This is a genomic window from Pseudoxanthomonas sacheonensis (assembly GCF_010093305.1).
GTDB classification, from domain to species: Bacteria; Pseudomonadota; Gammaproteobacteria; order Xanthomonadales; family Xanthomonadaceae; genus Pseudoxanthomonas_A; species Pseudoxanthomonas_A sacheonensis.
Window position 1 is genome coordinate 115164 of record NZ_PDWS01000002.1, and the last position, 57217, is coordinate 172380.

Below are 57217 nucleotides of genomic sequence, written 5' to 3' on the forward strand. Positions count from 1 at the left end.
CGGACACGTCAGCGTGCTCTGCAACTGCAACTCAGCCACCGTTGGCCCTCGCCTTGGCCGGGAAGCCTGCCTCGGAGATCGCACGCGCGATAGCTGGCACGTTGGTGCGATCGGCATCGAAGTCCACGGTGACAGTAGCCGCCTTGGTGTCGACTTGTGCCTTGGAAACGCCGGGCACCTTGTCCAGGGCCTTTTCGATCGTGATGCTGCACGCCGGGCAGGTCATGTTTTCAACATCGAGGACGGCCTTCTTCGGCGTCGCGGCCCACGCCATGCCCGTCCACAAGATCATCAACCCAACAATCCACTGGCGCATCGTTCGTCTCCTACATGAACCAAGCTACGTAATACGGGAAGAGCAGCAGCAGCGCGATCACGACGGTTGCCATCCAGAGCCAACGCCGGCGGCGGCGCAGCCCGCCTGGATCAATGCAAGCTCCGTCCGTTCGACAGCGGGAGGCAGGACCGTACAGACTCCAAAATGCCCAGCCAAGGCACGCCAACGTGGCCACGCTGAACCAAGGTCGCCAGGCATCCAGCGCGGTGAGGTTGGCAATCCACGCGCCGCTGACGCCCAGCAGCACCAGAACCAGCGGCACCACACAGCACACGGACGCCGCGATGGCGGCAAAACTCGCCGCAACGATGGCTGGCAGGGAGGATTTGGCGGGGAGGTTGGCCATGAGCGCATACTACGGTCTGTACCTGGGTACGGAGTCAAGCCATGGCCGAGAGCGCCCTCACCATCAGCAAACTGGCGGCATCGGCCGGCGTGCATGTCGAAACCGTGCGCTACTACCAGCGCCGCCGGCTGTTGCCGGAACCCCAACGGCCCTTGGGCGGCTTCCGCCACTACGGACCAGCCGATGTCACCCGTCTTCAATTCATCCGGCGAGCCCAAGCGATGGGATTTACCCTGGATGAAATTGCCGGCCTGCTGGAACTCAAGGGCAAGCGGGCCTGTGAGCAAACGCGTCGACTGACCGAACTCAAACTGGTCGATGTTCGCGAACGACTCGATGCGTTACATCGGCTGGAAGTCGATCTTATGAACCTCATCGCTGAATGCAGTCAGGCGCCTGGCGGCGAGTCGTGTCCGACCCTGGACCGTCTAGAGCATGCGACGGAGCACTCGGACAAGCGCGGTCGATGCGCCGCGATAGCCGATTAGGCATGACCATGTGCATCGTCACATGGCGTCATTTCGACTTGCAGCGTCGCGTGGTGAATGCTGAACCGCTCCTCCAGTGCAGCGGCCAGTGAGCGCCGGACTTGTTCTCCATCGCCCCCATCGCGCAACACGATATGCGCCGTCAGCACCGGCTCCTTGGAGCCCAAGGCCCAGGCATGCAGGTCATGAACCGCGATGACGTTGGGGTGCGACAGCATCATGGTGCGGACCTCGTCCAACTCCAGGCCATGCGGCACGCCTTGCATCAGCACCTGACCAGCTTCCCGCAACAATGTCCACGTACGCGGCAGCACCCAAAGTCCGATGAGGACTGCGATGATGGGGTCGGCCACCGTCCATCCGGTGAACTTGATCACCAACGCGCCGACGATGACACCGACGGAACCCAGCATGTCGCTCCAGACTTCCAGATAGGCGCCCTTGACGTTGAGGCTGGTGCCGCTGCCCGCCTTGAGTAGGCGCATCGAGATCAGATTGATGACCAGGCCAATCGCAGCGATCACCAGCATGCCGCTCGAGGCGACTTCCGGCGGATCGCGAAAGCGGCCGACGGCCTCCCACAGGATGTAGCCGGCGACCAGGAACAGCAGGCCACCATTGATCATCGCGCCTATGGCTTCCATCCGCGCATAGCCATACGTGCGCTTGGCGTCGGGTGGTCGTCGGCTCAAACGCACAGCGAACAACGAGATTGCCAGCGCAATGACATCTGTGCCCATGTGAGCGGCATCGGACAGCAATGCCAGGCTATTGGTAATCAATCCACCGATGACCTCCGCAATCAGGAACGCGGTAGTTAAGCCAAAGGCCCACCACAATGGCTGTTCGTGCTTTATCTCGCCGGTGCCGTGATCGTGTCCTGCGCCCATAAGAAGTCTCCCGTAATCGAATCGATGGTTCGAACGCGTTATTCGGTCTGCGGACTCGTTCCGAGCATTGCCCGCATCAGTGCGGGCAATCGCCGGATGTGGCGAACAAGCAGTGCTACCGCCAGCGCGAGATACACCCAGGCCAAGGCCGTCAGCACGGCGATCTCGCGCTCGGGCGTGGCCTGGTAGAAGAAGGCCAGCCCGAGTTGCGTCACGAACAGACTCGCCAAGGCCAATGCCCCCCAGAGGCTAAGCCGCAGCGGCAACAGCAGCGCCAGCGCGAACACGGATTGCGCCGCCGTCAGGAAGAACTCCTCGTGCTGGCGCGCATCCAGCGGAAGCGACATCACTCGCCCAGCGCCGATGCTCATCGCGATCGGCAACATGCCGACCAACAGCGTCCACTGGTTGATCTTGTCACTGATCATGGTGGTGAGGCCGGCACGGGCGCGGCCATCAAGGGCGAACAGGATGGCGATGGTGACCGCTGGCGCTTCGCTGGCCAGCGGTGCCAGCCACTGGACTACAAGGAACTCGTCGATGCCTAGACGACGACCTGAAGCCACCAGCGATTCGGCGAAGGGTTCGGCCGCCAGCAGGATGACACCGGCCGCCACCACACTCATCGCCGCCATCACCGTCCAGCGCTTGGCGGGCGTCAACTGCGCGATCACCGCGCCTGGGCCCGGTTCTTCGTCTTCCTCTTCCTCTTCGTTCTCCGCGCGCGAGGTGCGCCACAGGTACAGGCAGAACAAGACGCCCAGCACGAGAAAGTCGATTATGCCAATGCTGTTCTTCAGCAAGATGATGAAGGCATACGCGCTGGCTAGGGCGAGGAAAACGATCTCGACCGAGTTTTCGTACTGCAGCACGATTCCTCGCTGTCGCGAACGCCACCAATGCAGGCCCACCAGCAGCGGCCAGGCCAGGCCGATCAGCAGACGATTGGCGCCTGTCATGTTCGCTGCGGCGTAGGCGACGTAACCCGAGGCCGGATCCTGCCCGGCGCGATAGGCGTAGTAGAAGTCGACCGCGTATTCGGGCAGCACTGTAATCAACGCAACCACCGCCAGCACGAAACCGGTGGCGATGTATTTTTCCGCCGCTTCGGCACCCCATGACAACAGGAAGCCCGCTGCCAGGATCGCAAGACCAAACAGCACCGCATCACCCAGCGCACCCGCGCTACCGCTGGTGATGCGCAGATACGTGGCGGGCAGGACGGCCGCTACTGCGGCGCTCACGGGAACGACGAATTCGCGAATGCCGTTATGGAGGCGAGTCATGCGCGGCTTCTCCTTCGATGAGTCATTCGGCTGGGCTCGACGGGCCGATTGCCTCGTGCCGCTCCACCGGCACGACGAACACGGCCCCTACCGGCAGGTCGCCGATGCGGCCTACCTCATGGATCAGGGCCACAATCTGTTCGGTCCGCGCATCTTCGCAATAGGCTTCCAACCGCACGTCGGATTCACCCTCTGGCGCCAGATCGGCACGGACGATGGCTTCGTTCGGATGCACGACGCCGTGCACCCGGGACAGCGAGAGGTGGTAGAGGCCCGCACGCTCGATTACCCGCACGATGCGATCAGCCAGCGATGGACGGACAAAGGCGACAATCATCTTCATGGTGGGCACTCCCGATGTTGAAGGACGCGACAGGCCGGGCCCGCCGCACCCAGTCACGGCACCGCTTCGGCCATCAACGGACGTCGTTGATGGGAATCGACTGATCGATGGTGCTCACGTATATCCAGCCGGCTTCCGCTCGACCCGTCCGCCCGATCTGGCGAAAAATCTCCACCGCACGCCCTACGTCGCTGTCCTCGCAGAACAGTTCCATCTGCACTTCGTTGATCACTTGATCACCGAACTCGACCGAATACTCCTGCTCGCGCGCACTGAGTGCGCGCAGCAGGCCTTTCACGTCGAACAGGCTGAGGCGCTGGAAGCCGGCGGCTTCCAGCGCGTGGATCAAGTCTGAGACACGATTGCGGTGCACAAATGCCTTGATCTGTTTCATGACGCAGTCTCCTGAGAATTGTGCTCGGCCGCCTTGCGGTCGGAGCGGTTTTCAAGCCATTCGTACAGAACCGGAAGCAGGATCAACGTGAGCAGCGTTGAACTGATCAGACCGCCAACGACCACCGTCGCCAACGGACGTTGCGTTTCCGCGCCGACACCGCTGGACAGCAGCATCGGCACCAGACCGAGGATCGCCACGCTCGCGGTCATCAGCACCGGTCGCAGACGCAGAGCCGTGCCCTGCACCACCGCTTCGCGCACCGACAGGCCTTTCTCACGCAGCTCGTTGAGGAAGCTCACCAGCACGATGCCGTTGAGCATCGCCACGCCGAATACCGCGATGAAGCCGATCGCTGAGGGCACCGACAGGTACTGGCCGGTGACAAACAAGGCCAACAATCCGCCAATGGTGGCGAACGGCACGTTGGCCAGAATCAGCGCCGCGTACTTGACCGAGTTGAAGGCGGTATAGAGCAACACGAAGATGAAAAAGATCGTGACTGGCACGATCAGCGCCAACTTGGCCAGCGCACGCTGCTGGTTCTCGAACGCCCCACCCCACTCGATCCAGTAGCCCGGCGGCAGCTTCACCTGCTGCTTAATCGCCGTCTCAGCGTCCTGGACGAAGCTATCGACGTCGCGGCCTCGGACGTCCATCTGGATCACCGCATAGCGTTGCAGTTGCTCGCGACGGACGAACGAGTAACCTTCGGCCACGTTGATGTCGGCTACCTCCGACAGCGGCACCAAGGCGCCGGTTGCCGTGCGGAGCGGGATGCGACGCAATGACTCGACCGAATCGCGTGTCGCGTCATCCAGCCGCACTGCGATATCGAAGCGTTTCACGCCATCGAGCAGTACGCTCACCGGTTCGCCGCCCAGGCCATTGCGGACGATGGTGAGCACCTCCTCAGCGTTCATGCCATGGCGGGCCAGTTCGTCGCGCTTGACCGCGATGCGAATCTGCGGCTTGCCGATGTTGGCTTCCAAAGCAAGGTCGGCCACGCCCGGCACCTTGTCCAGCACGCGCTTGATGCGGCCGCTCAGCTTGTCGAGTTCGCCCAGGTCTTCACCGTAAAGCTTCAGCGCCAAGGTGGCGCGCACGCCGGAGATCAGTTCCTCCACGCGCATCTGGATCGGTTGGGTGTAGCCGGGCACCACGTTCGGCACGACCTTCTCCAGCGTCTCTTGCATCGCCGCTTCGAGCTGCTTGATGTCGCGGCCCGACTTCCACTCTTCCTCGGGTTTGAGCGCGGTGTAGATCTCCATGTAATTGACGTCGGCGGTCTCGCCCTTCTCGGCACGGCCGATCATCGCCAGCGTGGTCTCGACCTCCGGGAATTGCTTGAAGGCCGCGGCGATGGTGTTGCTGGTCTTGATCGATTCGTTGAGCGAGGTCGACGGGATGCCCGTCACGCGCCACATGATCGAGCCTTCCTGCAGTTGCGGCATGAACTCCTTACCCAGGAAAGGGAACAGCGCCAGGCTCGCGACCAAGGCGACAAGCGCGCTGATCACGACCACTTTCTTGCGGCCCAGCGCCTTCGCCAACAGCGGCTGATAACCACGCTTGATCCTGGCCACCAACCACGTATCGCGCTCGGGCTTGGGCTTGAGAATCATCGACGCCAAGACCGGGATCAGCGTCAGGCTCAGGATCAGCGAACCGGCCATCGCGAAGGCGATGTTGAATGCCATCGGCTTGAACATCTTGCCTTCGAGGCCTTCCAGCGCGAACAGCGGCAGGAACACCACGATGATGATGCCGATCGCGAACGTGATTGGATTGGCCACTTCCTTAGCCGCGGCCAACACCGCAGAAGTCTTGTCGACCTTCTCTCCGTGTTCCAACCGCTCCGCCATGATCCGGAAGGCGTTCTCCACCATTACCACCGCGCCGTCGACCATCATGCCGATGCCGATCGCCAGGCCCGCGAGCGACATCAGATTGGCGGACAAGCCGACCTGCCCCATGCCGATGAAGGCAATCAGCATGGCCAGCGGCAGTGTGACGATCACGACCAGCGCTGAGCGGACCTCGCCCAGGAACAGGAACAGGATTACCGCGACCAGCAGCGAGCCTTCCACCAGCGCCCGCACCGCGGTTTCGACCGCCTTGTTGACGAGGTCAGTGCGCTCGTACATCGGCTTGAGCACCATGGTCTTCGGCAGTGCATCGCGCACCACGTCAAGCTTGCCCTTGACCGCCTCGACCACGTCCTTGGCGTTCTCGCCGATGCGGGCCAGCGCCTGGCCCATCACGACTTCCTGGCCGTCGCGGGTCACCGCACCGAAGCGCGGCGCGGGGGCTTCGACCACGGTTGCCACGTCACGCAGATACACCGGCACACCGTCCTCCGACTTGAGCACGATCGCGCCGATGTCCTCGGTCGACTTCAGCAAACCCAGACCGCGCACCAGGAACTGCTCGCGGCCCACGTCCATCACGTTACCGCCGACCTGGCCGTTGTTGGCGGGGAGCGCGTTGATGACATCGCCGAAGCCCAGCCCGCGGGCGTAGAGGCGTTGCGGATCGATCTGCACCTGGTACTGGCGTTCGCCACCGCCCCAGGAACTAACGTCGTCCACGCCCGGTGCCGTGCGCAGGATCAGCCGCACGGTCCATTCCTGCCATGTGCGCAGGTCCATATCGGTGACCTGGTCCTTACTGACGCCGGGCGCGCGTTCGACGGTGTACCAGTACACCTGCCCCAGGCCCGACGTGTTCGGGCCCATGCTCGGCTTGCCATAGCCTTCAGGCAGACGATCGCCGATTTCCTGCAGGCGTTCGTTGACCAGTTGTCGCGCGAAGTAGATGTCCATGTCGTCCTTGAAATAGACCGACACGTACGACAACCCGAACAGGCTGACCGAGCGGATTTCCTGCACCTTCGGCAGGCCGGCCAACGCAGACTCCACCGGCGTGGTGAGCAACTGCTCGACGTCCTCGGCGGCCAGGCCCGGGGACTCGGTGTAGATGTTGACCTGGACCGGCGTCACGTCGGGGAAGGCATCGATCGGCACGTTGCGAACGGCGCTGATGCCGAGGAAGGCGACGACCGCGAACACGATCAGGACCAGGAACTTGTAGCGCAGGGAGAGTTCGACCAGGCGATTCAGCATGGCGCACCTCCCGCAAAGGCGGGATTGGCGTCAGAGATCATCACTCTTCTCCTAACTGCGACTTGAGCATCTGCGCTTTGACGGCAAAGGCGCCTTCGACCACGACGGCGTCGCCGGGCTTGAGGCCTTCGCGGATGACGGTCCGATCGCCGATCGCTTCACCGGTACGCACCGGCGTCGGTTCCAACGCACCGGTCGCGTTGCGACGGAACACGACCGTGTCGCCTTCCAACTGCACCACCGCGTCGGTTGGCACCGACACCATAGTCACGGCGGCGTTGCCATCCTTGGCGACGTCGCTGGCCTCGAAGAACACATCGACGTAATCGCCGCTGTGCAGGCGGTCGTCCCGGTTCGGAACCTCGATCCGCACCACCGCATTGCGGGTCGTGTCCGACGTGCGATGCGCGGGATGCTGAACGGTACCCTTCAGGCGCTCGCCGTTGAACACCACCGTCGCTTCCGTGCCGGGTGTGATGCGCGGAACGATCCCCGATGGCAGCTTGGCGTCGACCCAAACCACCGATTCATCGACCAGGCGGAACAGCGTCTTGCCCGGTTCAATTTTCTCGCCGACGACCACGGCATCCTCGGTGATTCGCCCGGCATGCGGCGCGGTCAAGGTGAACTGGCCGTTGCTGCGCCCGGCCGCCGTGCCCGGCAAGCCATACGCCTGTGCCGTTGCGCGAGCGCGATCGAGCGCGACCTGTGCCTCGTTGATGCGGCGCCCGGACACGGCCTCACGACCGAGTGCAGAGACGCGGCGCCATTCCTGTTCGGCGATGCGCAACTCTGCCTGGGCATTGGCGACTTCGACGCTGGACAGCGTCACCAGCGGTGCGCCGGCGCGCACTTCGTCGCCGAGCTTGGCATGGCGACGCACGACCAGGGCTTCGACACTGGGCGTGATCAGCGCCGTGCCGTAGGCATTGTCGAGCACTTCACCGGGCGCACGCAGCTGTTCGCTCATCGAAGCGGGCTGCAACGCCTGCACGACGATGCCGGCAGCTTTCATCGCTGCGGCATCGAGCTTGACGGGCGCGATGCCGGCTTCGCTTTCGGTGGGCGCTTCAGCGCCTTCGGCTTCGGTCGGGGCCGACTCGGTCGAGGGGGACCTCGAACATGCGGCCATGGCAAGCAGTAACGCCGCGGCCAGCAACGGCGACATCAGACGGAACGGGGTCATCGAAAGTTCTCTCATGGGGTGCCCTCCAGGCCGGCCCAGCGTTCAAGCTGTCCGGTGGCGGCGAGGTAATCGGCGTAGCTGCGCCACAGGCGCGCTTCGAGTTCGGCGCCGGCGAGTTGCGTGTCGAGGGTCTGCTTGAGTTGCAGCAGGTAGTCAGCGGTGGACAGCTCGCCCTCGCGCCACAAGCGCTCAAGGAGAGTGGCGCGACGCTCCACATCCGTGCCGCGGCTCGCCTGCCAGCGCGACCAGGCCGATTGCGCTGCGGCGTAGCTGTCGATCGCACGGCGACGATCGGCATCGAGTTCGACGCGCACGCGCTCGGCCTCGGCGATCGCGACATCGGCATCGGCCTGAGCTGCCACTACCTCGGCGCGATAGGAATTGCGCACGAACAGCGGAATGCTGAGCGACACGCCGACCACGTTGTCCTGCACATTGCCGTAGTCGATGCGTCCGCCGCGCACGCCCACGGTGGGATCGGCCACCCGATTGCGGCGGGCAACGGTCACTTCGCGTTCGGCAGCCAGCGCAGCGGCTTGTGCGGCTTGCCAGTCGGGCAACTGTTCGATGCCGGTATGGGAGGGCATCGGCGGCGGCAATGCGTCGCTGGGCAGCGTCAGGCTCGCCAGGAGTTCCGGCGAGCCGCCGACCGCGCGGAAACGCGCTTCGGCCTCCGCCTGTTCGGCGACGAGTTGCGACTGCTGGGCTTGCGCTTCATCGCGGGCCAGCAGTGCCAAATCGCGCTCCAACCCGGAAATGTCGGCTGCAGCAAACTGCTTTTGTGCCAACTCGCCAAAGCGCGTGACCAACGCCAATCGACGTTCACCGGTGCGCACACGTTGCTGCGCCGTCTGTAGCTCAGCCCAACTGGCGAACCACTGCTTGGCGAAATCGCGGCGACGCAGCTTGGCTTCAGCGGTGGCTAGATCGACCCGCGCGGAGGCCGCGTCGCGACGCGCGCGACGCTTGCCGCTCAGATCGAGCGTGAGGTTGAGGCCAGCGGTTGTGGTGCGATCCGGGCCTTCATCGTCGCCGGCCAACTCGACTTCGGGGTTGTAGAGCGGTCGTCCGGCCGCATCGTACCGGGCACGGGCTGCGGCCAGTTGCGCTTCGGTGGCGCGATAACTCGGATGGTGTTGCCAGGCGGCCTGCAGCGCCTCGCGAAGTGCGACTGGGGCCTGTGTATCGGGGGTTTGGGCGGCCATGGCCAAGCCCGACAGCAAACTCGCTGCCAGAACCAGGACGGCCAGCCGCGCGACGCGACGTCGTCGCGGCGAACGAACAAGGTGCATTGGAAGATCCTCTGAGTCGACGGTGTCCTCTGGCGCTCCGCGCCAAAGGGGCAAAACACCTGACTCAGGCGATCGGCGGCCTCAGTTCCAAGGGTTGCGACGCGCTGGGCGGCAACCCGGACGTACGCATAGGCAGCGCCTGCGGCACGAGCACAACCACGATCTGCGTATCCGGCACCATGGCGGCAGCATGATGGCAACCGCAGTGACTGCAAGCGGCATGCCCGAGCTTGAGCTTCGTGGAATCGTCATTACCGCTATCCAGCGGCGATGCCTTCACCGCCACGGCATGGCTGCCATCCGTGCCGAAGCCCATGTCCGCGAAATCGTGCTTCGCACAGGCGGCCGCCGCGCCGATCTTCAGGGCGAAGATCAGCAGCACCAGTACCGCCAGCCGCGTGGAAGCGCGCAGGCGGGCCAGCAGCAGGCAGGAGGAGGCGACCGGGTTCATCCTGCCAGCCTAGCCGGTGCCACGGACGTTATAAAATCTCATCAGGCCGGTTCCCGGGAGCGGGTCATGCCGTTCCTCGCTCGTGGACACATGCGCGACGGTATCCACGTCACTTCCTCAGCAGGCGCATGCCGTTGCCCACCACCAACAGGCTGGCGCCCATGTCGGCGAACACCGCCGCCCACATCGTGGCCTGACCGGTAAAGGTCAGCACCAGGAATACTGCCTTGATGCCCAGCGCCAGGGTGATGTTCTGCGTCAGCACGTGAGCGGTGGCGCGCGACAGCCGGATGAAGGCCGGAATCTTGCGCAGGTCGTCGTCCATCAGGGCCACGTCGGCGGTTTCGATCGCGGTGTCGGATCCAGCCGCGCCCATGGCGAAGCCGATGTCGGCCCGTGCCAGGGCCGGGGCGTCGTTGATGCCGTCGCCAACCATGCCGCTGGTACCCTGTGCGGCGAGCGCTTCGACCTCGCGCAGCTTGTCTTCGGGTAGCAGGTTGCCTTGGGCGCGGTCGATACCGACCTCACCGGCGATGGCCTGCGCCGTGTGCGGGTTGTCCCCGGTCAGCATCAGGGTCTTGACCCCGAGCGCGTGCAAGTCGGCGATCGCCTGTCGGCTGCTGTCCTTGACCGTATCGGCGACCGCGAACACCGCCTGCACGCCGTCGCTGCCTACGACGGCGACCACGCTCTTGCCTTGGGCTTCCAAGGCCGCGAACTGCGCTTCCAACTCGGCGGAACTGGCACCCAACTCCTGCACGAGCCGGTGATTGCCCAGGTGGTAGAGCGACCCAGCGACGCGGCCACTCACGCCGCGGCCCGGCAGTGCAGCGAACTCCTCGACCTCTTGCATCGGCACGCTGTCATTCTGTCCCGCCACGGCGATGGCCTTGGATACAGGATGATCGGAACGCGCCGCCAGGCTGGTCGCTATGGCGCGCACGCGGGTCGCATCAGCCTGGCCCCAAGCCGCGAAATCGGTCTGTTTAGGCTTGCCGTGGGTGATCGTTCCGGTTTTGTCCAGCGCCAACCACCGCAGCTTGCGGCCATTCTCCAGGTACACGCCGCCCTTGATCAGGATGCCGCGTCGCGCCGCCGCGGCCAGACCGCTGACGATGCTCACCGGGGTGGAGATCACCAGGGCGCAGGGACAGGCGATCACCAGCAGCACCAGGGCCCGGTACGTCCAGTCCAGCCAGTCCGCGCCCATCAAGAGCGGCGGCACCACCGCCACGCCCAGGGCGACGGCAAACACCAGCGGGGTGTACCAGCGCGCAAACTGATCGACGAAACGCTGGGTCGGCGCACGATTGCCCTGCGCGGCTTCGACCGCGTGGATGATGCGGGCCAAGGTGGAATCGCTGGCCACGGCGGTAACGCGATACTCCAGGGAACCTGCTTCGTTGATGGTGCCGGCGAATACCGGGTCGCCTTCGGCCTTTTCGACCGGCAGGCTCTCGCCGGTGATCGGCGCCTGGTTGACCGTCGAACGGCCGAGCACCACCATGCCGTCCAGCGCTATGCGTTCGCCGGGCTTGACCCGCACTCGGCTGTCGAGTGCGACGGCCTTGGCATCCACCTCGATCCAGCGCTGATCGTCTTGCAGAACGGTGACACGTTCGGGCGTGAGATCCATCAGGCCGCGTATCGCATTGCGGGCGCGATCCAGCGACTTGGCCTCGATCACCTCGGCCAACGCGAACAGCACCATCACCATCGCCGCCTCGGGCCAATGGCCAATGAGCATCGCGCCCGTGACAGCGATCGACATCAGGGCGTTCATGTTGAGATTGCGGTTCTTGAGCGCAATCCAGCCCTTCTTGTAGGTCGACAGACCGCCAGTCCCGATGGCGACCAACGCCAGCGCGATGACCAGCCACGTCGGGGCGCCGAGCCAAGACACGACTTCGGCCAGGATCGCCGCCACACCGGAGACGGCCAATGGCCACCACGCGGTGCGTGTCGGTACCGGCGCGCCCGGCTCTGCGCCACCTTGGCTGCCCACCACCTCGGCCTCGAAGCCCAGCGACTTCAGGCCGGTCAGCACGTCAGGCAAGGCCTCGGCCGCGTGACGCACGGTCAAGGTGCGCTGCACGAGGTTGAAGGCCAGCGACGCCACCCCGGGCATGCCGCCGAGTTTGCCGCGGATCAGGCCTTCCTCGGTGGGGCAATCCATCTTCGCGATACGCAGTGCTGTTTCCACGTCGGAGGACGGCGTATCCATGGGCGCCGCCTGCATGCCGATCGCGGCCAGCGCTTCGTCCACGGGCGTCAGCGCAGACAAGGTGTGGTGCACCGACAACGTCCGTTGCACCAGATTGAATTCCAGATCCGTCACTCCCTGGACTTGGCCGAGCTTGTTGCGGATCAGCGCCTCTTCGGTGGGGCAGTCCATGTTCTGGATGCGATAGCGCATCGGCGACCGGACGGCCGCTGCTGCGGGCACCGTCGTCGTTGCCACTGCCTGCGTGCTACCGCAGCTATTGCAGGTGTCGCTCATCGCGTGGGTTCCTCCATGCAGGCCTGTAGGGTCTGCGGGATCGATCGCATCTGGAAGGCGTCGCGCCGAGCGCCGTCCCTGCTGCCGCGCGCAGGCCACATGCCGTGCCTCATTGTTCCACTCGTGCGGACACGCGCGAGGTGCGGGCGTTGAAGTAGAAGCCGCCGATGGCGATGACCGCGACAGTCACTTGCGCTAGCAGCGACTGCCAGGACGGATACACGCCGAGCCAATCGATTCTCGGAGCAGCGACCAGGGCCTGGCCTATCCAGCCGGCCTCCTGCAGCGCCGCCACGCCCTTGCCAACGAGCACAACCGCGAGCACCGCAATCAGGATCGAGCTGATCGAGAAGAACTGGCCGATTGGCAAACGCTTGCTCATGCGCAGCATCCAATAGGCGACCGCCGCGAGCACGACGCAGCCCGCCACTAGTCCGCCGAGAATCGCGGTGCTGTTCTCCTGGCTCCACATCGCGATGAAGAACAAGATCGTTTCGAACACTTCGCGATAGACCGCGACGAAGGCCAGCAGGAACAGGAACACCGCCGAGCGTCGCGTCAGCGCCGCCGACACCTTGGCGTGCAGATACTGTTGCCAGCGGCCGGCCAGGCTCTTCTGGTGCATCCAAATCCCCACGCTCAGCAGCACCGCGGCAGCGAACAATGCGGAGACGCCTTCAGTCACCTCGCGATTGGCGCCGCTCACATCGACCAGGTGGGTGGCGATCGCCCAGGTCGCCACGCCCGCCAGCAACGCGCCGATCCAGCCGGCGTGCACCGCCGGCAGGACCTCGCGGCGCTCGGCCTTGCGCAGAAAGGCGATCATGCCGATCACGATCAACAACGCCTCAATGCCTTCGCGCAACAGGATGGTGAAGCTGCCGAGGAACGCCGTGGTGCGATCGGTATGCGCGTCCTGCAGCACGCCCTCGGCGCGGTCGAAGAGTCCGGTGACCTGCGCGGCCTGCACGGTCGCGTCGGCCACCGGCACGCGCCGGCCGATCATGTCGCGATAGCGCGCCATCGTCGTTTCCAGCTCCCGCATCAGCGCGTTGTCGCGGGCGGCGAGCGTGGGTTCGACCGGCTCCACCCCATCCAGGTACGCCGACAAGGCCGCGGTCTTCGCCTGCACGGCATCGCCGGCCTCGTAGGCGCTGAGGCTTTCGGCCATGCGTTGGCGGGCCAGCGTGAACGGCCCGGCCGCCACGCCTGACGCCGGGTGCTGCAGCGCCTGCGGGTGCGCGCGCAGGTAGGCAACGATCGCCCGCGCTTGTGCCGCCTCGCTGCCGGCGGCCACCAGATCCGCCTCGCTGGTGCGGGTCAGCGCTTCCAGCGTGGGAATGCGCTGGCGCCAGGCGGGATCCTCGCGCCACAGGGTTTCACCCTCGGCCCGCGCCTGCGGCGAATGCGCCAAGCTGCCGACATGGAACGCCAACGCCCAGCGATCAGCCTCGGGCAGCGACGCGAAGCTGGTCATGGCCGTGCCCTGGATGCCTTGCGAGATCGCCTCGTACAAGGCGAAGGGCGTGCGCCGGGCGGCGCGGGTGGCATCGGTGAAGGCGATCGGGGGCGGATCCAGGCTCGCCGCGGCCGGCCCGTCGCCAGCGCCTGACGGGCCGTGGCAAGCGGCACACTGCGCGGCGTACAGATCCGCGCCGTGGGCAGGATCAGGAGGCGTCGCCGGCACGGCACCCACCGGATAGCTGGCCAGCAGGCCGTCTGCCAACTGGTGCGCCAACGAGGCGACGTGCCCAGCATCGGCCTTACCCTCGACGGCTGCGACCAGTTGATCCGCCTGGCCGATCAGCGCCGCTTGGCCCGGCGTGGTCGGCAGCACCGCCAATTGGCTCCGCACGGCGCCTGCAAACTCGCGCATCTCTGCGTACTCGGCCTCGGACACGACGCGTCCGGCTTGCACGGCCGCGCTGTAGTCGACAGCCACATAGTCCAGCAATTGCCAGGTCTGGCGCGGATTCACTGCCGACGTGGGGGCCCCAAAGACCGGCAGGCACATCGAGGCCAACAACGCGATCAGCAAGCCACGGCAAAAGGAGTTCGTCACGGGAAGCGCCTGGATGGGAGAGAGTCGAAAACGGGAATGGGAACCAGTTGCAATTGCACAGGGTAAACCCCGTACCACCTACAGAGTCAAGCGGCTGTATTCCCTGGCATGGCGACTTCGTTGTTGCAGGGCATAGCACCCGTAGGCCCCACAGGGTAAAGTCCGTAGCCGCTATAGGGTCAAGAGGCGTCGATGAAGATCAGCGAAGCGGCCGAATCCAGCGGCTGCCATCTGGAAACCATCCGCTATTACGAGCGCGTGGGGCTCATGCCCAAACCGCACCGGACCGCCAGCGGTTACCGCGAGTACCGCGACGAGGAGGTGGATCGGCTGCGCTTCATCACCCGCAGCCGCAACCTGGGCTTCAGCCTGGACGAGATCCGCAGTCTGTTGCGGTTGGAGCACAACCGCATGTTGTCCTGCGCCGAGATCGATGCCATCGCCCGCGAGCATCTGGCCGATGTCCGTAGCAAGGTCCGCGAACTCAACCGCATCGCCCGCGAACTGGACCGCACGATCAACGCGTGTTCGGGCGGCGCCCGCGGCCAATGTTCGATCCTGGCCACCTTGCGCGAACCACCGCCGGCCAAGCGGACAGAGAAAGCAGCAAATGTGCGTCGGACCAGGCAAGCGTGAAGCGTCCCGCAGCCCGATGCAATGACCGAAACCGCGCATGAGCCTGCGCATCGCATTGGTCCAGGCGGACTTTCCGGTCGGAGACCTCGACGGCAATGCCGCTCGCATTGCCGAACGGATCGCCGAGGCGCGCGATCTCTACCGCGCCGACTTGGTGCTCTTTCCCGAACTCACAGTCAGCGGCTATCCGCCCGAGGATCTGCTGCTACGACCGCAGTTCCTGTCCGACTGCGTCGCCACGTTGCACCGCGTCGCGCAAGAGGTCACTGGGATCGTGGCCGTAGTGGGCTGGCCGGAAGCTGTCGGCGCTGTGGTCTACAACGCACTGAGTGTGCTGCGTGAAGGCGCCGTTACCACGACCTATCGCAAGCGCGATCTACCCAATTACGCGGTCTTTGATGAGCGGCGTTACTTCGCTGTCGATCCCGATGGTGGGCCATGCGTCTTCGACGTCAACGGCGTCACCGTGGGCGCGATGATTTGTCAGGACTTGTGGGGATTGGAGCCCACGTTTGAAACCGTCGCGGCCGGCGCTCAGCTGATCCTGATCCCGAATGCTTCGCCATTCGAGCGCGACAAACATGCTGAGCGCGATGCACTGCTCGCCGAGCGCGCCCGCGCGAACCAAGTCGCGCTCGCATACGTCAATGTCGTCGGTGGCCAGGATGCGATCGTGTTCGATGGCGCGTCCCTGCTCGCCGACGCCAATGGCCACGTACACCCGGCGGCCATTGCCTTCGAGGAACACGCACTGGTTGCTGATTTCGATCCGCATTCACGTAGCTTTACCCCAGTCGCGTGGCCGATCGACACCGATGTCGGCCGCGACGCGGTCGCCTGGCGGGCAATCGTGCGGGGGCTAACGGACTACTGCAGCAAGAACGGCTTCGATCGGGTCTGGGTCGGCCTGTCCGGCGGACTGGATTCGGCGGTCGTGCTGGCGATGGCCGTCGATGCGCTCGGCGCCGACCGGGTCACCGCCGTGCGCCTGCCATCGCGCTACACCAGTGCGTTGAGCAACGATCTGGCCGCCGCGCAATGCGCGGCCCTGGGCGTGGCACTACGGACGGTGCCGATCGACGCACCGTTTCAGGGCTACCTCGACACGCTCAGTGGTCTGTTCGCGGGTACGACGATCGATGCGACCGAAGAGAACCTGCAATCTCGCGCGCGCGGCGCGGTGCTGATGGCGCTGAGCAACAAGCTTGGCGGGTTGCTGCTGACCACTGGCAACAAGAGCGAGTACGCGGTCGGCTACACCACGATCTACGGCGACATGTGCGGCGGCTATGCCCCGCTCAAGGACGTGTACAAGACCGAGGTGATCGCACTGGCACGCTGGCGCAATACCGTGGGCGGCGCACCGGTCATTCCACCCGAGGTGATCGCCCGGCCGCCGACGGCAGAACTGCGCGAGCATCAGACCGATCAGGACACGTTGCCGCCCTACGACGTACTCGACGCAATCCTGTTCCGCCACATCGATCAGGAGCAGTCGCGCGAGGAGATCCTGGCGGCCGGATTCGCCGCTTTCGTTGTCGACCCGGTGCTGGAGCTGGTGCACCGCCACGAATGGAAGCGGCAGCAGGCGGCGCCGGGACCGAAGATCTCGCGCCGGGCGTTTGGACGCGAACGGCGTTACCCGATCACCAATGCCTATGCTCAGGTGTTCCCCACACCGTGATCCCACGAGCAACGTTAACCGCTACCTCGGAACCGCCACCCGCCCTTTCCGCACCTTGAACCGCGTGGCATTCAGATGCTGACCATCCTCGCGCCGTCCCGAAAACGTGCCTAGCCCGAGGAACAACGGTGAGCAAACCAGCTACTCAATCGGGCTTTGTCAAGCTCCCCACGATCCTCACGCAGTTAGTCGTGGATGTCGGCGCCGCACTGGCCGTGCTGATCGCGACGGCCACGCCGTCAGTGTTCAAACCGGCGGGCGACCCATCGCGGTTGGGCGACGAAAGCCGCCCGCTAGTTGATCGCATCACTCAGATCTTGAAATCATCGAAAGCCACGTGGCTTTCCGGAACCTCCAGTTCCGCCAGCATGTGGCGGGTAGCCGACAGCATCGCCGGGGGGCCACACAAATAGAAATCGCACGATTGCAGGTCGGGATGGCCTTGCAGCAGATGATGGGACGCCGCCTCGTGCACCAGTCCCTGCAACAGCGCATCGTCGCATTCGGCGGCTTCCGAAATCACCAGGTGCCAGGTGAAATTGGAGCTCCTCGACCTGCCCTTTCAAGGCAACTGAAATAACTGGCATCTGGGCATGGCCGCATCGACCCGCCGGGCTTGGCGGACACGCGCCGGTGGCACCAGGTGGTGCGCAAGGCGGACGAATCCGGTTCGCCGGGCGTCGCCCTGATGGGTTTGGCCAGCGATGAAGGCATCCGCCGCAATTCGGGCCGAATGGGTGCGATGCAAGGGCCGCTTGCGTTGCGGAAAATGCTGGCCAACCTGCCGGTGCTGCACGCCAGCGCGCTGTATGACGCCGGCGACGTAGCCTGCGAAGGCGAAGCACTCGATGACGCGCAGGCCCGTTATGCCGAACGCGCCAAGGCCCTGCTCGACGCCGGTCACTTCGTCGTCGGCATGGGCGGCGGACACGAAATCGTTTATGCAAGCTATTCCGGCCTGGCTTCGCATCTGGCGAACGCGCGGCAACGTATCGGCATCTTCAATTTCGATGCACACTTCGACCTACGCGAACAACCGCGCGCCAGTTCCGGCACGCCGTTCCTGCAAGCCATCGAGGACGCGCGACGCCTGGGCCACGACGTTCGCTACCACTGCCTTGGCGTCAGTCGAACGAGCAATACGCCAGACTTGTTCGCCGTGGCCGACAGGGTCGACGCGCGCCATATCCAGGACGACGCGCTATCATGGACGTGTGCCGAATTGTCGCCACCACTGGACATCGACAACGCGACCGCGCGCGTGGCAGCACGACTCATCCACTGAGTCGTCGGTCGCCGCTGAGCCGTATCGTGGAAGACGGGTTTCGGCTTCGGCCGCAACCGCTACCGAAACCCGTTCACCGCAAAGCGTCACATGCCTTTGCCGGCGGCGAACTCTTTCGGGCTCAGGCGACCATCCTTGTTGGCATCCAGCATGCCGAAATGCGGGCCGAGGCGGTGCTTGGCCAACTCGGCCTTGGACAGCGTGCCATTCTTGTCCGTATCAAGCGTGGTGAACTCGTCCGGCTTGGCATCCATCTTCATCGCACCATGGTTCATCTTGCCGTGATCCATCTGGCCATGGTTCTGCGCTGGTGCCGTCGTTTGTGCCATCGCGGTGCCCGCAAAGAACAAGGATGCCGCCAATAGGGAAATCATCGTTTTCATCGTTCTACTCCAGTGGAAAGTGGGACCTTAGTGACAGGACGAGCCGCCCGCGGACCCGGCGGGACGGAGCGTAGTGGTGGTAGCGGGTTCGGCAGTCGGCATCCGCGCAAGGCGAAGCGCGTTGGCAACCACCGATACTGAACTCAGGCTCATCGCCAGCGCGGCGATCATCGGGCTGAGCAGCAAGCCGAAGGCCGGGTACAACACGCCTGCGGCCACCGGCACGCCGATGGCGTTGTAGAGGAAGGCGAAGCCGAGGTTCTGCTTCATGTTGGCGACGGTTTCTTCGGAAATCGCCCGCGCCTGCAGGATCCGCCGCAGGTCGCCCTTGACCAGAGTCACCTGCGCACTGGACATGGCCACGTCGGTGCCGGTGCCCATTGCGATGCCGACATCGGCGGCGGCCAGCGCCGGCGCGTCGTTGATACCGTCGCCGGCCATCGCCACCCGCTTGCCCTGCGCCTTCAATGCCTGCACCAATTCCGCCTTGTCCTGCGGCTTGACGTTGCCGCGCACGTCGTCGATACCGAGCGTGCGGCCGACCGCTTCCGCGGTGGCTTGCGCGTCGCCCGAGGCCATGACGATATGCAGGCCCGCGGCGCGCAATTCGTTGAGCGCCGGCAGCGTGGTCGGCTTGACCGGATCAGCCACGGCGATGGCGCCGGCCAGGCGACCGCCGGAAGCCAGGTACATCACGCTCGCGCCCTGCCCGCGCAAACGTTCCACTGCATCGGCCAACGGCGCGACGTCGGCGCCAACGGATGCCATCAGCGCCTGGTTGCCGAGGACCATATCTTGGCCTTCGACGCGACCGCGCACGCCCTGCCCCGTCACTGAGTCGAAATCTTCGGCTGGCGTCAGCGTAACGCCACGACGCCGGGCTTCGGCGACGATCGCCTCGGCCAACGGATGTTCGCTGCCCTGCTCCAGACTGGCCGCCCATTGCAGCACTTGGTCGGCATTGAAGCCGTCCATAGTCAGGCTGTCCTGGAACGCCGGTTTGCCTTCGGTCAACGTACCGGTCTTGTCGACGACCAACGTATCGATCCTGCGCAGGTTCTCGATCGCTTCCGCATCGCGGAACAGCACGCCGGCGTGCGCGGCGCGACCGGTGGCGACCATGATCGACATCGGCGTGGCCAGTCCCAGCGCGCACGGACAGGCGATGATCAGCACCGACACGGCGTTGAGCACAGCATAGGTCCACGACGGCTCCGGTCCGAACAGGCCCCAGCCGAAGAACGTCGCCAAGGCCACGCCGAATACCGCCAACACGAACCAGAACGCGACCTTGTCGGCCATGCGCTGCATCGGTGCGCGCGAACGCTGCGCCTGCGTGACCAGTTGCACAATCTGCGCCAGCACGGTGTCAGAACCGATCTTCTCTGCGCGAATCACCAGGCTGCCGGTGCCATTGATCGTGGCGCCGATCACGCGGCTGTCTGCGGTTTTTTCCACCGGGATTGGCTCGCCGGTCAGCATCGATTCGTCGAGGTTCGAGCGCCCTTCCAGCACGACGCCATCGACCGGCACCTTCTCGCCCGGACGCACGCGCAGGCGGTCGCCGACATGCACGTGTTCGAGCGGCACGTCTTCTTCATCGCCACGATCGTTGATGCGTCGTGCGGTCTTCGGCGCCAATCCCAGCAATGCCTTGATCGCGGCCGAGGTCTTCGAACGTGCGCGCAATTCCAGCAACTGGCCCAACAGGGTCAGCGACACGATCACCGCTGCCGCTTCGAAATACACGCCGACGCGGCCGTGTTCGCGGAAGGAATCCGGGAAGACGCCGGGCACGAGCGTCGCCACCACGCTGTAGCCGAAGGCAGCGGCCACTCCCACGCCGATCAACGTGAACATGTTCGGGCTGCGGTTGCGGATCGACTGTACGCAGCGTTCGAAGAACGGCCAGCCGGCCCACAACACGACCGGCGCACTCAACGCGAGTTCCAGCCAAGTGCGCGCCTGCGTGGACAGGCCGGGGATGCGATGGCCGAACATGGCCAGTACCAGCACGACCACGCTGAGCGGCAGTGACCACCAAAAGCGATGACTGAAATCGCTCAGCTCAGGATTCTCTTCCTCGTCCAGGCTGGGCATTTCAGGTTCCAGCGCCATGCCGCAGATCGGACACGTGCCCGGCCCTTCCTGGCGGATTTGCGGATGCATGGGGCAGATATAGATCGTGCCCTTCGGCATCGCTGCCGGCACCTCGGGTTTCGGTGCAAGGTACTTGGCCGGTTCGGCGACGAACTTCTCGCGGCAACGCGCCGAACAGAAGTGATATTCGTTGCCCGCGTGACTGGCGTGGTGCGGCGTAGTGGCGGGGTCGACCTGCATGCCGCAGACCGGATCGGTCAGCGGATCCGCATTCGCGGCATCGGGTTTCTTGCTGGAACAACAGCCGTGCGCCGCATCGTGGTCGTGGTGCGCGGCCGGCGCCGGCGCGGTCGCCTTCGCATCGGACGAACAGCAGCCCTGTCCCGCGGCGTGGTGATGATGGTGGGGATGTTTGGAAGGATCAGGCGTGTTCATGTGTTTCCCCGACGAGCGCATTTAGGATGGGGCAACCCTGCAGTTCCCCGTGACCCGGACAGGCATCGACCAGGCTAACCAGGCCGTCGCGCAGGCGGGTCAGTTCCGCCAGCTTGGCTTCGACGCCGGCCAGCCGCGCTTGCGCGGCCTGCCTGACCTGGGCCATGTCGGAAGTACGGTCGCCCGACAGGCTCAGCAGATCGCCGATGTCGGCCAGGGTGAAACCGAGCGCCTTGGCGCGCTGGATGAACTGCAGTCGCGCCACGTCGTCCTGGCCGTAGTTGCGGTAGCGCGATTCCAGGCGCGCCGGCGATGGCAGGACGCCTTCCCGTTCGTAATAGCGGATGGTGTCCGGCGTGACGCCGGCCTGTTTCGCGAGTTGTCCGATATGCATGTCCCGGCTCCAAGGTCAGGCGTGGCGGATTTCCGCAGCCTCAATGACGCCGTCATGATTGCGGTCGATGCGGTCTCGGCACTTGGCCTGGCATGCTGCCGACATCTGCGGATTGTCGGTTTCGGCCGCCTCAAGGAGACCATCGCGATTGACATCGCGCTGGGCGAACTGGTGCTTCAAGAGGCGGGCCTGTTCGTCGGCCTTTTGATCGCACGTGGCAAGATGGATTTCGTGCGGCGTGGACTGACCCATGGCCAACGTGGTGAGGGGCGCCAGAGACAGCAAGCCGGCGCTGATTGCAAAGATGTGGGAAGCTATTTTCATGATCTGTCTCCAGCGACAAGTTCTGGAAGAATTCGGTTTTTCAGCTAGGTGACCCTGGCTGACAAGGCCAGCTTGCACTTTGGAGTTACCTCCAAGGTCAAGCGTTTTGTCTCGGATTCAGGAAAATATTTCGCCTTCATTCATGCAGGGATGTCCTAAGGCAAGATGGGCATCAATGCTGGGCGAAAGCCTGTGTGCTGCCATCACGGGCAACCTGCTCCACGGTGTACGGCTCCGTTCGCCCGTCCGGCAGTTCCATGCCCGGCGAACCGGCCGGCATGCCGGGAAGCACCAGTCCCTTCACGTCGGGCTTCCGCACCAGCAACCGCTTGATGTCTTCCGCCGGCACGTGGCCTTCGATGAAGTAGCCCGCCACTTCCGCGGTGTGGCACGACCCCTTGCCATACGGCACCCCAAGACGCTGTTTGATCGGGGTGACGTCGTTCTGGTTGTCCACCTGCACCGTGAATCCGGCTTGTCGCATGTGTTCGACCCATTGGTTGCAGCAACCGCAAGTGGGACTCTTGTGCACCAGTACCACTGGCAATGTTGGCGTGGCCGTTGCCTGCACCTCAGGCGATATGCGGGTACCTTCGGCGACGGTTGCAACCGGCTTGGCGCAGGCCGCCAGGGCAGTGCCGCCTAACAACACCAGGATCGGAAAAGCGTGACGAATCAACATGGCGGCTTCCTCAGCGTTTGGGTCGCGATGACCAATGGATGTGGACGATGCGCCAGCCCTGCGTCCCACGCTTGAGCACCATGGTCTCGGTACTGAGCAGGGTCAGGGGCTTGCCATCCTTGCTGGCATGCAATTCGCTTTCGCTGCCGACCCAAGCCAGTTCGCCCACCGCCTTTGCCGTGCGTTGCTTCAGCTGTACATGCGCGCCTTTCAGGAATTCCGCATCGTGCTTGGCATGCCCATCCAGGTATTCGGTCCTGGAGCGCTCGGCACCACCGCTTTCCAAGATCAGCACATCATCGGCCAACCAATTGCCGGCGCGTTTCAGGTCGCCAGCCTGCAATGCACTCGAGAAGGCTTCCACGACAGCGACAGCAGGCTTCGCTTCGGCGGCGATGGCGGGCTCGCTGGCCTTCGCATGCTGCGCGGGATCATGGGCTTGCGCGGCGAACGGCAGGGCCAGCAAGGTCAGGAAAACGATTCGATGGATCATGAGACTAATGCTCCGGTCAGTGTTGGTGATCGTGTCCATCGCTGGCCGGTTTGGTTTCGGGCATGTCCATGCCGGCATGCGGGTCGACGACCGCCGGCTTGGCTGTCGCAGAGACAGCCGGCTTGGCGGCAGGAGCAGCGGCGTGGACGTGCTCCTTGCCATCGGCATGGGTATGCACTTGGCCGCCGGCCGGTGCTTTGGTGTTCTTCGGCGCGTCGTCGTGCGGTGGCGTGCCCGGAGGATGCGGGTGCGGCTTCGCCTCGCTCATCGGCATGCCGGCCATCTCGTCGTGCCCCTCGCCTTCGGCATGCTCATGCTCCTCGCCCTCCTCCGCATGCGAATGGCCGCCGCTCTCGCCACCACCATGCGAGTGCCCTCCGCTGCTGGCGACCAAGGTTTCGTATCCCGCCTTGTTGAGCTTCGGCAATTCCTGCAGGAAGGCGGCCATGTTCCAGATGTATTCGTCATTCATGCTCTTGCCCCACGCCGGCATGCCGCTGGCCTTGATGCCGTGCTTGATCACCCAGAACGCTTCGGCTGCATCGACCGATTCCTTTGCGAGATTGGGCGGCGTCGGGTACAGGCCCTTGCTCAGTTCGGTTTCCTGCATGCCCGGGCCGAGATGGCAACCCGTGCACATGGCGTTGTAGTTACCGGCGCCTTGGCGAATGCGTGCCGGGTCATTGAGGTTGGCCGGCAGTTGCAGCTTGTGCGCGCGGGTGTCGATCGAGCGCTCGCGCAGCGTTTGCAGCACCGCATACACGGGCTTGGTGTGTGTGTCGTCGGCGCCGATGTTGTAGATGCCCGACCAGACGAAACCGGCCGTCCCCACGAGGGCGACACCGGACAGGAGGCTCATAGCGAGCAGGGACTTTCGTGTTACGAACGGCATGGTGATCTCCCCAATCAGAACCAGATGCGGATGCCCGCCACAAAGCGGGTGTCGTTGACGTCTTCACCTTCTTCACGGCGCAAATCCGCGGTGCGGCCGAAGGCTCGTTCATGGACTACTCCGAGGTAAGGCGCGAATTGCCGGGTGAACTCGTAGCGCAGGCGCACGCCGGCTTCGGCGGTGCTCAGGCCGGAACCGATGCCGCGGCGCGCGTCGTTCTTGCCGTAGACATTGACTTCAATCAGCGGCTGCAGGATCAGCCGGTTGGTCAGCAACGTTTCGTACTCAGCTTCCAGGCGCGCACCGGTTTGCCCGGATTGGCCGATGTAGGCCGTGGCCTCGACTTCGAACTTGTATGGCGCCAGGCCCTGCACGCCGATCGCGACGAAGTTCTGCGAATCGCCGGGCTTGAAGTCGTGGCGCATGCCGGCGACCACGTCCCACCAGGTCGAAACGCTGCGCCCGTAAAGCACTTCCAGATCGGCCGACTCGGTACGCCCATCGACCCGCTCGCCTTCGCTGCGCCACCACAGGCGGTCCAGGTCTGTGCCGATCCAGCCTTGTCCTTCCCAAGCCTGCCCCTTGCCCGGATCGGCATTCCAGCCTTCCAGGCGATTGAGTAGCGTATAGCTGTGGATGGCATTATCGAGGTGTTCCATGTGCTTGGAGGGCGGCATGGCGGCAGCGCGGTCGGCTTCGATGATCGGCGGAATCGGCGTGCGCGGCTCGCCAGGTGCCATCTCCATGTCGCCGTGCTGCATGCCGGGCATGGCTTCCATCGACATGCCGGCCATGTCATGCCCCATGCCAGCGTGGTCCATCGGCGGTGCGGTTTCGGCGGGGGGCTCCGGCATCGCATGGTCCATCTTGGAATGATCCATCGGCATCGCGGCAGGTTTGGCTGCCGTGGCCGGTGCCATCGGGTGCCCGGCATGGGGATCCGCAACCGCAGGCTTGGCGGCTATTTTCGGCGCCGGCTCGGCTACTGGCTGCTTCTTCGCCGTCGGCTTGGTTTCGGTCGACGGCGACATCGGCATGGCCATCTTCGAATGGTCCATTTCCTGCGCCCCGGCGGGCAGTGCCGTTGCCAGCGCGATGCCCAGCAGTGAGGTCTTCAAGGCATTCATGCGACGCCCTCCCCTACCTGCACGGCCCGCATCATGCCTGCCTCCATGTGATAGAGCAGGTGGCAGTGGTAAGCCCACAGGCCCAATGCATCGGCACGCACGCGGTAACTACGCTTGCTGCCTGGCGGCATGTCCACGGTGTGCTTGCGCACCATGAAGTTGCCGGCGGCGTCTTCCACATCGCTCCACATGCCGTGCAGATGGATCGGATGGGTCATCATGGTGTCGTTGACCAACACGATGCGTACGCGCTCGCCGTAGTTGAGCCGCAATGGCGTCACCTCGGAGAACTTCTGCCCGTTGAAGCCCCAGGCGAACTTCTCCATGTGCCCGGTCAGGTGCAGTTGGATCTCTCGACCGGGATCGCGGCCATCCGGATCCTCGAACGTGCTCTTGAGCATCGAATAACTAAGCACGGTGCGGCCGTTGTCGCGCAGGCCGTTGCCCGGATCGTCGAGGCGCGAGCTGACGGTCATCGCCTGGTTGTCGAGCAGCGGGTTGCGCGTTTCGCTGGCCGGGTGTGTGACCATGCTCCCGGGGTCCATGTCCGCCATCGCGCCGCCTTTCATGCCGGCCATGTCATGACCCGCGTCCGGATCGGCATTGGCCGGCTTCGACTCCTGCGTCATCGCGCCGTGGTCCATGCCGGCCATGCCCATGTTGGCGCCGCAGCTCATTTCCATGCCCTTGCCGCCGGACATATCCATGCCGCCCATGCTTCCATGATCCATTCCCATGTCCTGCATGGTCAGCAACGGGCGCGGATCGATCGCCGGGACCGGTGCGCGCAGGCCTTCGCGCACCGCCAGCGTGCCGCTCACGTAACCGGTGCGGCCCATATCCTGGGCAAAGATCGTGAAGGCATCCTGCCCCGACGGCTCGACGATCACATCAAAGGTCTCAGCCACCGCGATGCGGAATTCGTCCACAGTCACTGGATGCACGTATTGCCCATCGGCGGCGACCACGGTCATCTTCAGACCCGGGATGCGCACGTCGAAATAAGTCATCGCCGAACCGTTGATGAAACGCAGCCGCACCTTTTCCCCGCTGCGGAACAGACCGGTCCAATTGCCCAACGCCGTGGTGCCGTTCATCAGATAGGTGTAGGTGTTCGCGTTGACGTCCGACAGGTCAGTCGGCGACATGCGCATCTGCCCCCACATCTTGCGATCCTCGACCGTGGCGGCCACGCCATCGCGCTTTGCATCGTTGAAGAAGTCCCCGACGGTGCGCATGTAGTAGTTGTCGTACATCGACATCTTCTTCAGCCGCGCGAACAGCCGTGTCGGATCCATGTCGGTCCAGTCGGACAGCATGACCACGTAGTCTCGATCGTAGGCGAAGGGTTCCGGTGCGATCGGATCGATGATCAGCGGCCCGTACAAGCCGGCCTGTTCCTGGAACGCCGAATGGCTGTGGTACCAGTAGGTACCGCCCTGGTTGACCGTAAAACGGTATTGATACGCCTCGCCACGGGCGATGCCGTTGAAACTCAGCCCTGGCACGCCGTCCATGTTGGCCGGCAGGATGATGCCGTGCCAATGGATCGAGGTTTCATTGCCGTGGATCGAGCCGGTGGGTAACGCGTTCGCCACGCGCAGGTTCACCGTGGTGCCTTCACGCCAGCGCAGGATCGGTGCCGGCAGCGAGCCGTTCACAGTGATCGCCGGCCGCACACGCCCGGTGAAGTCCATCGGGGTTTCGCCGATGGTCAGATCGAAGTCGGTGCCGGCCAGGACGTTGGCGTTGCCGGGGCCTTTCAGCGCCCAGCTGTTCTTGGGCCACAACCCCAACCCCAGCGCCGCACCACCGGCGGCCAGACCTTGCACGAAGCGGCGGCGCGATGGCTGGAATGCGCCATCTGCCGTCCAGCCGAATTTTTCGGAAAACATGGAAACTCCATCAACGCGTCCAGAGGATCCGGTGTTAAGACCGGAACAGCCTGCGATCCCATGCGGTTCACAGCACGGTAAAACACACGCAAGCGAAGGGGCGCCGCAGGCGCCTTGGGACACTTAGCCGATGGGAGGTCGGACCAGATGCGGCAACGTGGGATCCGCGTGACGGAGGGACAGCGGACGGACCACGTCCGAGTGCAGCGGGCCCACGCCAAAGGCGGCCACGGTCATGAGTGCAGCCGCAACGGCCTGCGTACAGGCGCATCGGCAGACACTGGACTTGCAGCAATCCGGGGTCGAGTGCTTGGTTTTTTGCGCCTGTTCAGCAGGCAGCGCTCCGACAGTATTCGACGAGGAGCGTTCTGCCGTCATCTGCGCCATGTCGTGGCAGGGCGAACTACTCGACATCGCCACAGTCATCGGGTGTGATCGGGTCTGTCCCGTCGACACGCTATCCGGTGAAGCGCCAGGCATCAGTATGACGGACGCAGCTGCCGTCCCTGCCCCATTCAGGATCAGGGCAACGATCAGCATCACGCGCAACAGGGCAGACCGCAACGTCATTCAAATACTCTACCCCAGTCTGGCAGTGCGGGCCAGTCACATCCAGACACGAGCAGTCTGGAGTTCACTTCCAGGTTATCGAAGTGTTACGTCGCCGAACGGAGTTCGTTCTCGCCTTTCTCGTACTGGTTGATTCGAGGGCTCGCTGCTGTGGGTCAATATTGGTAGGCGAGCTGCGGCGACTCCCCCTTCGCACCTACCCGGCGAGTGAGCTGGGCTTGAATGGCGACACTCGCAGACGTGGACGTCATCGAAGTTCCTTGGCCGAAGCAGTGTTGGGAAGTACAACGCGATGCCCAGTCAATGTCGATCGAAGGTCTGCATTGACGCCTGTCCTGGACAGTGTACGAGCCGGAATGCCTGGTTGATGCGTCCGTGGACGTCACGAGGACTCGACGTCCACAGCCGCCAAGGGTTTGTGCCGGGGGAGCGACAGGGAAATCGCGGCGGCGAGCCCTACCAGCACTGCCGAGATCCACAGGCACGCCGCCAAGCCCGCCACCTGGAATATCCACCCGGACAGCACGGTACCCAACAATCGGCCAAGCGCATTGGCCATGTAATAGAAGCCTACGTCGAGGGAAACGCCGTCTTCGCTGGCGTAGCTGACGATCAGGTAGCTGTGCAGCGAAGAGTTGATCGCGAACAGCACCCCGAATACCAGCAAGCCAACGACCAGGATCGTCTGTACGGACTCCTCACGCGCCAGCAGCATCGCCATCACCGCCGGCACGAGCGCCAGGATCGCCGCGCATACGAAAGCCGAGCGTCCGTCTGGCACCTTGCCGCTGCGCTTGCCGGTGAAATACGGCACCACCGACTGCACGATGCCGTAGCCGATGATCCATACGGCCAGAAAGCCACCGACCTGCCAGAAATCCCAGCCCAGCGTCTGCGCCAGGAACACCGGCAGCGCGACCACGAACCATACGTCGCGGGCACCGAACAGGAATAGCCGTGCTGCCGACAGCAAGTTGATCGCCCGGCTCTTGGAGAAGATGTCGCGGAACTTCGGCTTGTGCTTTGCCTTGCCCAGGTCGCGCTTGAGCAACGCCAGGCTCAACAGCCATACGATCAGCAGCACGCCGGCCATCAGCGCCACCGCCGGCGCAAACCCCATCGTGGTCAGCATGGCGCCGCCGAGGAAGAAGCCGATGCCCTTGAGCGCGTTCTTCGAGCCGGTCAGCGCCGCCACCCAGCGGAACAGGGCCCCCTGCTGATCGCCCGGCACCAGCAGCTTGATGCTGCTCTTGGCGCTCATCTTGTTGAGGTCCTTGGCGATGCCCGACAGCGCCTGCGCCGACATCACCCAGGGCACGGTCAGCCATGCGCCGGGCACCAGCAACATCGACAGGGCCACGACCTGCAGGGCCAAGCCGATGTTCATCGTCCGGTTGAGGCCGATCCGCGCGCCCAGCCAGCCGCCGACCAGATTGGTGACGACGCCGAAGATCTCGTAGAACAGGAACAGCAGCGCTACCTGCAACGGCGAGTAGCCCAACTGGTGGAAGTGCAGCACCACCAGCATGCGCAATGCACCGTCGGTCAAAGTGAAGGCCCAGTAGTTGCCCGTGATCAACAGGTACTGGCGAACATCGGGCGACAGGCGGGACAACATGGACTTACCCTGCCTGACCCACCAACTGGACCAACTCGGCGGTACGGTTCACGTAGCCCCATTCGTTGTCGTACCAAGCGTAGATCTTCACCTGGGTGCCATTGATCACCATCGTCGACAACGCGTCGACGATGCTGGAGCGCGGGTCGGTCTGGAAATCGATTGATACCAACGGCTGGGTTTCGTAACCCAGGATGCCGTTGAGCTCGCCCTCGGCGGCGGCCTGCAAAAACGCGTTGACTTCCTCGACCGTGGTCGGCCGCTCGACCTCGAACACGCAGTCCGTCAGCGAGGCATTGGTCAGCGGCACGCGCACGGCATGACCGTTCAACCGCCCCTTCAGTTCGGGGAATATCTCGGCGATCGCGGTGGCCGAGCCGGTCGAAGTCGGGATCAGGCTGCTGCCACAGGCCCGAGCGCGGCGCAGGTCCTTGTGGGGCGCATCGACGATGACCTGAGTGTTGGTCAGGCTGTGGATCGTGGTCAGGCTGCCATGGCGGATGCCCAGCTTTTCGTGGATCACCTTGACCACCGGCGCGAGGCAATTGGTCGTGCACGAGGCAGCCGAGACGATGCGGTGCTGGGCCGGATCGAAGCGCTGCTGGTTCACGCCCATGACGATGTCGAGCGCGCCGGCCGACTTGACCGGTGCAGTGACGACCACACGCTTCACGCCCTGGTCGAGGTAGGGCCGCAGCACGTCGGGTTTGCGGAACTTGCCCGAGGCCTCGATGACCACATCGCAGCCGGACCAATCGGTGGCGGCGATGTCCTTGTTGCGGGCCACCGGGATACGGACGCCATCGATCACGAGGGCATCGCCATCGGCGATCGCCTCGTGCTGCCAGCGGCCATGGATCGAATCGAAGTTCAGCAGGTGCGCCAGGGTGGCCGCGTCACCGGCCGGGTCGTTGATCTGAACGAAGGAAAGCGCGGGATTGCCCCAGGCGGCGCGCAGGGTCAGGCGCCCCATGCGACCAAAGCCGTTGATGCCGATGCGTAGAGTCATGGTGGCGTGCAGTCGAAAGGAAGACGAAAGGTATCAGGTGGACGCCGTGCCGATCTCGCGGACGCGGGTCTCCAGCACCAGGCGATCGAGGGCTTCGACCTTCAGCGCCATCAGCAACGCGATCCGGTGCTGCAACAGATGAAGTGCATTGGTGAAGGCGCGGCGCACCTGGTCCTCGGTGCCGGTGACTTCGGCCGGATCCGGGACGCCCCAATGCGCGGTGATCGGCTGGCCGGGCCACACCGGGCACGTCTCGCTGGCGGCACGATCGCATACGGTGATGACGATATCCATCTGCGGCGCATCCGGTTCGGCAAACTCGTCCCAGGCCTTGCTACGCAGGCTGTCGGTCGACAATCCGACGTCCTGCAATACCTTCAAGGTCATCGGATGGATCTGGCCGCGCGGCTGGCTGCCGGCGCTGTAGGCATTGAATCGTGTCTTGCCCAGTTGGTTGGCCAAGGCTTCGCCCATGATGCTGCGGGCGGAATTGCCGGTGCACAGGAACAGGAGGTTGTAGCGACGGCTCATGACAGGGTCTCGGGGTTGGGCAAATCAGGGGCGCGCTTCGTACCACGCCTTGGAGGCGGTCACGATGCGTACGACGGACAACATGACGGGAACCTCGACCAGCACGCCGACGACGGTCGCCAGCGCCGCGCCGGAGTGGACGCCGAAGACGCTGACGGCGGTGGCCACGGCCAGTTCGAAGAAATTGCTGGCGCCGATCAATGCGGAAGGTCCGGCCACGCAATGGGCAACACCGAACTTGCGGTTGAGCCAGTAGGCCACCCCGGCGTTGAGATACACCTGGATCAGGATCGGCACGGCCAGCATGGCGATGATCAGCGGTTGTGCGACGATCTGCCGACCCTGGAAGCCGAACAACAGAACCAGCGTGACCAGCAAGGCGCCAAGCGAGACCGGCCCCAGTCGCTTCAGCAGGGCTTGCAGCGCCGCCTCGCCACCTCGCTGCAGGATCCAGCGACGCAGGACCGCGGCGATCAGCACGGGCACGATGATGTAGAGCTCCACCGACAGCAGCAGCGTCGACCATGGCACGGTGATCGACGAAATGCCCAGCAGCAAGCCCACAACCGGGGCGAAGGCGAACACCATGATCGCGTCGTTGAGCGCGACCTGGCTGAGGGTGAATTGCGGCTCGCCCTCGCACAGATTGCTCCAGACGAACACCATGGCCGTGCATGGCGCCGCGGCCAGCAGGATCAGCCCGGCGATATATGAATCCAACTGATCCGCCGGCAGATAACGGGCAAAGACGTGGCGGACGAAGAGCCAGCCCAGCAGCGCCATCGAGAACGGCTTGACCGCCCAGTTGACGAATACGGTGACGCCGATGCCTTTCCAGTGCTGCTTGACCTGTCCCATCGCGCCGAAGTCGATCTTCAGCAGCATCGGGATGATCATCAACCAGATCAGTACCGCGACCGGCAGGTTGACCTTGGCGATCTCCATCGCGCCCAGCGCGGCAAAGCCGTCGGGAAACAGGTAGCCCAGTCCGGTGCCGACGACGATGCACAAGGCCACCCACAAGGTCAGGTGGCGCTCGAAACCGCCCATGCGCCGGGAAAGCGGTACCGGTGAAGCGATCGTCTCGTTCATGCCGCGTCCTTCCTCCGGCGCGTGGGCTCGCACACCTGGCTTGGCAGGCAGTTCGTGGCACCGCCACAGCAGTTGCGGGTCAGGAAGGCGATCAAATTGGTCATGGCCTCGAAGTTGGCGCGATAGCGCTTGAAGCGACCGCGCGCCTCGCACTCGATCAAACCGGCACCACTGAGCTCCTTCAGGTGGAAGGTCAGCGTGGCGCCGGGCAGCGACAGGGTCTCGGCGATCTCGCCGGCCAACCGGCCTTGGGGACCTGCCTCGACCAGCAGGCGGAAGACCGATAGCCGGGTGGTCTGGCCCAAGGCGGCGAGCGAGAGGGTTGCGTCTTTGATTTCCATTTTTCTAAAATAATCGAATATACGAAGCGTAGCAACCCGCGATGACAGGAAAACGACAGCCTGGCTGGCACTGGCCTCACCTTCTCCTGCTGGCCGGCTTGCCGCTGGTGGCGATGGTCGCCATCCGCCTGCATTTGCCCACCACCGCAGTACTGTTCGGCTGGGTGCCTAGCTATTCCGCGGCACTGCGTGATCTCTTCGCTTTTGGCGCCTTGTTAGCTTCGACCAGCTTGACCAGCTCTTTCTTCTTGCGCAGGGACAGGCCGTTCCACTGCAGCAGAAGTTCAGCGAGCAGGTCGTCCTCGGTATAGAGAAAGGCCGGCGGGATGCCCAGCACCTCGGCTAGCCGCTTAGCCCGTTTGAGCTGGGGTTCGTGCTTGCCGCGCTCGTATTGATTGATTGTGGGAGAGGCCACGGCAGGATCCAAGCCGGCAAGCACACCGAGTTGCGTCTGCGACAGGCCTGAGCGCTCACGCGCCTGGGCCAGTCGTAGCGCAAAAACCGGGTATTTTGCCGTTCGAGTCGTCACTACCACCCCCTAAGGAAGCCTTAAGGATGGCGGAAGTGACCGGTTCTTGGATACTAAGTTATTCTTAGAGCCCCAACAACCACCTCTGCCCTACATGGCGTCGCCCGCCCCCGCCACCGTCGATGAACTCGGGCTAAGAGGATGCCTGTACCTATGGGCGCTATTGACTGGGCAGGAATACCGCCTACCGATCGCGCAGACCAAGCGGATGACCCTGGTAGCTATGGGGTACTTACAGGAGCGCGGCGTCATCGAAGTGCCTTGGCCAGAGGCACGCTGGGAACTAAAGCCCGATGCCCGGATCACGCCGATCGAAGGCTTGCAGTGGCATCTGTCCTGGGCCGTGTATGAGCCGGAGCGGTTGGTCGATGCGCTGGATGACTACTTCAACTCCCTGGAACGCGACGACTTTACGACGGCAGAACGATTGCGGCTTTGGACCGAACTGGGATCCGCCGAGGCCGAACGTTTCTTCGAGCAGCAACTGCTGAAGCATCGGTTCTCCGGTGAGTGGGCACAGGACATCGCGTTCGCCTATCGGGAAAGCGGAGTAGTACTAACGGTAGCCCAGTGGCGCTACTGTGCCTGGGCGGCAGTACGGCGTGGCGCTTCCATGGCCATGCAGCACGGACCCCAGGTGGATGGCCTGCGCGACACGATCTATCAGGAAATACGCCGACGTGCGACTTCAGTAGCGAGCGGCACGTGGGATGGCTGTTCGTTTCCGCCCTTTAACCCGCAACCTGAAAGCGCATTGGGTCGCGGCTTCGTTCATAGGCTGACGCGCTTGGGACAACTCTATTGGACAGGGTGGCCAAGTACAGAGGTGTTGATTGGCCACGGTCTCGAACATTGTCGTGTTTAACAGATGCTGCGGATCGTGACGGTTCTGTCCCACTCATTTCGCAACGCGTGGCTAGGTCATCCAAACTGCACAATCAACGCAAATCGATCCCCCGAATTATCAGCTGCAGCCGGGTGTTGCCGCGGTAACTTTGCGCATCCAGACAATAAGCAAACGTCACGCTGACTCCAACACTGACAGGAGGGTTCCCCTCTTTGTTGGCTCCAAACCAGACCGCATCGATGTCAGTTGCGCTGTTTGAGAGCCGTAACTTCAAGTGGGTTCCGTCGCCAATCAGGCGCATATCGTTCACGCGCCAAGTACCCATGAATATTGGCTGCTCGAATTCTCGGCCATAGGGCTCCAACGCCGACAACTCGCGTACATGATCTAAACCAGGTGCTTCGAGCAACCCGTCAACTAGCAGATACGGTGATGGCAGTTCTTCGCCATAGGCTTCTTTGACACACGTATCCCATGCATCAACCAAGGTGGGAATATCGCTTCGCTTCACCTTGAGCCCGCCCGCACCACGATGCCCGCCAGCGCTCAACAATAGGCCTGGCCAGCGTTGTTTAATTAATGTCAGCGCTTGCAGGACGTTAACGTGCGGCGTTGTTCGTATTGATCCGGTGGCAATGCTCTCGTCACTCGCAAGCGGCGATAGGCATATCGTTGGCAATCCGAACTGCTCCACCATTCGAGTGGCGGTAATACCGTGAACCCCTGCATGCGACCGTTCCCCCAGCCATAGACAGAGTCCGAGTCGCCCATCGCGGATACCGGCTTTAGCCAAAGGTTCTGCAATACTGCGCAGTGTCGCTTCAATGTCCTTTCGCTCGCGATTGTTGGAATCAAGTTCCTGGAGGATGCGGAATGCCTCCTCCTCGCTGGTGGCACACAGAAACTCCACCCCCAGCATGGCATCGGTTAGCCGGCCTCTAGCATTTATGCGTGTCGCGATCTGAAATGCAATATCGGCAGCTGTCCAGTCCCCTTCCTTCTTTAGCAAGCGGCGCATAGCTTGCCAACAAGGTCGCGGCTTCGAATTCATCAAACGGAGCCCGCGCTGCACGATCATTCGATTGTTTAGCGAGTACGCAAGAGACGACGCGTCCGCAATGGTCCCAACCGCGCAATAATCTAGAAGATCAGAGACACGTGGCGATTCCGGGGTTAAAGACCCACGCTCAATTAACAGCTCGCGAGTAGCCGCCATGACCAGCAATGCGGTATGGCAACCGGCTATCGCCTTATCTGGAAATTTGCTATCGCGCCGCACCGGGTTCACCACGGCATGAGCTGATTGCGGCGGCCCTTCTTCGGGAATGCCGTGATGATCCGTCACCACGACGGAATGGCCAGCAGCGACCAACCGGGAGATTCGCATCTCATCGGTACTCCCCTGATCCGCCGTAATAATGCACGTGCTTGGCGGAAGCTGAGGGAGCATGCGATCGACTAGCGCATCGCTGAGGCCGTACCCCTCGATCATCTTATGCGAGAGAAAACTATAGATTCGGCCAACCGGATACCCCATCGCCACTAGAGCGTTTTTGAGAATCGCGTGGGAAGTGGCGCCATCAGCATCGTGATCAGTAACCAGAGCAATTGGTGTGTGCGCAGAGATTGCGTCGGCAAGGTGCCCGGAGGCCTTATCAATGTCGGGCAATGCGTGCGGCCCATCGATCTCGTTAGGCGATGGGATAATTAGGGAGCGAAGCTGCGAGAAGGAAACCCCATGTAATCGACCTGATATCACCCGCGCCTGCAACGGCGTATAGCCGAGACTAATGGCCTGCTCCTCCACAGGCTTATCGCGCGATCGATCCTTAAGCATCATGTTTGTGCTGTCTGTCATCGCCCAGGCTTTCCTGCAGAAGGCTTGATTGGGAAGACATTGCTGCCTGCCTTCCGACTCTTGACTGCAGAAATGTCACCCCCACAGAACAGGCAAGCTGAAGCCTCCTTGCATTCCTCTGCCAGAAGCGGGGTCAGCAAAGGCGTTATATCCGCGGAGCTGTGGTGAAACCGCCTATATATTTCGACATGATGCTGTCGAAGCGCTTGAACTTGACGTTGAGCCACAGCTAGTTCTTCTTGCAGCCGTTCGTTTTGAGCGCGGAACAGCGCAATCAATGCTTCGCCTGAAGTAGATCGGCGCCCTGCCTTCAACGATTTCAGCGTTTCCGCTACAACATGATCATAACGCCTTAGAGTCGTTCTCGATGCGGGCACACGTGCCGAAACCTCGCTCGCATTGAATACGTAGCCCTTCCCGAGCTTCGCCGCCTCATCCGCCAACTCATGAATTACCGTGCGAATGCGACCAGACAATTCTTCACCGCGAAGTTGTTTTCTCATTTCGCTACAACCTCGACTCCGAGCCCCATCTGCTCCAGCTTGAGGGTCGTATTACTGAAAATACGCAGGTAATGACTGAACATGGGAGACTCCGAAGGAATAACTTTCAGCGCCACCTGCGCCTCGCTACGAAGGCGTCTGATCTCAGCGACATGCCCAGAATTGTTGCGATCTACGATCAGATGCTCGCAAGCGCCACTATTCTCCTCACTATCTCCACCGCAGGTGAAACAGCTGAGATAGTGTGGGCACGGGTTCATTGCCCAATTTAGGGTACACAGACCGTGCGGCATGATGTTTATCATTCGCAGTGCACCCGCCAGATATTCCTCCGCTTGCTCTCTAGAGATATCCGCCAGACGCGAATATGTGTCGCTGATCTCGCCGACGATCACTCCGTCTCGCACGGCATTCCTTAAGCGTTCTGCTCGCTCTTCGCTCGACGTTTGGTCATATGTGGCATTCTGACCGACGTCCTTGCGACCAAAGATCAGAGCAATCTGCTGCTGACTAAGACCGCCTCGCTGATACTGTGTGTTGAGCCAGTGCCGCACGTCATGCCAAGTAAACTTGGCGATCTCGCCTGTCCTTGGATCTACAATCCCGAATCTCTGAAAAACACTAATCTTTGTTTTTCCATCATTTCGACTTAGCCACCGCGCCAAGTCGGTGACGGTGACCGCTAGAAAATCGCTAGTGCGAGAATTTCCACCCCGGCCGCGCCTGCGGAGCAGCAACGCCTCGTGAGCTTCCAGGTATGACTCTCCCCCTGGGCCTCTAATGAGGGCAAATGATCGTTTGAATTGGGCCTCCAGGCCTTCATCTCTAACCGGATTCGGATAAAACTCTCCTCGCAACTGCATTTCTCTGGCGTCTTGAATGATCGCTCGGACAGACGGATACAGCTTGTGTGTTGTGGTTCGCGCGCGCAGCTTGAATTGATTCTCGTTAATGAGTCGAGGATCGAAATTCCAACTGCGTATTTCCTTCCCCTTGCAGGTCATGGTGCGGAGCTCACCTGCGCGGGCGGCACGCTGCTCGGCCAGCATCCTTTCCAGGCTCATGTACGTCACGCCCAGTCTGCGACCTGCTTCAGACTTATTACCACCGCACTCCTCTAACGTGCCGATCGCATCGATCAGCTTCTTCTTGAACTTGTGCCAAACCGCATCGGGATTAATGAGCCGATTGGCTGGATCTGCGGTCCATTCGTGCGCGAATTTTGATGTGAAGTAGCATGCAGCCGCCTCATTGGAAGACACCTTAAGCCAATCGACTGGCTCATTCTCACGCTGTTGCGCGGCAAGCTTTCGCAAATCCTCGGTGGAAGATTTCAATGCGGAAACAGCGGCACGGATTGCCGGCACTAGACTGGGAGGCACCACCTTTGGAACGGGACGCCCTTTCTTCTCGGGGAAGTACAGCAATTGCAAGGCGCCATCGTGCTCGATGAGACAATTTTCCGGCAAATTCGCCAACTCGCCCACACGAAATCCGGCCCCGACATCGATAGTGAAAATCTGCAGATAGAAGCGATCGATGTCACTTATATCGTCTCTTGAATTGACAGCAATCAGGTCGCGTATGACCTCGTCTGGCATTAACTTTTCATGGCGACCTGCATCATTGCCCTTGCGCCCGTGCTTAGCTGGCTTCTTCATGCCGGAGACGTAGCTCAGTCTCGATCGCGTCCGCAAATTCAGCCACTTCGCGAACGTCGCGAGCACCTTGCATAGTCCGTATGCGCCCGCAGCTGCGCGATTCTTTCTGATCCGCCGTTCTGCAGCGTAGAAATCTTCGTTCTTGAGCGTGTCGAATGACCGTGCCCCGAGAACTTCCCCTAAAATTGCCACGACCGTTAAGCGGGCCTGAGCCGAACCTTCTCCAAGATTTCGTGTCATCCGTCCATGGAGAATCCAAATCTTGCATGCCGCCTTCAAGTTGGCATGAACGATCTTGTCAAAGTAGAGGTATCTGCTGATGCCATTGCCAGGACGTAACACCCATGAAATTACATTCCATTGATCCGATTCGAATGACGCTCCAGGCGGAATCAAGGCGAGCAAATGCGACCCCAACTCCGAAATTGAGGAATCCGCCGTGTGCTCATGCAGCCAACGAGAAAGTGCGGCCGACATCCTAATGCCCCTCTTCAATAGCCGTGATCACGTCTTTGATCCCGGCGTATACCTGTTCAAAATCCTTGCCCAATTTGCTGCGCTCTTTTCCAGCCTCGGCATGGCTCCATCGTTCATGTTCGCGCTGGACATACTTCATTGAAGCGCTGTGATCGCCATCCCGCCACGCTTGAAAATGTGGGCATCCTCCGTAGCACGCCCAAAACGGATGAGTTGGGCACGCCCCGCTGCTGCCACATGAGCCAACGACAGCGGGGGCGCCCGAGTGAAAATCGGAAACGAGAATTTGCTTCTCTCCTAACGCAGGTACAACCACGCCTTGAAAGAAGGCCGCATTAAGACCGGCGAATAGCCCGCCTAGTGCACGGTCTGCTCGCTCGATGGCAGGCAGCAACTCCGAAGCCACCGCATCAATGTAGGCCTGAGCCGATGTAGGATCATCGTGCTCGAAGATTGTCTGGATTTCGTCTCGAGGAGTACCCTGCATGGCAAGACGCGTTCCGCCGGTATGACGAACGCGCTTCGCTCCAAAAACAAGTACCTTTCCAGTCCTTGGACTGACGATATTGCTTTCAATACTCCATCGACGCAGCAATCTGGTCATGGTGCCCGTAGGTACCTGCCCATGCTCATGCCACTCCATCGGAAGTTCTAGACCGTATTGATCGCGCGAACCGATAGTGGTTGCATTTCGATTGTTGCCGCCTTGTTTTCTGCCTGGCACGACAATCAATCGGTCGAATTTTTCCTGTAGAGCCAAGAGTAATGGGCGGTCGCCCAATGCCTGTATCGATTTCCCCAGCGCCTCGCTTACAGGCCACAACTCGGCAACATCGCCCGTTTGCGCCTTTACCTTCGGAATTCTTAAAAAGTATTGCCAGCGTTGCCCCTTATAGGTGACCAAGGCATCTTTGCGCATACCAAGTAGTTGCAGTGGACGCTTATAGGTCTCAAAGAGAATCCAGCCAAAAACCCGGATAATGCATTCAACATCAGATTCATCACCTACGGGCATGGCCAATGCGCGTCGGGCCAGTTCCGACTCCCCCGACGTGTATGCCCCAGTCTCTGCATTCCAGGTCAGTACGTCCTGCATGCCCGCCGGTTGTGGCCACGCGACCCATTCGTCCATTTCCAGTGCGATAGCTGGGCTCGCTCCCGCCATTGATCGCTGAGCCATCTCCCTATAGAAGATTCGGAGCATTGTTCGAGCTTCTTTTGAAAGCAGCACCCACATTGCTGCCCATTCCTTGATGGACAGAGCGCCAAGCCCACCTGAAAGCTCTATCCCCAGACTGTTTGCCGCCATAACAAGGCCATGCAACATCCGATGCACGTGCTGCGCCCACGACGCGGATTTGGTTCGCAATTGCTCCAATGCAATAACTTGCAAAGGCTCAACAACAGCATTTGACAGTCCGCCCTGTCGCCAATCCAACCTCCTCGCTGAACCACCCAGGCTGAACCGCCAGACATCATCCGTTACGTCGATAAACACTGGGGCGTCTGGATTGAATTCATTGCGGACGAATTTGCGTCCGTCCGAACCTTCCCACAGGCCAGTTTCATGGTTCTGCATCATTGCAATGCCGTCCATGACCAGTTCTCATTTTCGGATCGCATCACTCCCTTCGCTCGGTCGGCTCGAGCACGTCTTGAATAGATCTCAAGGCTCTTTTCGCTCTCCCAGCCACCCCAGTACACAAGATCCTGCAGTTCCTGATTGGTCTTGGCGCGCAGGTACATCCGATTGAAGAAGGCGTGTCGTGCCAGATGCCAGTGGAAGTTGATGCCAGTTGCCGCCTTGATCGCGGACGCCACATCATTCGCAGTGCTGATAGAAAGCGGCTTACCGTTCGTTGCTACGATCAGGAATGGATGGGGAAGGACCCACCGATATACCTGGCGGCCATGCTCCTTGACCGAGGCGCGACGAAAGCGAGTCGTGTATTGGGCAATTAGATGCGGAAACCTGGTCTCCTTCCATAGAAAGCGAAGGTCGCGACTTAGGGTTTTTGGCCTTGGGGCATGCGCTCCTCTCGAGTCAATCACTCCGTCGTCACGCTCTTCGATCCTGACGACACTAATGTAGTTGCGACCCAACGCCGGACAGTCCTGGAGCCTCAGGCTTAGCACCTCACCAAGTCGCAAGCCGAACTCAATCGTCAATCTCCAAAGTAGATAGTCCCGCCATGCAATATCTTGGCCGACGTTCCTACTTCTATTTTCAGGTAATAGAAATTCTTCGATCCGCGCCAGTTCTTCGTCCGTCAGATCTGGCGCTACTCTCTTCTTCCGCGTCTTGATCCGTGTCCTTGTCCACTCGCGACCTTGCGAGTTGGCAAGAAGTTCGATTTGCATAACGCGTTCTGCGACTGCTGAATTCGATGTCGCATACTGAGTTATGAAATGCACACAGATTTGTCGGCAGAAGTGCAGGGTCTGGTTGTGTGTGGTTCTCGATTCAGGCGTGAGCCTTGCTTTCCCGTCCTCACCTAGCCGTACCCGCAACCAGGCCGAGAAAGCGGAGATCTGCGACGGCGCCAAGCCTTCACCACTCAGGAGTTGTGCATCCAAGTCAACGCCGCGCTCGTCAGCCCATGAGTACAAGCTTGCGATCCCGTATAGCGATCCTGACCTTGTCTTCTGCGAGTCGCTCTTCTGAGCGAGATGCGTTTCATAGATGGACGACGCGATCGGCAGTCGACCGGATTCGCGATGCATCAAGACGTACCGGCTGGTTGCGTCCTGATCCAGGAACGGAATCACCCTATACGCCAAGCTAACTCGGTCAGGCCTCAAAGTGAACACCTATGAAGTTTATATCATTGATATAAATAGACTTATCTATAAGTCCAATACATGCCGCGCCTAAGACGTTAACGAAAGTTGCGTAGAAGGGCAACCAGTCAATATCCCTCTCAGGATTTAGGGGGGCAAAGACCGATCTAGGGCAGGTCTAGGAGCTTTGACCCTAGAAGAAAGTGTCCAGATCCGCCCCCACCTAAGTCTGCGATGGTGCCCACGGCCACCAGATCGAGCAGTGTGGAAAGATCGGGCTCGCCGTGCGCTAGGTCACCTTGCTCACGCAATTTCTTCCGTAGCGCCAATAGCACGTAGAACATCACCCCCATGCCGGCCAGCATCTTGCTGGGGAAGGCGTCGCCTCGCAGATTGGGATTGACGATGGCGTCGGCCGGCGGCAACGACTCGCCGGGAAGATGGTGATCGGTGACCAGCACTTTCCAGCCCAAGACCTTGGCTGCCGCAATGCCCGCATGGCAGGCGATGCCGTGGTCGACGGTCACCAGCAGATCGGGCTGCAGCCCGGCGAGTTCGCCTACCAGCGCCGGCGACAGGCCATAGCCGTGCAACATGCGGTTGGGCACCGCCGGGGTCACCCGCGTTGCGCCGAGCATGCGCAATCCACGCACGCCGACGGCGCAGGCCGTGGCGCCGTCGCAGTCGAAGTCGCCGACCACGACGATATGACTGTTCGCCGCTATCGCATCTGCGAGCAAGGCGGTGGCTTCCGCCAGCCCGCCGAGGGTTTCGGGCGGCAGCAGTTGCGCCAATTTAGGCTGCGCCTGTTCCAGGCTGGTCGCGCCGCGTCCAGCGTAGATGCGGCGCAGCAGCGGTGAAAAGTTGTCCGGCCAGCTTCCCGCCGCGTCGATCTGGCGCCGACGGATCCTTGGGGTTTGAGCCACGTTACAGCGTCGCCAGCGGCTTGCGCCAGAATCGCCAGCGCTGGTCGCGGCGCAGTTGGAAAATCGCGCCGTCCTCGAAGTCGAGGGTCAGCGATTGCAGTTCGCGCTTGCGCACCGCTTCCAGCAGCGGCTGCACGGCTTCGTGGGCCACCAGAGCCAGGTCGCGCAGATGGCGCAGGTCGACCAGCGCGTCGACTTCCTCGCCCTCGCTGGCCGCACCCGGTATTCCCGCGGCGCCTGCCAATGCGCGCAACAGGGTCTCGTTGCCTTTGACCTGCTTGTAATGCGTGCGCACGAAATCCGGCAGCGCGCCCGCGCCCCAGAACCAGAGGGAATTGACCGCCGGTTTGCCTAGCGAAGCGCGCATGGCGTTCCAGGGATGGTTGTGCAGGATCACCTGGGTTTCGGTGAGCAACGCACGCCAGCGACGCCCCAGGTCGCCTTCTGGCAGGTGCGCGAACAGGTCTTCGCCCAGCACTTCGTCCGGCGCGGCGAACGCCGGCAACTTCGACTCGCGCGGAAGGCGCAGGTACCAGCGCGAAGGATGCGGCGCATCCAGGGCGAACCCGGCGTCGCCGAACAACGGCCGCAAGGCGGGCAGCAATTGGGCGCTGTCCTCGGCCGTGAGCGCCAGCGCCTCGCCATGCGAAAGCATCCGCGCCCCGCCCATGTCCGGCGCCACATGCGCGGGATCCACGCGCAGCCACGACGACTGCGCGGCATCGCCGGCATCCAGTTGCCGGGTAAGCGCGGCGACGGGCCAATGGTCCGGGATCAACTGGAAATGGCGGCGCAGTTGTTCGCATTCGCCCGCCCCGCTGTTCAGGCGATCGGCCTGCGCCAGCGCCTTGGCGAACGTAACCGGCAACGGCTGGCCCGCGAATCGCGAACGCGCGGGCAGCAGCAGCGTCGCCGATGCCATCGGTGGTTCGCTCAACCCGCGTACGCGACGCTGACGATTTCGTACTCGCGCTGGCCGGCGGGCGCGTCGATGACCACCGAATCGCCTTCGTTCTTGCCGATCAGGGCACGGGCCAGCGGCGAGGAAATGGCGATCATGGCCAGCTTGATGTCCGCTTCCAGGTCGCCGACGATCTGGTACTTCTTCTCTTCGTCGGTTTCCACGTCGGCCAAGGTCACGGTGGCGCCGAAGACCACGCGCGAGCCGGCGTTGAGCTGGGCCACGTCGATGACTTCTGCGTGCGAAAGCTCGCCTTCCAATTGCTTGATGCGGCCTTCGATGAAGCTCTGCTGCTCGCGCGCCGCGTGGTACTCGGCGTTCTCCTTCAGGTCCCCGTGCGCGCGCGCTTCGGCGATCGCGTTGATGACCTCGGGGCGCTTCACCGATTTCAATTGGTCCAGTTCGTCGCGCAGTCGTTGCGCGCCTTTCAGGGTCATTGGCGCTCTCATTGCCCTTGCAGCTCCTTGTGCAGTTCCTGCAGCGCCCAGACGGGGCCGGTGCCGCGGAACTCCAGCGAATGCACCAGCGCGCGGGCGCCGGCGATGGTGGTGGAATAGGTCACGCGATGCTGGAGGGCTTCGCGCCGGATCGAGAACGAGTCGGAAATCGCCTGGCGTCCTTCGGTCGTGTTGACGATATACACGATTTCGCCGTTCTTGATCAGATCGACGATGTGCGGGCGGCCTTCGACCACCTTGTTGATCTGTTCGCAGGCATGTCCGTTCTGTTGCAGCCAGGCGCAGGTGCCGCGGGTGGCCACCAGCGTGTAGCCGCGCTCGATCAGATCCTTGGCCACCGGCAGCACGCGGGATTTATCCGGATCGCGCACCGACAGGAACACCTTGCCCACCGGCGGCGCCTTGATGCCGCCGGCTTCCTGCGCGCGCGCGAACGCGGCGCCGAAGTTGCGGCCCACGCCCATCACCTCGCCGGTGGAGCGCATCTCCGGGCCGAGGATGGGATCGACGCCCTGGAACTTGGCGAACGGGAAGATGGCTTCCTTGACCGAATAGTAGTGCGGCACGATTTCCTTCACTGCGCCCTGCTCGGCCAGCGATTTACCGGCCATGCAGCGCGCGGCGATCTTGGCCAGCGGCATGCCGGTGGCCTTGGACACGAACGGCACGGTGCGCGAGGCACGCGGATTCACTTCCAACAGGAAGATGGTGTCGTCGCCGTTGTCGCCAGTCTGGATGGCGAACTGCGTGTTCATCAGGCCGACCACGTTGAGGGCCTTGGCCAGCTCAACTACCTGGCGGCGCAATTCGGCCTGCGTTTTTGCGGACAGCGAATAAGGCGGCAGCGAGCAGGACGAGTCGCCGGAATGCACGCCGGCTTCCTCGATGTGCTCCATCACCCCGCCCACCAGCACCGCACCGGTACTGTCGGCGATGATGTCCACGTCCACTTCCACCGCATTGTCCAGGAAGCGGTCCAGCAGCACCGGCGAATCGTTGGAGACCTTGACCGCGTCGCGCACGTAGCGGGCCAGGTCGGATTCGCCGTAGACGATTTCCATGGCGCGGCCGCCGAGCACGTAGGACGGGCGCACCACCAGCGGGTAGCCGATCTCGCGTGCCAGCACCAGCGCTTCCTGGTCGTTGCGGGCGATGCGGTTGGGCGGCTGCTTCAGGCCCAGTTTCTCGACCAGTTGCTGGAAACGTTCGCGGTCCTCGGCCAGATCGATGGAATCGGGCGAGGTGCCGATCACCGGCACGCCATTGGCTTCCAGCGCCTGCGCCAGCTTCAGCGGGGTCTGGCCGCCGTACTGCACGATCACGCCCTTGGGCTGCTCCAGCTCCACGATCTCCAGCACGTCCTCGAGCGTCAGCGGTTCGAAGTACAGACGGTCGGAGGTGTCGTAGTCGGTGGAGACGGTTTCCGGGTTGCAGTTGACCATGATGGTTTCGTAACCATCCTCGCGCAGCGCAAGCGCCGCGTGCACGCAGCAGTAGTCGAACTCGATGCCCTGGCCGATGCGGTTGGGGCCGCCGCCCAGGATCATGATCTTGTCGCGGCCGGTCGGCTCGGCTTCGCACTCGTCCTCGTAGGTCGAGTACAGGTAGGCCGTGCTGGTGGAGAACTCCGCCGCGCAGGAATCCACGCGTTTGTAGACCGGCTTGACCTTGAGCGTGCGGCGCAGGTTGCGCACGGCGGTTTCATTGGTCTGGGACAACTGCGCCAGGCGCGTATCCGAGAACCCCATGCGCTTGAGCTTGCGCAGGCGCGCCGCATCCAGCGACCCCAGGCCCGCAGCGGTCAGCTGTTTTTCTTCGGCGATGATTTCCTCGATCTGATCCAGGAACCAGGGATCGATGAACGACAGCGCGTGCACGTCTTCCACGTTCATCCCGGCGCGGAAGGCGTCGGCGACATAGAACAGCCGTTCCGGACCGGGTTCCTTCATCTCGCGGCGCAACGTGGCCAGGTCGTCGGCGTTGGACAGGTCCAGGCCGGTCGGGTCCAGGCCCACCTTGCCGGTTTCCAGCCCGCGCAAGGCCTTCTGCAGCGATTCCTGGAAAGTGCGGCCCATCGCCATCACCTCGCCCACCGATTTCATCTGCGTGGTCAGGCGCGCATCGGCGGCGGGGAATTTCTCGAAGGCGAAACGCGGGATCTTGGTGACCACGTAGTCGATGGCCGGCTCGAACGAGGCCGGAGTGAGCCCGCCGGTGATTTCGTTGCGCAGTTCGTCCAGCGTGTAGCCCACGGCGAGCTTGGCGGCGACCTTGGCGATGGGGAAGCCGGTGGCCTTGGAAGCCAGCGCCGACGAACGCGACACGCGCGGATTCATTTCGATCACCACCACGCGGCCGGTCTGCGCGTTGATGCCGAACTGCACGTTGGAACCGCCGGTGTCCACGCCGATCTTGCGCAGCACCGCGATGGAAGCATCGCGCAGGCGCTGGTATTCCTTGTCGGTCAGGGTCTGCGCAGGAGCGACAGTAATCGAGTCGCCGGTGTGCACGCCCATCGGGTCCAGGTTCTCGATGGAGCAGACGATGATGCAGTTGTCCGCGGTGTCGCGGACCACTTCCATCTCGAATTCCTTCCAGCCCAGCACCGATTCTTCCACCAGCACTTCGCTGGTCGGCGAGAGCTCCAGGCCGCGGTTGACGATCTCGATCAGTTCTTCGCGGTTGTAGGCGATGCCACCGCCGCTGCCGCCCAGGGTGAAGCTGGGGCGGATGATGGTGGGATAGCCCACGCGGGTCTGGATATCCAGCGCCTGCTCAAGCGAACGCGCGACTTCGGCCTTCGGGCATTCCAGGCCGATCTCCTTCATCGCCACGCGGAACAGCTCGCGGTCCTCGGCCATCATGATCGCTTCGCGCTTGGCGCCGATCAGCTCGACGTCGTACTTCTCCAGCACGCCGTTATCGGCCAGGTCCAGCGCGCAGTTGAGCGCGGTCTGTCCGCCCATGGTGGGCAGCAGGGCATCGGGCCTCTCCTTGGCGATGATCTTCTCGACCATCTGCCAGGTGATGGGCTCGATGTAGACCGCATCGGCCATTTCCGGATCGGTCATGATGGTGGCCGGATTGCTGTTGACCAGCACCACCCGGTAGCCCTCGTCCCTAAGCGCCTTGCAGGCCTGCGCGCCCGAATAATCGAATTCGCAGGCCTGCCCGATGACGATGGGGCCTGCGCCGATGATCAGGATGGTTTTTAGGTCGCTGCGTTTGGGCATGGGGTTCGCTTTCCGGATTACTTGGCGACTTGCGTGGACGCGCTTGCCGGGCCGATGTATTTGTCGAAGAAGACAAGCATCTTGGTATAGAGATTGACGTTGTTCTCCAAGTCCCTGAAGCCGTGCTGTTCCTTCTTCTCCACCACTACGTCGTCCGGCTTCTTGCCGGCCTTCTCCAACTGGTCGATAAGGAAGTACATGTTCCGGATTGGCACCCGAATGTCCTTCGCGCCGTGGACCAGCATGATGCCAGCCTTTATGCGGTCAGCATGGTAGCCGGGGGACTGAGCGACACGCTCGGCCTTAGAGACCGGATACACATCCTTCAGGTAATTTCGGCCGCTGACGTGGTCCGCGAAATCAGCGTCCCGCTGGATGTCGAGGTCATAGACACCCACGTAGCCCACGGTGCATTTATACAGATCCGGTTCCCGCACCACACTCATCAACGCGGCGTAGCCGCCATAAGACGCCCCGTAGATGCAGACTCGGCCAGGGTCGGCGACGCCTTCACGGATCGCCCATTGCACCGAATCGGTAAGGTCATCCTGCATTGCCGTGCCCCATTTGCGATAGCCGGCACGCTCGAACGCTCCGCCATATCCACCGGACCCGCGATAGTTGATTTGCAACACTGCGTAGCCGCGGTTAGCTAGCAGCTGCACTTCAGGATTGAAACCCCAGCTATCGCGTACGCCGTGAGGTCCTCCATGCGGATTGATGATCAATGGCAGATTCTTGCCAGTGGATCCCGCGGGCACTGTCAGATAACCGTGAAGGGTAAGGCCGTCTCTTGCCTTGACGGATACCGGCTTCATTGAGGACATTTCTTCCGGCTTTATCCAATCCATCGCCGAGAGCAGGTACGCCGCTTTTTTGGTCTGACTGTCGTACAGGTAGACCTCTCCCGGATCGCGATCACTGTACGCATAGACGAGGAAGTAACGCCCGTCGTCAGAGGTACCGCTATAAGAAATGGCTTTTCCCGGGAATGCATTGACGAGCCCGGCGAGAATCTTCGCTTCCGGATGATCTTTGTTCACGAACTCGATGTATGGGAGCCCGTCCTCGAACTCCAACGCCAACAGGGTCTTGTCGTCGCTACTCCAAATGGCGCCGGACGCACTGACATTAGGGTTGGCTGCAACCGCCGTCTCTTCCTGCGTTTCCGGATCAAGGAGGACAATTGAACTCGGCTTGCCGTCCTTGCTCTTGGCGAAATAGACATGCTTGTTATCGGCCGCGAATCCGATAGGGCGGAAAGTTTCACCTGAGCGCTCTGATTCGTGGATCTTAGTCCACTTTTCGCCGTCTTTCCGCAACGTCACCTGTCGTCCGTCGTTCATCGAGCCGACTGCGTAACGTACCTTCAGGTCATGGTCGACGAGGAAGCCGCCACCATCGACGGGCGCTGTCGCCACGGTTGTGATGCGGCCGTTATAAACGTTGAGCTTGAATAGGAAGGCGCTATCGACTGATCTTTGGACCAATACGGTCTCACGGTCGGCTGGCGTGGTGTCGACGATGCTGTAGAACGCGCCATTCTCAATGTCCAGCCTGCCGGTGCCATCGATGTTGGAGGCGTAGAGGTCGCCCTTGGCGATCTTGAAATCGAAGCTTCCGAGCTTGAAGCCGACCCAGAAGAGAAGTCGGTCGTTGTTGACCCACAACACTTCTTCGAAATGGCGATTCTCGCCATAGTCCCATTTGCCGATGACCTTGCGGTCGGAGACCTGCAACACGGCGAGGATCGACCGGTCGCCTTGCGGGATGATAACCGACATATGCTTGCCGTCCGGAGAGAGTCGCACGCTCCTGAACTCCGGATCCTTGAAGAAGTCACGGATAGGCACTTCCCGCGCCATCAACACAGATGGAACTAGTAGTAGCAGCAACAGCAATCGACTAAATACCTTCATGTCAAATCTCCTTTTTGAGTTCCGTTCACGGCTTGCAGGCCGTCCCCTTGCCAAACTGTCCACGTAAATGTCTCTTTCAGTATCCGTTCAAGCCTTGGCCTGCATCGACTGTACGAACCTGTCGAATAAAGGGGCCACGTCATGCGGCCCCGGCGAAGCTTCCGGATGCCCCTGAAACGAGAACGCCGGCGCATCGGTCAACTCGATGCCCTGGTTGGTGCCGTCGAACAGCGAACGATGGGTCACGCGCACGTTGCCCGGTAGTGTGGCTTCGTCGACCGCAAAGCCATGGTTCTGCGAAGTGATCATCACCCGGCCGCTGTCGAGGTCCTGCACCGGATGGTTGGCGCCGTGGTGGCCGTGGCCCATCTTCAAGGTCTTGGCGCCGGCTGCGAGCGCAAGCAACTGGTGGCCCAGGCAGATGCCGAAGGTCGGGATCTTCCTGGCGACGAACTCGCGGATCGCGGCAATCGCGTAATCGCAGGGTTCCGGATCGCCGGGACCATTGGACAGGAATACGCCGTCCGGCTTGAGCGCCAGCGCATCCGCAGCGGAGGTCTGCGCAGGTACCACGGTCACTTCGCAGCCGCGCTCGGCCAGCATGCGCAGGATGTTCAACTTGACGCCGAAATCGTAGGCGACGACCTTGAATTTGACCTGTGCATTGACGGGCATCCCCGTATCCAGATTCAGTTGCCCGTCTTTCCAGGGGTAGCTCTGGGTGGTGGAGACCACCTTGGCCAGATCCATGCCCTTCAGGCCGGGGAACTTGCGTGCGGCTTCAAGGGCCTTTTCGACATCGATCTCGCCAGCCATCAGAGCGCCGTTCTGCGAACCGCGGTCGCGCAGGATGCGTGTCAACTTGCGGGTGTCGATACCGGCGATAGCCACCACGTTGCGCTGCGCCAGCCATTCGGGCAGCGCCTGCTGGTTGCGCCAGTTGCTGGGACGGCGCGGCACATCGCGCACGATCAGGCCGGCGGACCAGGCCTGGCGCGCTTCGTCGTCCTGGTCGGTGCAGCCGGTGTTGCCGATGTGGGGATAGGTCAGAGTGACCAGTTGGCGGGCGTAAGAAGGATCGGTGAGGACTTCCTGATAGCCGGTCATGGCGGTGTTGAACACCACCTCGCCTGCGGAAAGGCCGCTCGCGCCTACGGATTCGCCCTCGAATACGGTGCCGTCTTCGAGTACGAGGATTGCGGGTTGGGTCACTGGGCTCGCCTTGGGGGTGAAGGAACCCTGTCCCTCCAACTTGCGGCTGCAAGAAACCGCGAACTCGGTATTTCTCCGGTCCGTGGCGGTGGGTATCAGGCGAGCGAGAATTGTACGGGCGCGGGGTCGCGGGCGCCAGTCGTTTTTTCGGCAACCGGACAAAACCGGCACCGACCTGGCGCTCAGTTCAGCAAATCCCGGACCCGGTAGGCCGCGGCGGGCTTGCCGGCGATGCGCGAAGCCGCATGCAAGGCGCCGCGGGCGAAAATATCGCGGTTGCCGGCCCGGTGCACCAGCTCCAGGCGTTCGCCCAGGCCGGTGAACTGGACCGTGTGCTCGCCGACGATATCGCCCGCACGCAGACTGGCGTAGTTGACCTTGGCGCCATTGGCGGCCGCGGCTTCGCCCAGAGTCAGTGCAGTGCCGGAGGGCGCATCCTTCTTCTGGCTGTGGTGGGCTTCGACCACATCGCAATCCCAGCCCGGCAAGGCCGCCGCGGCGCGCTCCACCAGTTCGGTCAGTACCGCCACACCCAGGCTGAAATTGGAAGCCCACACCAGCGGGATGCTTTTCGCCGCCTCGTCCAACGCGGCGCGCTGCGCATCGCTCAAGCCGGTGGTTCCCGACACCAGCGCGGCGCCACGGACCACGCATAGATCGAGCACCGGGTCGAAGCCTTCCGGCAGGCTGAAATCGATGGCGACATCGAAGGCGGGAACGCCGGACAGTTCTTTCGCCGCGAAGAAAGGCACTCCATCGATTACCCGTTGCGCAGGCGATTTGCGGGTGACGGCGGCAACCACCTGGCAACCGCCCTGCTCCGCGCACAAGCGCAGCAGCGCCTCGCCCATGCGCCCGGAAGCGCCGTGGATCAGCAGTCGCACCGTTTGCTCGCTCATGCGTAGCTGTCCGTGCTCCGGCTCAAGCGGCCGCGGGCCGCGCAAGCGCGGCGATTTCCGCTTTCAGCAGCGCGCCGAGTTTCTGCATGCCGATCTCGATCTTCTCCGCGGGCACGGTGACGAAGGACAGGCGCAGCGTGTTCGCCTGCGGGTCGACCGCATAGAACGGCGCGCCGGGTACGAACGCCACGTTCTGCTCGATGGCCTTGGCCAGCAACGCGCCGCTGTCCACGCCCTCGGGCAGATTGACCCAGATGAACATGCCACCGGCCGGCTGGTTCCAGCTCGCTTCGCTGGGGAAATAGCGGTCAAGCGCGGCCAGCATCAGCTCGCACTGCTTCGCATACAGAGTGCGGATGGTGGGGATGTGGGCGTCCAGGAAGCCGTCCTGCACGGCTTCATAGACGATGCGCTGCGAGAACGACGGCGTATGCAGGTCGGCCGCCTGCTTGGCCTGCACCAGCTTGCCGTGCAGTTCTTCCGGCGCGACCACGAAGCCCAGGCGCAGGCCCGGCGCCAGCACCTTGGAGAACGAGCCCATGTAGATCACGTTCTCCGGAGCCATCGACAGCAGGCTGGGGAGCGCGTCGCCGCTGTAGCAAAGCTCGCCGTAGGGGTCGTCTTCGACCACCGGCACGCCGGCTGCGATGGCTTTTTCCAGCAATGCCTTGCGGCGATCGAGCGGCAGGCGGCGCCCGGTGGGATTCTGGAAATTGGGCAGGCAGTACATGAACCGCGCACCCGCCAGCTGTTCGGCCGTCAACGCATCGACGACGATACCTTGTTCGTCGGTCTGCATGGCCGAGAACGCAGGCTGGAACAGCGAAAACGCCTGCAAGGCACCCAGGTAGCTGGGGGTTTCCACCAGCACCTTGCTGCCTTCGTCGATCAGCACCTTGCCCAGCAGGTCCAGGCCCTGCTGGGAGCCAGTGGTGATCAGCACCTGGCTGGGGCGGATGGTCGCGCCATTCTGGCTGAGACGCGCGGCGACCCACTCGCGCAATGGCGTATAGCCCTCGGTGGGACCGTACTGCAGCGCGGCCTGCGGGGCTTCGTCCAGCACCTTGGTGCAGGCCCAGCGCATGCGCTCGATGGGGAAGGTGTCCGGCGACGGCAGGCCGCCGGCGAAGGAAATGACCTCCGGGCGCTCGGTGACCTTGAGGATTTCACGGATCGCCGAGCTGGTGAGGCCCTGGGCGCGCTTGGAGATGCGGATGGAGGTAGTCATGGGGCCAAGTTTACCGGGTTAACCGCGCCTGGGCTTGGCTCGCGCCAACTACGACGTCATCCGGTCCCAGAACGACTTGACCCCATCCAGGAACGTCGCCGACTTGGGCGAATGCCTGCGCGCGTCCTCGCCGGTGAAGGTCGCTTCGAACTTCTCCATCAGCTCGCGCTGTTCGGCGGTCAGGTTGACCGGCGTTTCCACCGCCACCCGGCAAAACAGATCGCCGGTGCTGCGGCTGCGCACGGATTTCACGCCCTTGCCGCGCAGGCGGAACAGCTTGCCGGTCTGGGTTTCGGCGGGAATGCGGATTTCCGCCTCGCCGTCCAGCGTGGGCACGCGCACGGTGTCGCCGAGCGCGGCCTGGGAGATGCGGATGGGCACTTCGCAGTGCAGGTCGTCGCCGTCGCGCTGGAAGATCTCGTGCTCGCGCACGCGCACCTCCACATACAGATCGCCCGGAGGAGTGCCGACGGGCCCGGCTTCGCCCTCGCCCGCCAGGCGGATACGGTCGCCGTTGTCGACGCCGGCGGGAATCTTCACCGACAGGACTTTCTCTTCTTCCACCCGGCCGGCGCCGTGGCAGGTCTTGCAGGGATTGCGGATGACCTGGCCACGTCCGCCGCAGTGCGGGCAGGCCTGCTGCATGGCGAAGATGCCGCGCTGCATGCGCACCTGGCCGCGACCGCCGCAGGTGCTGCAGGTTTCGGTCTTGCCGTCTTCCGAACCGGAGCCATGGCAAGGCTCGCAGGCAGCGAGCGTGGGAATCTCGATGCGCTTCTCGATCCCGGCGACGGCTTCTTCCAGATCCAGCTCCATCACGTAACCGACGTCGGCGCCACGGCGCGCGGCGCGTGCCCCGCCGCCTCCACCGAAGATATTGCCGAAAATGTCGCCAAAAATGTCGCCCATGTCGGCCGGGTTGGGTCCCGCGCCGCCACCGCCCATGCCGTGTTCGAACGCGGCGTGCCCGTGCTGGTCGTACATGCGGCGCTTGCCGCCGTCGGACAGCACTTCGTAGGCTTCCTTGCATTCCTTGAACGCGGCTTCGGCGGCGGAATCGCCGGGATTGCGGTCGGGGTGGTGCTTCATCGCGCAGCGACGATAAGCCTTCTTCAGCTCATCTTCGCTGGCGTTGCGGGCCACGCCCAGGACTTCGTAGTAGTCGCGCTTGCTCATGTAGCCGGAAATTGGAAATAGGGAGTGGGGAATGGTCTAAAGCAAGTTCCGTACAACGGACACAAGAACGGGGAACCGGGTGTCAGGGCATGCGCGGCGGAGCCTCGCACTTCCAATTCCCGATTCCCCATCCTTTATTCCCGCTTTTACTTCTTTTCGTCTTCTTTGACTTCGGTGAACTCGGCATCCACCACGTCGTCGCCCGCGCCCGACTGCGGGCCCGCACCGGCGTCGCCGGGTTGCGAAGCGGCGGCAGCGGCCGCGTACAGCGACTGGCCGGCTTCTTCCAGGCTCTTGGTCTTGGCTTCGATCTGGGCCTTGTCGTCGCCCTTCATCGCCGTCTCCAGATCCGCAAGCGCGGCTTCGACATTGCCGATGACGCTGCCGTCGACCTTGCTGCCGTGCTCGGTGATGGCGTTGCGGGTGGCATGGATCAGGCTGTCGGCCTGGTTGCGCGCCTGCACCAGCTCGTGGAACTTCTGGTCTTCTTCGCGGTGCGCTTCTGCGTCGGCCACCATCTGCGCGATCTCGGCCTCGGACAGGCCCGAACCGGACTTGATCTCGACCTTCTGTTCCTTGTTGGTCTTCTTGTCCTTGGCGCTGACGTGGATGATGCCGTTGGCGTCGATGTCGAAGGACACCTCCACCTGCGGCAGGCCGCGCGGGGCCGGCTCGATGCCGGACAGGTCGAACTTGGCCATCGACTTGTTGAAGCGGGCCTGTTCGCGCTCGCCCTGCAGCACGTGCACGGTCACCGCGGACTGGTTGTCCTCGGCGGTGCTGAAGGTTTGCGATGCCTTGGTCGGAATGGTGGTGTTCTTCTCGATGATCTTGGTGAACACGCCGCCCAGGGTCTCGATGCCCAGGCTCAGCGGGGTCACGTCCAGCAACAGCACGTCCTTGACGTCGCCGCCCAGCACGCCGCCCTGGATCGCGGCGCCCAGCGCCACGGCTTCGTCGGGGTTGACGTCCTTGCGCGGCTCCTTGCCGAAGAACTCGGTCACCGCCGCCTGCACCTTGGGCATGCGGGTCTGGCCGCCGACCAGGATCACTTCGCCGATGTCGCTGGTGCGCAGGCCGGCATCGTTCATGGCGATGCGGCACGGCTCGATGGTCTTCTTGATCAGGTCTTCAACCAATGCTTCCAGCTTGGCGCGGGTCAGCTTGATGTTGAGGTGCTTCGGGCCCGAGGCGTCTGCGGTGACGTACGGCAGGTTCACTTCGGTCTGCTGCGAGGACGACAGTTCGATCTTGGCGCGCTCGGCCGCGTCCTTCAGGCGCTGCAGGGCCAGCGGATCCTTGCGCAGGTCGATGCCCTGGTCCTTCTGGAATTCCTCGACCAGATAATCGATGACGCGCTTGTCGAAGTCTTCGCCGCCCAGGAAGGTGTCGCCGTTGGTGGCCAGCACTTCGAACTGCTTCTCTCCGTCGACGTTGGCGATCTCGATCACCGACACGTCGAAGGTGCCGCCGCCCAGGTCGTAGACCACGATCTTGCGGTCGCCGCCATCCTTGTCCAGGCCGTAGGCCAGCGCGGCCGCGGTGGGTTCGTTGATGATGCGCTTGACGTCCAGGCCGGCGATCTTGCCGGCGTCCTTGGTCGCCTGGCGCTGGCTGTCGTTGAAGTAGGCCGGCACGGTGATCACGGCCTCGGTGACGGTTTCGCCCAGGAAGGCTTCGGCCGTCTTCTTCATTTTTTCCAGGATGCGCGCGGAGATTTCCTGCGCCGACAGCTTCTTGCCGTCGGAGGTGGCGACCCAGGCGTCGCCGTTGTCGTGCTGGACGATACCGTAGGAAACCAGACCGATGTCCTTCTGCACTTCGGCGTCGGTGAACTTGCGGCCGATCAGGCGCTTCACCGCGTAGAAGGTGTTCTTGGGATTGGTGACGGCCTGGCGCTTGGCCGATGCGCCCACCAGCACTTCGCCGTCCTTGGTGTAGGCGACGATGGAGGGCGTGGTGCGGTCGCCTTCCGAGTTTTCGATGACGCGGGCTTTGCCGCCGTCCATGATCGCCACGCACGAGTTGGTCGTGCCCAGGTCGATGCCAATGATCTTGCCCATGTTGCTTGCTCCCTAAAAGGTCTGTCTTTGGCCGGCCATACGCCGGGTTATGGATGGAATGTGGGGTTTAAGCCCTCCCCTTCAAGGGGAGGGTTGGGTGGGGATGGTGTTTGCCCGCTTCCGAGATTCATCTCGTCTGCTCGGAAAACCATCCCCATCCCGCCTTCCCCTTGAAGGGGAAGGAGATAGTCAGTCGTGCTTGGCCACCACGACCAGCGCGGGCCGCAGCAGGCGGTCGTTGAGCAGATAGCCCTTCTGGAACACCTGAACCACGCTGTCGGGGGCCGCGCCCGGCGCTTCCACATGGCTGACGGCTTGATGGAATTCCGGATTGAATGCTTCGCCGGTGGGATCGATCATGCTCAAGCCATTGTCCGCGGCGACTTTCAGCAGTTGACGGAAGGTCAGCTCCAGGCCGTCGTGCAACGGGCCTGGCTCCTTGCCCGCTGCGGCCAAACCCGCGTCCAGGCTGTCGAAGACCGGCAGCAGGTCCGACAGCAGGCGTTCGTTGGCGAACTTGCGCAACTGCTCCAGGTCCCGGCTCACGCGCTTGCGCTGGTTCTCCAGGTCGGCGCGTTCGCGGAGCACGTCGGCGCGGGTCTGTTCCAGCTCGGCGCGCAGCTGCTCCACTTCGTTGGCCAACTGGTTTTCAAGGTTGTTTTCCCCGCCTTCGGCGATATCGTCGGGCGCGGAATCGGATTGATTTGGGCTGTGGGTCATGCGGGCTTCCGTGGCGGGCCGTCCCCGGTAACGGACGGCGTAAGACGAACCTATGGGGTCTGCGCTTCAGGATTCAAGGCGGAGCCCAGCGCATCGGCGGCGGCCTGGACCACCGGAATCACTCTTTCGTACGCCATCCGGGTGGGCCCGATCACCCCCAGCACGCCCAGCACCTGCCCGCCCGCGATATACGGCGCGGTCACCACCGAGACTCCATCCAGCGGAGCCAGGCCGGTTTCCTCGCCGATGAAAATGCGCACGCCCGGGGCCTGCAGAGTGCGCTCCAGCAATTGCAGGATCTCGCGCTTGCGCGCGAAGGTCTCGAACAGCTCCCGCAGCCGGTCCAGGTCCGACAGGTCCTGTACGCCGATCAGCCGGGTCTGCCCGGTCAGCACCATGTCCTCGCCCGCCGGAACGAAGGCGTGTTCGGCCAACTCCACGGTATGGGCCAGCAGCCCCTCCATCTCGGACTGGGCGTTGCGCAGGTCGCGCAGCAGCGTCGCGCGTATTTCGGACAATGGCCGGCCCGCGAAATTGGAATTCAGGTAGTTGGCGACCCGCTCCAGTTCGGAAGGGTCGTAGGTGCGGCGCGGCTCGATCACCCGGTTCTGCACGTCGTTGTCGGCGAATACCAGGATCGCCAGCACCCGGCGCCCGTCCAGCGGCACGAAATCGATGTGGCGGAAGGCGAACTGCTCGCGCTTGGGGGCGCTGACCACGCCGACGAAATGGGTCATGGCCGAAAGCAGTTCCGACGCATTGCCCAGCAACGCCTGGGTGCCGACGCCGGCCGGCAGTTCGGAGCGCAGGCGCGCCACTTCGCCCTCGCCCAGCGGCTTCATCTGCACCAGGCTGTCCACGAACATGCGGTAGCCCTGCGCGGTGGGAATGCGCCCGGCCGAAGTATGCGGCGAAGCCAACAGGCCGATTTCCTCCAGGTCGCCCAGGATGTTGCGGATGGTGGCGGCGCTGACGTCCAGCCCCGCGTGCCTGGCCAGCGTCTGCGAGCCGACCGGCTCGCCATCGCGGATATAGCGCGATATCAGCGTGCGCAGCAGATGCCGGGCACGGGGGTCGAGGGAGACGGGCTGGGACGACATGCGGGATAGATAGCCCCAGCCGGTGCCCATTGCAAGCCGCGGCGTCCGAAACCTCCGTCTCAGACGTTGCGCCGCATGCCACTACAATGCGCAGCCATGCTCAGACACCTCGCCCTCAAGGATTTCGCCGTCGTCCGCTCCGCCGAACTGGAGTTCGGCCCGGGCATGACCGTAATTTCAGGCGAAACCGGCGCAGGCAAGTCCTTGCTGGTGGACGCCCTGGGTTTTCTTTCCGGCCTGCGCGCCGACAGCGGCGTGGTGCGCCATGGCGCCGAGCGCGCCGAACTCTCCGCCGAGTTCGGTCTGGACGACGCCTCCCCCGCCCTGGCCTGGCTGCACGAGAACGAACTGGACGACGGCAGGGATTGCCAGCTGCGCCGGGTGATCCGTGCCGATGGCGGCTCGCGCGCGTTCATCAACGGCCGCAGCGTCACCCTGGCCCAGCTGACCGAACTGGCCGGCCTGCTGGTGGAAA

At 62.9% G+C, this 57217-nt stretch carries 52 protein-coding genes and 1 pseudogene (2 of these 53 only partly in view); 6 read left to right on the forward strand and 47 right to left on the reverse strand.

The features are described from left to right. The 3 genes in view from CSC73_RS18425 to CSC73_RS02475 are tightly spaced (at most 10 nt apart) and all read right to left on the reverse strand, a layout consistent with a single transcriptional unit that may run on beyond the window. A protein-coding gene (locus tag CSC73_RS18425; RefSeq protein WP_484573146.1) for a GDCCVxC domain-containing (seleno)protein crosses the window boundary here: on the reverse strand, window positions 1-117 show its 5' end (the start). The gene continues 174 nt to the left of window position 1, outside the view; 117 of the gene's 291 nt are visible here — the first part of the coding sequence; it begins with the start codon at window positions 115-117; its stop codon lies beyond the left edge, outside the window. Continuing rightward, the gene (locus CSC73_RS02470) at window positions 32-316 is read right to left on the reverse strand and encodes a heavy-metal-associated domain-containing protein (protein WP_130522589.1); all 285 of its coding nucleotides are present in this window, start codon (window positions 314-316) and stop codon (window positions 32-34) included. The genes CSC73_RS18425 and CSC73_RS02470 overlap by 86 nt, the downstream gene beginning before the upstream one ends. A gap of 10 nt (window positions 317-326) precedes the next feature. Further along, window positions 327-683, reverse strand: a complete 357-nt coding sequence (locus CSC73_RS02475) for a mercuric transporter MerT family protein (protein ID WP_130522590.1) — start codon at window positions 681-683, stop codon at window positions 327-329. Window positions 684-724: 41 nt separating this feature from the next. On the opposite strand from CSC73_RS02475, the gene CSC73_RS02480 reads away from it, so the two are divergent. Then, on the forward strand, window positions 725-1171 hold the full coding sequence (locus CSC73_RS02480) for a MerR family transcriptional regulator (protein ID WP_130522591.1): 447 nt from the start codon (window positions 725-727) through the stop codon (window positions 1169-1171). On the opposite strand, the gene CSC73_RS02485 is transcribed toward CSC73_RS02480, so the two are convergent. From CSC73_RS02485 to CSC73_RS02530, 10 genes are all read right to left on the reverse strand, one after another. After that, window positions 1168-2061, reverse strand: coding sequence for a cation diffusion facilitator family transporter (locus CSC73_RS02485; RefSeq protein WP_130522592.1), 894 nt, complete (start codon window positions 2059-2061; stop codon window positions 1168-1170). The genes CSC73_RS02480 and CSC73_RS02485 overlap by 4 nt on opposite strands. 38 nt (window positions 2062-2099) lie before the next feature. Further along, window positions 2100-3347 (reverse strand): sodium:proton exchanger, encoded by a 1248-nt coding sequence (locus CSC73_RS02490; RefSeq protein ID WP_162456371.1) that lies wholly within the window; start codon window positions 3345-3347, stop codon window positions 2100-2102. A gap of 22 nt (window positions 3348-3369) precedes the next feature. Next, window positions 3370-3690, reverse strand: coding sequence for a P-II family nitrogen regulator (locus CSC73_RS02495; protein ID WP_130522594.1), 321 nt, complete (start codon window positions 3688-3690; stop codon window positions 3370-3372). Window positions 3691-3763: 73 nt separating this feature from the next. Beyond that, window positions 3764-4084 carry a P-II family nitrogen regulator gene (locus CSC73_RS02500; protein ID WP_130522595.1) on the reverse strand — a complete coding sequence of 107 codons (321 nt, stop codon included), beginning with the start codon at window positions 4082-4084 and terminating at the stop codon, window positions 3764-3766. Further along, complete coding sequence (locus tag CSC73_RS02505) at window positions 4081-7209, reverse strand: efflux RND transporter permease subunit (protein WP_130522596.1); 3129 nt, start codon at window positions 7207-7209, stop codon at window positions 4081-4083. Before CSC73_RS02505 ends, CSC73_RS02500 begins: the two co-directional genes overlap by 4 nt. Before the next feature lie 40 nt (window positions 7210-7249). Next, a complete protein-coding gene (locus CSC73_RS02510; RefSeq protein WP_130522597.1) occupies window positions 7250-8410 on the reverse strand; it encodes an efflux RND transporter periplasmic adaptor subunit in 1161 nt (386 codons plus the stop codon). Continuing rightward, complete coding sequence (locus CSC73_RS02515) at window positions 8407-9600, reverse strand: TolC family protein (protein ID WP_163838872.1); 1194 nt, start codon at window positions 9598-9600, stop codon at window positions 8407-8409. The genes CSC73_RS02510 and CSC73_RS02515 overlap by 4 nt, the downstream gene beginning before the upstream one ends. 151 nt (window positions 9601-9751) lie before the next feature. Continuing rightward, the gene (locus tag CSC73_RS02520; RefSeq protein WP_130522599.1) at window positions 9752-10138 is read right to left on the reverse strand and encodes a hypothetical protein; all 387 of its coding nucleotides are present in this window, start codon (window positions 10136-10138) and stop codon (window positions 9752-9754) included. Window positions 10139-10247: 109 nt separating this feature from the next. Continuing rightward, complete coding sequence (locus CSC73_RS02525) at window positions 10248-12638, reverse strand: heavy metal translocating P-type ATPase (protein ID WP_130560917.1); 2391 nt, start codon at window positions 12636-12638, stop codon at window positions 10248-10250. A gap of 109 nt (window positions 12639-12747) precedes the next feature. Continuing rightward, the gene (locus tag CSC73_RS02530) at window positions 12748-14700 is read right to left on the reverse strand and encodes a cytochrome c/FTR1 family iron permease (protein ID WP_234852499.1); all 1953 of its coding nucleotides are present in this window, start codon (window positions 14698-14700) and stop codon (window positions 12748-12750) included. A 192-nt stretch (window positions 14701-14892) separates the two neighbouring features. Between CSC73_RS02530 and CSC73_RS02535 the strand changes: the two genes are divergently transcribed. Then, the gene (locus CSC73_RS02535) at window positions 14893-15336 is read left to right on the forward strand and encodes a MerR family transcriptional regulator (protein ID WP_130560916.1); all 444 of its coding nucleotides are present in this window, start codon (window positions 14893-14895) and stop codon (window positions 15334-15336) included. A gap of 37 nt (window positions 15337-15373) precedes the next feature. Next, window positions 15374-17020, forward strand: a complete 1647-nt coding sequence (locus CSC73_RS02540; protein WP_130522602.1) for an NAD+ synthase — start codon at window positions 15374-15376, stop codon at window positions 17018-17020. 310 nt (window positions 17021-17330) lie between these two features. Here the strand turns inward: CSC73_RS02540 and CSC73_RS02545 are convergent, their stop codons facing one another. Continuing rightward, window positions 17331-17543, reverse strand: a complete 213-nt coding sequence (locus CSC73_RS02545; RefSeq protein WP_130522603.1) for a hypothetical protein — start codon at window positions 17541-17543, stop codon at window positions 17331-17333. Window positions 17544-17636: 93 nt separating this feature from the next. Between CSC73_RS02545 and CSC73_RS02550 the strand changes: the two genes are divergently transcribed. Then, the gene (locus CSC73_RS02550) at window positions 17637-18305 is read left to right on the forward strand and encodes an arginase family protein (RefSeq protein WP_205956140.1); all 669 of its coding nucleotides are present in this window, start codon (window positions 17637-17639) and stop codon (window positions 18303-18305) included. An 86-nt stretch (window positions 18306-18391) separates the two neighbouring features. Here CSC73_RS02550 and CSC73_RS02555 read toward each other — a convergent pair whose 3' ends face one another. The 16 genes from CSC73_RS02555 to CSC73_RS02630 form a co-directional block, all read right to left on the reverse strand. Continuing rightward, complete coding sequence (locus CSC73_RS02555) at window positions 18392-18688, reverse strand: EF-hand domain-containing protein (RefSeq protein ID WP_130522605.1); 297 nt, start codon at window positions 18686-18688, stop codon at window positions 18392-18394. A gap of 27 nt (window positions 18689-18715) precedes the next feature. After that, window positions 18716-21223 carry a heavy metal translocating P-type ATPase gene (locus tag CSC73_RS02560; RefSeq protein WP_130522606.1) on the reverse strand — a complete coding sequence of 836 codons (2508 nt, stop codon included), beginning with the start codon at window positions 21221-21223 and terminating at the stop codon, window positions 18716-18718. Continuing rightward, complete coding sequence (locus tag CSC73_RS02565) at window positions 21210-21617, reverse strand: heavy metal-responsive transcriptional regulator (RefSeq protein WP_130522607.1); 408 nt, start codon at window positions 21615-21617, stop codon at window positions 21210-21212. Before CSC73_RS02565 ends, CSC73_RS02560 begins: the two co-directional genes overlap by 14 nt. A 15-nt stretch (window positions 21618-21632) precedes the next feature. Then, window positions 21633-21941, reverse strand: a complete 309-nt coding sequence (locus CSC73_RS02570) for a hypothetical protein (protein WP_130522608.1) — start codon at window positions 21939-21941, stop codon at window positions 21633-21635. A gap of 172 nt (window positions 21942-22113) precedes the next feature. After that, window positions 22114-22623 (reverse strand): DUF411 domain-containing protein, encoded by a 510-nt coding sequence (locus CSC73_RS02575; RefSeq protein ID WP_130522609.1) that lies wholly within the window; start codon window positions 22621-22623, stop codon window positions 22114-22116. A gap of 10 nt (window positions 22624-22633) precedes the next feature. Next, a complete protein-coding gene (locus CSC73_RS02580) occupies window positions 22634-23116 on the reverse strand; it encodes a YybH family protein (protein WP_130523040.1) in 483 nt (160 codons plus the stop codon). A 16-nt stretch (window positions 23117-23132) separates the two neighbouring features. Then, window positions 23133-23975, reverse strand: coding sequence for a c-type cytochrome (locus tag CSC73_RS02585; RefSeq protein WP_130522610.1), 843 nt, complete (start codon window positions 23973-23975; stop codon window positions 23133-23135). A 47-nt stretch (window positions 23976-24022) separates the two neighbouring features. After that, window positions 24023-25135, reverse strand: coding sequence for a copper resistance protein B (locus CSC73_RS02590; protein WP_163838873.1), 1113 nt, complete (start codon window positions 25133-25135; stop codon window positions 24023-24025). Then, window positions 25132-27030, reverse strand: a complete 1899-nt coding sequence (locus tag CSC73_RS02595) for a copper resistance system multicopper oxidase (RefSeq protein ID WP_130522612.1) — start codon at window positions 27028-27030, stop codon at window positions 25132-25134. Before CSC73_RS02595 ends, CSC73_RS02590 begins: the two co-directional genes overlap by 4 nt. Before the next feature lie 123 nt (window positions 27031-27153). Beyond that, window positions 27154-27600 carry a CopL family metal-binding regulatory protein gene (locus CSC73_RS18615; protein WP_162456374.1) on the reverse strand — a complete coding sequence of 149 codons (447 nt, stop codon included), beginning with the start codon at window positions 27598-27600 and terminating at the stop codon, window positions 27154-27156. A 382-nt stretch (window positions 27601-27982) separates the two neighbouring features. Next, window positions 27983-29218 carry an organoarsenical effux MFS transporter ArsJ gene (gene arsJ, locus CSC73_RS02605; RefSeq protein ID WP_130522613.1) on the reverse strand — a complete coding sequence of 412 codons (1236 nt, stop codon included), beginning with the start codon at window positions 29216-29218 and terminating at the stop codon, window positions 27983-27985. A gap of 4 nt (window positions 29219-29222) precedes the next feature. After that, on the reverse strand, window positions 29223-30227 hold the full coding sequence (locus CSC73_RS02610) for an ArsJ-associated glyceraldehyde-3-phosphate dehydrogenase (RefSeq protein WP_162456375.1): 1005 nt from the start codon (window positions 30225-30227) through the stop codon (window positions 29223-29225). A 33-nt stretch (window positions 30228-30260) separates the two neighbouring features. Then, window positions 30261-30758, reverse strand: coding sequence for an arsenate reductase ArsC (locus CSC73_RS02615; RefSeq protein ID WP_130522615.1), 498 nt, complete (start codon window positions 30756-30758; stop codon window positions 30261-30263). Window positions 30759-30782: 24 nt separating this feature from the next. Further along, window positions 30783-31850 carry an ACR3 family arsenite efflux transporter gene (arsB, locus tag CSC73_RS02620; protein WP_379655385.1) on the reverse strand — a complete coding sequence of 356 codons (1068 nt, stop codon included), beginning with the start codon at window positions 31848-31850 and terminating at the stop codon, window positions 30783-30785. Next, window positions 31847-32191, reverse strand: a complete 345-nt coding sequence (locus CSC73_RS02625) for an ArsR/SmtB family transcription factor (protein ID WP_130522616.1) — start codon at window positions 32189-32191, stop codon at window positions 31847-31849. The genes arsB and CSC73_RS02625 overlap by 4 nt, the downstream gene beginning before the upstream one ends. 172 nt (window positions 32192-32363) lie before the next feature. Beyond that, the gene (locus CSC73_RS02630) at window positions 32364-32720 is read right to left on the reverse strand and encodes a helix-turn-helix domain-containing protein (RefSeq protein WP_130522617.1); all 357 of its coding nucleotides are present in this window, start codon (window positions 32718-32720) and stop codon (window positions 32364-32366) included. A 208-nt stretch (window positions 32721-32928) separates the two neighbouring features. Between CSC73_RS02630 and CSC73_RS02635 the strand changes: the two genes are divergently transcribed. Beyond that, window positions 32929-33585 carry a hypothetical protein gene (locus CSC73_RS02635; protein WP_163838874.1) on the forward strand — a complete coding sequence of 219 codons (657 nt, stop codon included), beginning with the start codon at window positions 32929-32931 and terminating at the stop codon, window positions 33583-33585. A 73-nt stretch (window positions 33586-33658) separates the two neighbouring features. Here the strand turns inward: CSC73_RS02635 and CSC73_RS02640 are convergent, their stop codons facing one another. From CSC73_RS02640 to hrcA, 17 genes and pseudogenes are all read right to left on the reverse strand, one after another. Next, window positions 33659-35425, reverse strand: coding sequence for a single-stranded-DNA-specific exonuclease RecJ (locus tag CSC73_RS02640; protein WP_130522619.1), 1767 nt, complete (start codon window positions 35423-35425; stop codon window positions 33659-33661). Beyond that, entirely contained in the window at window positions 35422-35928 is a 507-nt protein-coding gene (locus CSC73_RS02645) for a hypothetical protein (protein ID WP_130522620.1), read from the reverse strand. The genes CSC73_RS02640 and CSC73_RS02645 overlap by 4 nt, the downstream gene beginning before the upstream one ends. Next, window positions 35925-38066 (reverse strand): hypothetical protein, encoded by a 2142-nt coding sequence (locus CSC73_RS02650; RefSeq protein ID WP_162456376.1) that lies wholly within the window; start codon window positions 38064-38066, stop codon window positions 35925-35927. Before CSC73_RS02650 ends, CSC73_RS02645 begins: the two co-directional genes overlap by 4 nt. A gap of 1 nt (window position 38067) precedes the next feature. Continuing rightward, the gene (locus CSC73_RS02655; protein WP_163838875.1) at window positions 38068-39663 is read right to left on the reverse strand and encodes a site-specific integrase; all 1596 of its coding nucleotides are present in this window, start codon (window positions 39661-39663) and stop codon (window positions 38068-38070) included. Next, a complete protein-coding gene (locus tag CSC73_RS02660; RefSeq protein WP_130522623.1) occupies window positions 39645-40835 on the reverse strand; it encodes a tyrosine-type recombinase/integrase in 1191 nt (396 codons plus the stop codon). The genes CSC73_RS02655 and CSC73_RS02660 overlap by 19 nt, the downstream gene beginning before the upstream one ends. A gap of 236 nt (window positions 40836-41071) precedes the next feature. Beyond that, window positions 41072-41773: pseudogene (locus CSC73_RS02665) on the reverse strand (DHH family phosphoesterase); the annotation flags it as partial. Window position 41774: 1 nt separating this feature from the next. Further along, window positions 41775-42695 (reverse strand): phosphoglycerate mutase, encoded by a 921-nt coding sequence (locus CSC73_RS02670; RefSeq protein WP_163838877.1) that lies wholly within the window; start codon window positions 42693-42695, stop codon window positions 41775-41777. Between the two features lie 11 nt (window positions 42696-42706). Beyond that, window positions 42707-43171 carry a transcription elongation factor GreA gene (gene greA, locus CSC73_RS02675; protein WP_211840792.1) on the reverse strand — a complete coding sequence of 155 codons (465 nt, stop codon included), beginning with the start codon at window positions 43169-43171 and terminating at the stop codon, window positions 42707-42709. An 8-nt stretch (window positions 43172-43179) separates the two neighbouring features. Beyond that, window positions 43180-46425 (reverse strand): carbamoyl-phosphate synthase large subunit, encoded by a 3246-nt coding sequence (gene carB / locus CSC73_RS02680; RefSeq protein ID WP_163838879.1) that lies wholly within the window; start codon window positions 46423-46425, stop codon window positions 43180-43182. Between the two features lie 17 nt (window positions 46426-46442). Continuing rightward, on the reverse strand, window positions 46443-48344 hold the full coding sequence (locus CSC73_RS02685) for a S9 family peptidase (protein WP_163838880.1): 1902 nt from the start codon (window positions 48342-48344) through the stop codon (window positions 46443-46445). 87 nt (window positions 48345-48431) lie between these two features. Next, the gene (carA, locus tag CSC73_RS02690; RefSeq protein ID WP_163838881.1) at window positions 48432-49556 is read right to left on the reverse strand and encodes a glutamine-hydrolyzing carbamoyl-phosphate synthase small subunit; all 1125 of its coding nucleotides are present in this window, start codon (window positions 49554-49556) and stop codon (window positions 48432-48434) included. A gap of 182 nt (window positions 49557-49738) precedes the next feature. After that, window positions 49739-50455 (reverse strand): 4-hydroxy-tetrahydrodipicolinate reductase, encoded by a 717-nt coding sequence (gene dapB, locus CSC73_RS02695; protein ID WP_163838882.1) that lies wholly within the window; start codon window positions 50453-50455, stop codon window positions 49739-49741. A gap of 22 nt (window positions 50456-50477) precedes the next feature. Continuing rightward, on the reverse strand, window positions 50478-51683 hold the full coding sequence (locus tag CSC73_RS02700) for an aminotransferase-like domain-containing protein (RefSeq protein WP_163838883.1): 1206 nt from the start codon (window positions 51681-51683) through the stop codon (window positions 50478-50480). Between the two features lie 48 nt (window positions 51684-51731). Next, window positions 51732-52859: a molecular chaperone DnaJ gene (gene dnaJ / locus CSC73_RS02705; protein WP_163838884.1), complete on the reverse strand. Its 1128-nt coding sequence runs from the start codon at window positions 52857-52859 to the stop codon at window positions 51732-51734. A gap of 146 nt (window positions 52860-53005) precedes the next feature. Next, window positions 53006-54922, reverse strand: coding sequence for a molecular chaperone DnaK (dnaK, locus tag CSC73_RS02710; RefSeq protein ID WP_163838885.1), 1917 nt, complete (start codon window positions 54920-54922; stop codon window positions 53006-53008). A 189-nt stretch (window positions 54923-55111) separates the two neighbouring features. Further along, entirely contained in the window at window positions 55112-55642 is a 531-nt protein-coding gene (gene grpE, locus CSC73_RS02715) for a nucleotide exchange factor GrpE (protein WP_163838886.1), read from the reverse strand. Window positions 55643-55692: 50 nt separating this feature from the next. Continuing rightward, window positions 55693-56742, reverse strand: coding sequence for a heat-inducible transcriptional repressor HrcA (hrcA, locus tag CSC73_RS02720; protein WP_163838887.1), 1050 nt, complete (start codon window positions 56740-56742; stop codon window positions 55693-55695). Window positions 56743-56838: 96 nt separating this feature from the next. Between hrcA and recN the strand changes: the two genes are divergently transcribed. After that, window positions 56839-57217 carry the beginning of a DNA repair protein RecN gene (recN, locus tag CSC73_RS02725; protein WP_163838888.1) on the forward strand. Its footprint extends 1289 nt past the window's final position, so only the first 379 of its 1668 coding nucleotides appear in the window; its start codon is at window positions 56839-56841; its stop codon lies off the right edge, out of view.

What these genes read in the sequence shown, in the direction of transcription:
- CSC73_RS02470 (WP_130522589.1), bottom strand. Translation starts at nt 316, where the DNA reads ATGCGCCAGTGGATTGTTGGGTTGATGATCTTGTGGACGGGCATGGCG.
- CSC73_RS02475 (WP_130522590.1), bottom strand. Translation starts at nt 683, where the DNA reads ATGGCCAACCTCCCCGCCAAATCCTCCCTGCCAGCCATCGTTGCGGCG.
- CSC73_RS02480 (WP_130522591.1), top strand. Translation starts at nt 725, where the DNA reads ATGGCCGAGAGCGCCCTCACCATCAGCAAACTGGCGGCATCGGCCGGC.
- CSC73_RS02485 (WP_130522592.1), bottom strand. Translation starts at nt 2,061, where the DNA reads ATGGGCGCAGGACACGATCACGGCACCGGCGAGATAAAGCACGAACAG.
- CSC73_RS02490 (WP_162456371.1), bottom strand. Translation starts at nt 3,347, where the DNA reads ATGACTCGCCTCCATAACGGCATTCGCGAATTCGTCGTTCCCGTGAGC.
- CSC73_RS02495 (WP_130522594.1), bottom strand. Translation starts at nt 3,690, where the DNA reads ATGAAGATGATTGTCGCCTTTGTCCGTCCATCGCTGGCTGATCGCATC.
- CSC73_RS02500 (WP_130522595.1), bottom strand. Translation starts at nt 4,084, where the DNA reads ATGAAACAGATCAAGGCATTTGTGCACCGCAATCGTGTCTCAGACTTG.
- CSC73_RS02505 (WP_130522596.1), bottom strand. Translation starts at nt 7,209, where the DNA reads ATGCTGAATCGCCTGGTCGAACTCTCCCTGCGCTACAAGTTCCTGGTC.
- CSC73_RS02510 (WP_130522597.1), bottom strand. Translation starts at nt 8,410, where the DNA reads ATGAGAGAACTTTCGATGACCCCGTTCCGTCTGATGTCGCCGTTGCTG.
- CSC73_RS02515 (WP_163838872.1), bottom strand. Translation starts at nt 9,600, where the DNA reads ATGGCCGCCCAAACCCCCGATACACAGGCCCCAGTCGCACTTCGCGAG.
- CSC73_RS02520 (WP_130522599.1), bottom strand. Translation starts at nt 10,138, where the DNA reads ATGAACCCGGTCGCCTCCTCCTGCCTGCTGCTGGCCCGCCTGCGCGCT.
- CSC73_RS02525 (WP_130560917.1), bottom strand. Translation starts at nt 12,638, where the DNA reads ATGAGCGACACCTGCAATAGCTGCGGTAGCACGCAGGCAGTGGCAACG.
- CSC73_RS02535 (WP_130560916.1), top strand. Translation starts at nt 14,893, where the DNA reads ATGAAGATCAGCGAAGCGGCCGAATCCAGCGGCTGCCATCTGGAAACC.
- CSC73_RS02540 (WP_130522602.1), top strand. Translation starts at nt 15,374, where the DNA reads ATGAGCCTGCGCATCGCATTGGTCCAGGCGGACTTTCCGGTCGGAGAC.
- CSC73_RS02555 (WP_130522605.1), bottom strand. Translation starts at nt 18,688, where the DNA reads ATGAAAACGATGATTTCCCTATTGGCGGCATCCTTGTTCTTTGCGGGC.
- CSC73_RS02560 (WP_130522606.1), bottom strand. Translation starts at nt 21,223, where the DNA reads ATGAACACGCCTGATCCTTCCAAACATCCCCACCATCATCACCACGCC.
- CSC73_RS02565 (WP_130522607.1), bottom strand. Translation starts at nt 21,617, where the DNA reads ATGCATATCGGACAACTCGCGAAACAGGCCGGCGTCACGCCGGACACC.
- CSC73_RS02570 (WP_130522608.1), bottom strand. Translation starts at nt 21,941, where the DNA reads ATGAAAATAGCTTCCCACATCTTTGCAATCAGCGCCGGCTTGCTGTCT.
- CSC73_RS02575 (WP_130522609.1), bottom strand. Translation starts at nt 22,623, where the DNA reads ATGTTGATTCGTCACGCTTTTCCGATCCTGGTGTTGTTAGGCGGCACT.
- CSC73_RS02580 (WP_130523040.1), bottom strand. Translation starts at nt 23,116, where the DNA reads ATGATCCATCGAATCGTTTTCCTGACCTTGCTGGCCCTGCCGTTCGCC.
- CSC73_RS02585 (WP_130522610.1), bottom strand. Translation starts at nt 23,975, where the DNA reads ATGAGCCTCCTGTCCGGTGTCGCCCTCGTGGGGACGGCCGGTTTCGTC.
- CSC73_RS02590 (WP_163838873.1), bottom strand. Translation starts at nt 25,135, where the DNA reads ATGAATGCCTTGAAGACCTCACTGCTGGGCATCGCGCTGGCAACGGCA.
- CSC73_RS02595 (WP_130522612.1), bottom strand. Translation starts at nt 27,030, where the DNA reads ATGTTTTCCGAAAAATTCGGCTGGACGGCAGATGGCGCATTCCAGCCA.
- CSC73_RS18615 (WP_162456374.1), bottom strand. Translation starts at nt 27,600, where the DNA reads ATGACGTTGCGGTCTGCCCTGTTGCGCGTGATGCTGATCGTTGCCCTG.
- arsJ (WP_130522613.1), bottom strand. Translation starts at nt 29,218, where the DNA reads ATGTTGTCCCGCCTGTCGCCCGATGTTCGCCAGTACCTGTTGATCACG.
- CSC73_RS02610 (WP_162456375.1), bottom strand. Translation starts at nt 30,227, where the DNA reads ATGACTCTACGCATCGGCATCAACGGCTTTGGTCGCATGGGGCGCCTG.
- CSC73_RS02615 (WP_130522615.1), bottom strand. Translation starts at nt 30,758, where the DNA reads ATGAGCCGTCGCTACAACCTCCTGTTCCTGTGCACCGGCAATTCCGCC.
- arsB (WP_379655385.1), bottom strand. Translation starts at nt 31,850, where the DNA reads ATGAACGAGACGATCGCTTCACCGGTACCGCTTTCCCGGCGCATGGGC.
- CSC73_RS02625 (WP_130522616.1), bottom strand. Translation starts at nt 32,191, where the DNA reads ATGGAAATCAAAGACGCAACCCTCTCGCTCGCCGCCTTGGGCCAGACC.
- CSC73_RS02635 (WP_163838874.1), top strand. Translation starts at nt 32,929, where the DNA reads ATGACCCTGGTAGCTATGGGGTACTTACAGGAGCGCGGCGTCATCGAA.
- CSC73_RS02640 (WP_130522619.1), bottom strand. Translation starts at nt 35,425, where the DNA reads ATGACAGACAGCACAAACATGATGCTTAAGGATCGATCGCGCGATAAG.
- CSC73_RS02645 (WP_130522620.1), bottom strand. Translation starts at nt 35,928, where the DNA reads ATGAGAAAACAACTTCGCGGTGAAGAATTGTCTGGTCGCATTCGCACG.
- CSC73_RS02650 (WP_162456376.1), bottom strand. Translation starts at nt 38,066, where the DNA reads ATGTCGGCCGCACTTTCTCGTTGGCTGCATGAGCACACGGCGGATTCC.
- CSC73_RS02655 (WP_163838875.1), bottom strand. Translation starts at nt 39,663, where the DNA reads ATGGACGGCATTGCAATGATGCAGAACCATGAAACTGGCCTGTGGGAA.
- CSC73_RS02670 (WP_163838877.1), bottom strand. Translation starts at nt 42,695, where the DNA reads ATGGCATCGGCGACGCTGCTGCTGCCCGCGCGTTCGCGATTCGCGGGC.
- greA (WP_211840792.1), bottom strand. Translation starts at nt 43,171, where the DNA reads ATGACCCTGAAAGGCGCGCAACGACTGCGCGACGAACTGGACCAATTG.
- carB (WP_163838879.1), bottom strand. Translation starts at nt 46,425, where the DNA reads ATGCCCAAACGCAGCGACCTAAAAACCATCCTGATCATCGGCGCAGGC.
- CSC73_RS02685 (WP_163838880.1), bottom strand. Translation starts at nt 48,344, where the DNA reads ATGAAGGTATTTAGTCGATTGCTGTTGCTGCTACTACTAGTTCCATCT.
- dapB (WP_163838882.1), bottom strand. Translation starts at nt 50,455, where the DNA reads ATGAGCGAGCAAACGGTGCGACTGCTGATCCACGGCGCTTCCGGGCGC.
- CSC73_RS02700 (WP_163838883.1), bottom strand. Translation starts at nt 51,683, where the DNA reads ATGACTACCTCCATCCGCATCTCCAAGCGCGCCCAGGGCCTCACCAGC.
- dnaJ (WP_163838884.1), bottom strand. Translation starts at nt 52,859, where the DNA reads ATGAGCAAGCGCGACTACTACGAAGTCCTGGGCGTGGCCCGCAACGCC.
- dnaK (WP_163838885.1), bottom strand. Translation starts at nt 54,922, where the DNA reads ATGGGCAAGATCATTGGCATCGACCTGGGCACGACCAACTCGTGCGTG.
- grpE (WP_163838886.1), bottom strand. Translation starts at nt 55,642, where the DNA reads ATGACCCACAGCCCAAATCAATCCGATTCCGCGCCCGACGATATCGCC.
- hrcA (WP_163838887.1), bottom strand. Translation starts at nt 56,742, where the DNA reads ATGTCGTCCCAGCCCGTCTCCCTCGACCCCCGTGCCCGGCATCTGCTG.